The organism is Acidovorax sp. Root217 (assembly GCF_001428645.1).
In the GTDB taxonomy this organism is placed as follows: Bacteria; Pseudomonadota; Gammaproteobacteria; order Burkholderiales; family Burkholderiaceae_C; genus Acidovorax.
Genome location: NZ_LMIH01000041.1, coordinates 136,734 through 185,008, shown reverse-complemented (window position 1 = coordinate 185,008; position 48,275 = coordinate 136,734). Strand labels below are relative to the sequence as shown.

At 68.2% G+C, this 48,275-nt stretch carries 45 protein-coding genes; 24 read left to right on the top strand and 21 right to left on the bottom strand.

The features are described from left to right. The coding region (locus ASE31_RS27335; RefSeq protein WP_162261444.1) for an MCP four helix bundle domain-containing protein at positions 1 to 1,101 on the bottom strand (1,101 nt) is incomplete at its 3' end. A 185-nt stretch (positions 1,102 to 1,286) separates the two neighbouring features. Further along, positions 1,287 to 1,829 (bottom strand): inorganic diphosphatase, encoded by a 543-nt coding sequence (gene ppa / locus ASE31_RS27330; RefSeq protein ID WP_057205776.1) that lies wholly within the window; start codon positions 1,827 to 1,829, stop codon positions 1,287 to 1,289. Between the two features lie 276 nt (positions 1,830 to 2,105). On the opposite strand from ppa, the gene ASE31_RS27325 reads away from it, so the two are divergent. Beyond that, complete coding sequence (locus ASE31_RS27325) at positions 2,106 to 4,181, top strand: sodium-translocating pyrophosphatase (RefSeq protein ID WP_057205774.1); 2,076 nt, start codon at positions 2,106 to 2,108, stop codon at positions 4,179 to 4,181. Positions 4,182 to 4,239: 58 nt separating this feature from the next. Next, a complete protein-coding gene (locus tag ASE31_RS27320; RefSeq protein WP_369819504.1) occupies positions 4,240 to 4,647 on the top strand; it encodes a VOC family protein in 408 nt (135 codons plus the stop codon). A gap of 7 nt (positions 4,648 to 4,654) precedes the next feature. Here ASE31_RS27320 and ASE31_RS27315 read toward each other — a convergent pair whose 3' ends face one another. After that, entirely contained in the window at positions 4,655 to 5,260 is a 606-nt protein-coding gene (locus ASE31_RS27315) for a TetR/AcrR family transcriptional regulator (RefSeq protein WP_200961173.1), read from the bottom strand. Between the two features lie 106 nt (positions 5,261 to 5,366). Between ASE31_RS27315 and ASE31_RS27310 the strand changes: the two genes are divergently transcribed. The 6 genes from ASE31_RS27310 (at position 5,367) to ASE31_RS27285 (ending at position 13,418) form a co-directional block, all read left to right on the top strand. Continuing rightward, a complete protein-coding gene (locus tag ASE31_RS27310; RefSeq protein ID WP_057205767.1) occupies positions 5,367 to 6,188 on the top strand; it encodes a metal-dependent hydrolase in 822 nt (273 codons plus the stop codon). A gap of 20 nt (positions 6,189 to 6,208) precedes the next feature. Next, positions 6,209 to 7,660, top strand: coding sequence for a TolC family protein (locus ASE31_RS27305; RefSeq protein ID WP_057205765.1), 1,452 nt, complete (start codon positions 6,209 to 6,211; stop codon positions 7,658 to 7,660). A 2-nt stretch (positions 7,661 to 7,662) separates the two neighbouring features. Beyond that, the gene (locus tag ASE31_RS27300) at positions 7,663 to 8,682 is read left to right on the top strand and encodes an HlyD family secretion protein (protein ID WP_057205763.1); all 1,020 of its coding nucleotides are present in this window, start codon (positions 7,663 to 7,665) and stop codon (positions 8,680 to 8,682) included. Between the two features lie 34 nt (positions 8,683 to 8,716). Next, positions 8,717 to 9,892, top strand: coding sequence for an ABC transporter permease (locus tag ASE31_RS27295; protein ID WP_057205761.1), 1,176 nt, complete (start codon positions 8,717 to 8,719; stop codon positions 9,890 to 9,892). Further along, positions 9,892 to 11,061 (top strand): ABC transporter permease, encoded by a 1,170-nt coding sequence (locus tag ASE31_RS27290; RefSeq protein WP_057205759.1) that lies wholly within the window; start codon positions 9,892 to 9,894, stop codon positions 11,059 to 11,061. Before ASE31_RS27295 ends, ASE31_RS27290 begins: the two co-directional genes overlap by 1 nt. A gap of 65 nt (positions 11,062 to 11,126) precedes the next feature. Next, positions 11,127 to 13,418 carry a DUF1631 family protein gene (locus ASE31_RS27285; RefSeq protein ID WP_057206208.1) on the top strand — a complete coding sequence of 764 codons (2,292 nt, stop codon included), beginning with the start codon at positions 11,127 to 11,129 and terminating at the stop codon, positions 13,416 to 13,418. Here ASE31_RS27285 and ASE31_RS27280 read toward each other — a convergent pair. Beyond that, a complete protein-coding gene (locus tag ASE31_RS27280; RefSeq protein ID WP_057205757.1) occupies positions 13,413 to 14,288 on the bottom strand; it encodes a bile acid:sodium symporter family protein in 876 nt (291 codons plus the stop codon). The genes ASE31_RS27285 and ASE31_RS27280 overlap by 6 nt on opposite strands. Positions 14,289 to 14,403: 115 nt before the next feature. Then, the gene (locus ASE31_RS27275; protein WP_057205755.1) at positions 14,404 to 14,931 is read right to left on the bottom strand and encodes a DUF962 domain-containing protein; all 528 of its coding nucleotides are present in this window, start codon (positions 14,929 to 14,931) and stop codon (positions 14,404 to 14,406) included. 100 nt (positions 14,932 to 15,031) lie between these two features. Here ASE31_RS27275 and ASE31_RS27270 point away from each other — a divergent pair, with 100 nt between their 5' ends. The 8 genes from ASE31_RS27270 (at position 15,032) to ASE31_RS27235 (ending at position 22,323) form a co-directional block, all read left to right on the top strand. Further along, positions 15,032 to 15,736, top strand: a complete 705-nt coding sequence (locus ASE31_RS27270; RefSeq protein ID WP_057205752.1) for a Crp/Fnr family transcriptional regulator — start codon at positions 15,032 to 15,034, stop codon at positions 15,734 to 15,736. A gap of 92 nt (positions 15,737 to 15,828) precedes the next feature. Then, entirely contained in the window at positions 15,829 to 17,262 is a 1,434-nt protein-coding gene (locus ASE31_RS27265) for an aldehyde dehydrogenase family protein (protein WP_057205750.1), read from the top strand. Between the two features lie 51 nt (positions 17,263 to 17,313). Continuing rightward, a complete protein-coding gene (locus ASE31_RS27260) occupies positions 17,314 to 17,901 on the top strand; it encodes a DUF2889 domain-containing protein (protein ID WP_057205747.1) in 588 nt (195 codons plus the stop codon). A 61-nt stretch (positions 17,902 to 17,962) separates the two neighbouring features. Continuing rightward, a complete protein-coding gene (locus tag ASE31_RS27255; RefSeq protein ID WP_057205746.1) occupies positions 17,963 to 18,724 on the top strand; it encodes an SDR family oxidoreductase in 762 nt (253 codons plus the stop codon). A 63-nt stretch (positions 18,725 to 18,787) separates the two neighbouring features. Further along, positions 18,788 to 19,924: a GTP 3',8-cyclase MoaA gene (gene moaA, locus ASE31_RS27250; protein ID WP_057205743.1), complete on the top strand. Its 1,137-nt coding sequence runs from the start codon at positions 18,788 to 18,790 to the stop codon at positions 19,922 to 19,924. A 55-nt stretch (positions 19,925 to 19,979) separates the two neighbouring features. Next, positions 19,980 to 20,621: a molybdenum cofactor guanylyltransferase MobA gene (mobA, locus tag ASE31_RS27245; protein WP_057205741.1), complete on the top strand. Its 642-nt coding sequence runs from the start codon at positions 19,980 to 19,982 to the stop codon at positions 20,619 to 20,621. Then, a complete protein-coding gene (gene glp, locus ASE31_RS27240) occupies positions 20,618 to 21,907 on the top strand; it encodes a gephyrin-like molybdotransferase Glp (protein WP_057205739.1) in 1,290 nt (429 codons plus the stop codon). The genes mobA and glp overlap by 4 nt, the downstream gene beginning before the upstream one ends. A gap of 89 nt (positions 21,908 to 21,996) precedes the next feature. Continuing rightward, positions 21,997 to 22,323: a thioredoxin family protein gene (locus tag ASE31_RS27235; RefSeq protein ID WP_057205737.1), complete on the top strand. Its 327-nt coding sequence runs from the start codon at positions 21,997 to 21,999 to the stop codon at positions 22,321 to 22,323. A 6-nt stretch (positions 22,324 to 22,329) separates the two neighbouring features. Here ASE31_RS27235 and ubiG read toward each other — a convergent pair whose 3' ends face one another. Together ubiG and ASE31_RS27225 are read right to left on the bottom strand one after the other, a co-directional pair. Next, positions 22,330 to 23,034 carry a bifunctional 2-polyprenyl-6-hydroxyphenol methylase/3-demethylubiquinol 3-O-methyltransferase UbiG gene (ubiG, locus tag ASE31_RS27230; RefSeq protein WP_057205735.1) on the bottom strand — a complete coding sequence of 235 codons (705 nt, stop codon included), beginning with the start codon at positions 23,032 to 23,034 and terminating at the stop codon, positions 22,330 to 22,332. Positions 23,035 to 23,071: 37 nt separating this feature from the next. Beyond that, the gene (locus tag ASE31_RS27225) at positions 23,072 to 23,452 is read right to left on the bottom strand and encodes a thiol-disulfide oxidoreductase DCC family protein (protein ID WP_082604408.1); all 381 of its coding nucleotides are present in this window, start codon (positions 23,450 to 23,452) and stop codon (positions 23,072 to 23,074) included. Positions 23,453 to 23,546: 94 nt separating this feature from the next. Between ASE31_RS27225 and ASE31_RS27220 the strand changes: the two genes are divergently transcribed. Further along, the gene (locus ASE31_RS27220) at positions 23,547 to 23,891 is read left to right on the top strand and encodes a metalloregulator ArsR/SmtB family transcription factor (RefSeq protein ID WP_057205732.1); all 345 of its coding nucleotides are present in this window, start codon (positions 23,547 to 23,549) and stop codon (positions 23,889 to 23,891) included. 4 nt (positions 23,892 to 23,895) lie between these two features. Here ASE31_RS27220 and ASE31_RS27215 read toward each other — a convergent pair whose 3' ends face one another. From ASE31_RS27215 to ASE31_RS27195, 5 genes are all read right to left on the bottom strand, one after another. Then, positions 23,896 to 24,666: an SDR family oxidoreductase gene (locus tag ASE31_RS27215; RefSeq protein ID WP_057205730.1), complete on the bottom strand. Its 771-nt coding sequence runs from the start codon at positions 24,664 to 24,666 to the stop codon at positions 23,896 to 23,898. A 44-nt stretch (positions 24,667 to 24,710) separates the two neighbouring features. Then, entirely contained in the window at positions 24,711 to 25,826 is a 1,116-nt protein-coding gene (locus ASE31_RS27210; protein WP_200961172.1) for an SMP-30/gluconolactonase/LRE family protein, read from the bottom strand. A gap of 67 nt (positions 25,827 to 25,893) precedes the next feature. After that, positions 25,894 to 27,501 carry a galactarate dehydratase gene (gene garD / locus ASE31_RS27205; protein ID WP_057205725.1) on the bottom strand — a complete coding sequence of 536 codons (1,608 nt, stop codon included), beginning with the start codon at positions 27,499 to 27,501 and terminating at the stop codon, positions 25,894 to 25,896. A 43-nt stretch (positions 27,502 to 27,544) separates the two neighbouring features. Next, a complete protein-coding gene (locus tag ASE31_RS27200; protein WP_057205723.1) occupies positions 27,545 to 28,696 on the bottom strand; it encodes a mandelate racemase/muconate lactonizing enzyme family protein in 1,152 nt (383 codons plus the stop codon). 65 nt (positions 28,697 to 28,761) lie between these two features. Further along, a complete protein-coding gene (locus tag ASE31_RS27195; RefSeq protein ID WP_057205720.1) occupies positions 28,762 to 29,721 on the bottom strand; it encodes a tripartite tricarboxylate transporter substrate binding protein in 960 nt (319 codons plus the stop codon). A 421-nt stretch (positions 29,722 to 30,142) separates the two neighbouring features. Between ASE31_RS27195 and ASE31_RS27190 the strand changes: the two genes are divergently transcribed. Beyond that, entirely contained in the window at positions 30,143 to 31,156 is a 1,014-nt protein-coding gene (locus ASE31_RS27190) for a LacI family DNA-binding transcriptional regulator (RefSeq protein WP_057205718.1), read from the top strand. Between the two features lie 17 nt (positions 31,157 to 31,173). Here ASE31_RS27190 and ASE31_RS27185 read toward each other — a convergent pair whose 3' ends face one another. After that, on the bottom strand, positions 31,174 to 32,418 hold the full coding sequence (locus tag ASE31_RS27185; RefSeq protein WP_235514785.1) for an MFS transporter: 1,245 nt from the start codon (positions 32,416 to 32,418) through the stop codon (positions 31,174 to 31,176). Between the two features lie 197 nt (positions 32,419 to 32,615). Next, on the bottom strand, positions 32,616 to 33,098 hold the full coding sequence (locus ASE31_RS27180; RefSeq protein WP_200961171.1) for a VOC family protein: 483 nt from the start codon (positions 33,096 to 33,098) through the stop codon (positions 32,616 to 32,618). A 243-nt stretch (positions 33,099 to 33,341) separates the two neighbouring features. Here ASE31_RS27180 and ASE31_RS27175 point away from each other — a divergent pair, with 243 nt between their 5' ends. Genes ASE31_RS27175 through ASE31_RS27165 form a run of 3 tightly spaced genes read left to right on the top strand, consistent with a single transcriptional unit; the run spans position 33,342 to position 35,427 of the window. After that, on the top strand, positions 33,342 to 33,845 hold the full coding sequence (locus ASE31_RS27175) for a YbhB/YbcL family Raf kinase inhibitor-like protein (protein ID WP_057205714.1): 504 nt from the start codon (positions 33,342 to 33,344) through the stop codon (positions 33,843 to 33,845). 26 nt (positions 33,846 to 33,871) lie between these two features. Continuing rightward, on the top strand, positions 33,872 to 34,750 hold the full coding sequence (locus ASE31_RS27170) for an AraC family transcriptional regulator (RefSeq protein ID WP_162261443.1): 879 nt from the start codon (positions 33,872 to 33,874) through the stop codon (positions 34,748 to 34,750). A gap of 35 nt (positions 34,751 to 34,785) precedes the next feature. Then, positions 34,786 to 35,427 carry a glutathione S-transferase family protein gene (locus ASE31_RS27165; protein WP_057205710.1) on the top strand — a complete coding sequence of 214 codons (642 nt, stop codon included), beginning with the start codon at positions 34,786 to 34,788 and terminating at the stop codon, positions 35,425 to 35,427. A gap of 29 nt (positions 35,428 to 35,456) precedes the next feature. Here ASE31_RS27165 and ASE31_RS27160 read toward each other — a convergent pair whose 3' ends face one another. Continuing rightward, positions 35,457 to 36,218, bottom strand: coding sequence for an enoyl-CoA hydratase/isomerase family protein (locus ASE31_RS27160; protein WP_057205708.1), 762 nt, complete (start codon positions 36,216 to 36,218; stop codon positions 35,457 to 35,459). A 37-nt stretch (positions 36,219 to 36,255) separates the two neighbouring features. After that, positions 36,256 to 37,863, bottom strand: coding sequence for an AMP-binding protein (locus tag ASE31_RS27155; RefSeq protein ID WP_057205707.1), 1,608 nt, complete (start codon positions 37,861 to 37,863; stop codon positions 36,256 to 36,258). A gap of 155 nt (positions 37,864 to 38,018) precedes the next feature. Here ASE31_RS27155 and ASE31_RS27150 point away from each other — a divergent pair, with 155 nt between their 5' ends. Continuing rightward, on the top strand, positions 38,019 to 39,431 hold the full coding sequence (locus ASE31_RS27150) for a sigma-54-dependent Fis family transcriptional regulator (RefSeq protein ID WP_057205704.1): 1,413 nt from the start codon (positions 38,019 to 38,021) through the stop codon (positions 39,429 to 39,431). A 12-nt stretch (positions 39,432 to 39,443) separates the two neighbouring features. On the opposite strand, the gene ASE31_RS27145 is transcribed toward ASE31_RS27150, so the two are convergent. The 4 genes from ASE31_RS27145 to ASE31_RS27130 all read right to left on the bottom strand — a co-directional run bounded on the left by ASE31_RS27145 (position 39,444) and on the right by ASE31_RS27130 (position 45,498). Continuing rightward, a complete protein-coding gene (locus ASE31_RS27145) occupies positions 39,444 to 42,593 on the bottom strand; it encodes an efflux RND transporter permease subunit (RefSeq protein WP_057205701.1) in 3,150 nt (1,049 codons plus the stop codon). Positions 42,594 to 42,636: 43 nt separating this feature from the next. Continuing rightward, positions 42,637 to 44,052, bottom strand: a complete 1,416-nt coding sequence (locus ASE31_RS27140; protein WP_057205700.1) for an efflux RND transporter periplasmic adaptor subunit — start codon at positions 44,050 to 44,052, stop codon at positions 42,637 to 42,639. A 134-nt stretch (positions 44,053 to 44,186) separates the two neighbouring features. After that, on the bottom strand, positions 44,187 to 44,636 hold the full coding sequence (gene rnhA / locus ASE31_RS27135; protein WP_057205698.1) for a ribonuclease HI: 450 nt from the start codon (positions 44,634 to 44,636) through the stop codon (positions 44,187 to 44,189). A 34-nt stretch (positions 44,637 to 44,670) separates the two neighbouring features. Continuing rightward, positions 44,671 to 45,498, bottom strand: coding sequence for a class I SAM-dependent methyltransferase (locus tag ASE31_RS27130; RefSeq protein WP_057205696.1), 828 nt, complete (start codon positions 45,496 to 45,498; stop codon positions 44,671 to 44,673). On the opposite strand from ASE31_RS27130, the gene gloB reads away from it, so the two are divergent. After that, the gene (gene gloB / locus ASE31_RS27125; protein WP_057205694.1) at positions 45,497 to 46,273 is read left to right on the top strand and encodes a hydroxyacylglutathione hydrolase; all 777 of its coding nucleotides are present in this window, start codon (positions 45,497 to 45,499) and stop codon (positions 46,271 to 46,273) included. The genes ASE31_RS27130 and gloB overlap by 2 nt on opposite strands. Continuing rightward, positions 46,270 to 47,841, top strand: coding sequence for a transglycosylase SLT domain-containing protein (locus ASE31_RS27120; RefSeq protein WP_057205692.1), 1,572 nt, complete (start codon positions 46,270 to 46,272; stop codon positions 47,839 to 47,841). The genes gloB and ASE31_RS27120 overlap by 4 nt, the downstream gene beginning before the upstream one ends. A gap of 158 nt (positions 47,842 to 47,999) precedes the next feature. Here ASE31_RS27120 and ASE31_RS31300 read toward each other — a convergent pair whose 3' ends face one another. Beyond that, complete coding sequence (locus tag ASE31_RS31300) at positions 48,000 to 48,152, bottom strand: DUF3096 domain-containing protein (protein ID WP_082604393.1); 153 nt, start codon at positions 48,150 to 48,152, stop codon at positions 48,000 to 48,002. Positions 48,153 to 48,275: the final 123 nt, after the last annotated feature.

Genomic DNA, 48,275 nt, shown 5'->3' with positions numbered 1-48,275 from the left:
GATCTTGCTGCTGCTGGCGTTGATGCCTTTCATGGTCTCGACCACTTCGGCCACCACGTCGCCACCCTGTACGGCCACGGTGGAGGCGCTCAGCGCGAGCTGGTTGGCCTGGCGTGCGTTGTCTGCGTTCTGGCGCACGGTGGAGCCAAGCTCTTCCATCGAGGCGGCCGTCTCTTCCAGTGCCGAGGCCTGCTGCTCGGTGCGCGCCGACAGGTCGTTGTTGCCCGAGGCAATCTGCGCGCTGGCCGAGGCCACGCTTTCGGCGTTGCCGCGCACGCCGGTAACCACGCGGGCCAGGTTGGCGCGCATGTCCTCCAACGCCGACAGCAACTGGCCCATTTCATCCTTGCCATGGGCCGGCATGGCCGCCGTGAGATCACCTTCGGCAATGGCGCGCGCAGCGCCCACGGCCTGGCCCGCGGGGCGCGTGACCGAGCGCGTGATGGACACGCCCAGCACGACCGCAAGCGCCACGCAGGCGGCCAGCGTGCCCAGCACCCAGACCCGGGCAGCCTGGAAGACCGATTGCACCTCCTCCTGCTCCTTGTCGGCCATGGCGGAGTTGATCTTCTGCAACTGGCCCAGGGTTTCAGCGGCGGCCACGAAGGCGGTTTCGGATTCACCGGCAAACAGCCCGGACAGGGCGTCGGAGCTCAGTTCCATGGTTTCACTGGAGCTGAAGTCCACCCCCTTGGCGACCTCCACCAGGTTGGCCTGGAGCTTGTAGTAAGCGACCTTGCGCGTGCGAAAGGTCTGGAAGGCCTCACGCTCCTCGCCCGCACTGACCAACGGTTCGTACTGCGCCTCCACACGCTCCAGGTCCTTGGCGCGCGCGTTCATCTGCTCGGCGAAGGCCTGGACTTCAGCCTTGCTGCGTGCGGTGGTCAGGCCGGCCTCGGAGCGCCGCATGCGGTTCATCAACACCCTGAGCTCGCCCGTGTAGCCCACGCTGGGCAGCAGGTTGCTGGCGATCTCCTGCGCGTTGTGGTGGATGCGTGAGAGCTGGAACAGCGAGACCGCGCCCAGCAGGGCCGTGAGCAGCACCAGCGCAAAGAACCCGATCCCCAGCTTGAGCCCGATACGCACGTCGGAAATCTTCATAGCACCCCTTGGCCACGGCCATTCGTGCCAGGGCGGGCGCAGGATTGCGCACCGACACCCTGGCTTTGCGCAGTCTAGCAACGGCCGGGGCACTGCACAGTGCGGGGTTTCCATGAAAAAAGCATGCAGCCCGCGAGGGCATGCATGCTCTTTGGTCAGCGGGGCGCCGGCAAGGCAGCCGGTGCTCAGGCCTGGCTGTTCTTGGCCTTGAAGCTGGCGATGCCGTCCATGATTTCCTTCTTGGCGGCGTCCAGGCCTTCCCAGCCCAGCACCTTGACCCACTTGCCGGCTTCCAGGTCCTTGTAGTGCTCAAAGAAATGGCTGATGGCCTTCAGGCGCATCGGGTTCACGTCTTCCACCTTCTGCCAGTGGGTGTAGATGGGCAGCACCTTGTCGGTGGGCACGGCCAGCACCTTGCCGTCCACGCCGGCTTCGTCTTCCATCATCAGGATGCCGATGGGGCGGCAAGGCACGACCACGCCGGGGAACAGCGGGTAGGGGGTGATCACCAGCACGTCCACCGGGTCGCCGTCGCCCGACAGCGTCTGCGGCACATAGCCGTAGTTGGTGGGGTAGTGCATGGCCGTGGTCATGAAGCGGTCCACGAAGATCGCGCCCGATTCCTTGTCCACTTCGTACTTGATCGGGTCGGCGTTCATCGGGATCTCGATGACGACGTTGAAAGCGTCAGGGGCGTTCTTGCCAGGGGGTACGTGGTTCAGGGACATGTCTGTGGAGTGTGGTTTGAAACGATAACCCGCGAGCCCGGTCAGGACCAAGAGCGTCGGGATTAACCCTGATTTTAGGCGCATGCCCCTTTCTGCCCGCTTGCAAACCGGCGTTTGCCTGTAAATTGGGCCTGTTGGCCAATCGACTCCTTGAGAAGCTGCTCCCGATTTTGAGCAGGTTCTTCCCACAGGAGCACGAGGAAGCAACGCAGCGGAAGCACCACCGACCTGCGTTGTGTTTCCTTCCGTGCAACTGAAAAAACCAAGGAGAAATGCATGGCTGACAACTCAGCGCTGACGTCCCCTCTGATACTGGCAGTGGTTTGCGGATTGATTGCGGTGGCCTACGGCATCTGGGCCCGTGGGTGGATTCTTGCCAAGGATGCGGGCAACGCGCGCATGCAGGAGATTGCCGCCGCCATACAGGCAGGTGCTGCGGCGTACCTGGCCCGCCAGTACAAGACCATCGCCATCGTCGGCGTGGTGCTGGCGATTCTCATCGGTGCCTTTCTGGACCTGACCTCCGCGCTCGGCTTCGTGCTGGGGGCCTTTCTCTCGGGCGCCTGCGGTTTCATCGGCATGAACGTCTCGGTGCGCGCCAACGTGCGCACCGCGCAGGCGGCCACGCAAGGCATCGGCCCCGCGCTGGACGTCGCGTTTCGCGGCGGTGCCATCACCGGCATGCTGGTCGTGGGCCTGGGCCTGCTGGGCGTGACGGGCTTTTTCTGGGCGCTGTCGCGGGGCATCACCTCGGGTCCCATGCTGGCCGAGGCCCTCAACCCGCTGATCGGCTTTGCCTTCGGCTCCTCGCTGATCTCGATCTTTGCGCGCCTGGGTGGCGGCATCTTCACCAAGGGCGCCGACGTGGGCGCCGACCTGGTGGGCAAGGTGGAGGCCGGCATCCCTGAAGACGACCCGCGCAACCCCGCCGTGATCGCCGACAACGTGGGCGACAACGTGGGTGACTGCGCCGGCATGGCGGCCGACCTGTTCGAGACCTATGCCGTGACGCTGATCGCCACCATGGTGCTGGGCGCGCTGATGGTGGTGGCCGCGCCGGTCAATGCCGCGGTGTACCCGCTGGCGCTGGGCGCCGTGTCCATCGTGGCATCGATCATCGGATGCTTCTTTGTGAAGGCATCGCCGGGCATGAAGAACGTGATGCCCGCCCTGTACAAGGGCCTGGCGATCGCGGGCATTCTGTCGCTGATCGCGTTCTACTTCGTCACCATGTGGATCATGCCGGACAACGCCATCCGCGCCAGCGGCAGCCAGATGCGCCTGTTCGGCGCCTGCGCCACGGGGCTGGTGCTCACGGCCGCGCTGGTCTGGATCACCGAGTTCTACACCGGCACGCAGTATTCGCCCGTTCAGCACATCGCACAGGCCTCCACCACCGGCCACGGCACGAACATCATCGCCGGCCTGGGGGTCTCGATGCGCTCCACGGCCTGGCCGGTGCTCTTCGTGTGCCTGGCCATCCTGGCGTCCTACCAGCTCGCCGGGCTCTACGGCATTGCCGTGGCGGCCACGTCCATGCTCAGCATGGCGGGCATCGTGGTGGCCCTGGACGCCTACGGTCCCATCACCGACAACGCCGGCGGCATTGCCGAGATGGCCGAGTTGCCCAGCAGCGTGCGCGACGTCACCGACCCGCTGGACGCCGTGGGCAACACCACCAAGGCAGTGACCAAGGGCTATGCCATCGGCTCGGCGGGCCTGGCGGCGTTGGTTCTGTTTGCCGACTACACGCACAAGCTGGAGAGCTATGGCAAAGCCATCAGCTTCGACCTGTCGGACCCGCTGGTCATCGTCGGCCTGTTCATCGGCGGGCTGATCCCTTACCTGTTCGGCGCCATGGCCATGGAGGCCGTGGGCCGCGCGGCCGGTGCCGTGGTGGTAGAGGTGCGCCGCCAGTTCAGCACCATCCCCGGCATCATGGACGGCACCGGCAAGCCCGAGTACGGCAAGGCGGTTGACATGCTGACCACCGCCGCCATCAAGGAAATGGTGATCCCCAGCCTGCTGCCCGTGGTGGTGCCCATCGTGGTGGGCCTGCTCCTGGGGCCCAAGGCGCTCGGCGGCCTGCTCATGGGCACCATCGTCACCGGGCTGTTCGTGGCCATCTCCATGTGCACGGGCGGCGGCGCCTGGGACAATGCCAAGAAGTACATCGAGGACGGCCACCACGGCGGCAAGGGCAGCGAGGCGCACAAGGCCGCCGTGACCGGCGACACCGTGGGCGACCCCTACAAGGACACAGCCGGCCCGGCCATCAACCCGCTGATCAAGATCATCAACATCGTGGCGCTGCTGATCGTGCCGCTGGTGGTGCGATTCCACGGGAGCTGATACGCTGCGGCATCCGCCTTGCAGCCACGGCCCGCTTCGGCGGGCCTTTTCTTTTTCCATGCCATCCCACCGCACTGCCATGCCCATCACCGTGCAATCGCTGGACCATGTGGTCCTGACCGTCGCCAGCATCCCGGCCACCATCGCCTTCTACGAACGCGTGCTGGGCATGGTGGCGCGCGAGTTCAAGCCCGGGCGCTACGCACTGCATTTCGGCCAACAGAAGATCAACTTGCACGAGGTGGGCGCGGTGGTGGACCCGAATGTCCGCCACGCCACGGCAGGCTCGGGCGACCTGTGTTTTCTCACGCGCACTCCGCTCGACGAAGTCCTTGTGCATCTGGCCGCCGAGGGCGTGGCCGTGGTGCAGGGGCCCGTGGGCGCCACGGGCGCACAGCACCGCCTGCGCTCGGTCTATATCTACGATCCGGACGAGAACCTGGTCGAGATCGCCAACGAGGTCTGAGAAGCGCTCAGAACTCCGCCGAGATCGCCGCGCGCAGCAGCATCGCGGCCGGCTCCACCAGCTCCTGCAGGTCGTTGGCGCGCCCCTGCTCGATGGACTGCAGCACCATCTCGTTGATGCCGCCCACCACGGCCATGGCCATCATGGGCTGGAGCGGGGCCTTGCGCAGGCGCTCGCCCGGGCGGTTGTTCACCACGTCGAGCATCAGGTCGGCCAGTTGCTGGTTGGCGCGGCGGCGTGCGGCCAGGCCCGGCGCGCCCAGGCCCAGCATCTCCAAGAACAGCGTGCGCAGCAGCACCGGGTTGCGCTCGAGCACGCCGAAGTAGGCACCCATGGCCTGCTCCACCTGGGCCTGCCAGTCGCTGTGCGGATCGATGGCGTTGCGCAGCACCGTGATGGCGTTGCCGCTGGCGACCTCGTACAGCGCTATCAGGCATTCGGCCTTGTCGGCGAAGTTCTCGTAGAAGGTGCGGCGCGAGACGCTGGCCTCGCGCACGATGTCGGCGATGGTGGTGTCGGCATAGCCGCGCACGGCCACGGCGCGTGCCATGCCCTCCAGCAGGCGGGAGCGGTGCACGGTGGATGTGGATGGGCTGGCGGCGGTCATGGTCATGGCGCGGTGAGATTCCGAGAAGGTACTTGACAGTACCACACTCACCACGCATGATACACAACTGGTACCAAACAGTACCAAAACCTTTCATCCCTTGGAGCCTGCCATGACCGAACTCGTCGTACGCCGCCTGCTCATCGACCTGGAAGCGCCTTTTGCGCGCCACTGGTGCGGCGGCGATGCCTTTCGCACGGCGCTCTTCAATGCGCTGTCCATGAGCTTTCCCGTGGGCGAGCAGTTCTTCATCGACGCGGTGCGCAATGGCCACAAGGCCCTGCCCGCCGACCGGCAGGCGCTGTACGCAGAAGAGGTGCGCGGCTTCATCGGGCAGGAGGCCACGCACCGGCGCATCCACGCGCTGTTCAACGGCCACCTCGACACGCAGGGCCTGGTCAACACCTGGGCCCCGCGCGCGGCCGAGCGCATGAAGCTCTTCGAGGGCGCCGACCCACGCCATCCGCTGGCGGTGACCGCGGCCAACGAGCATTTCACCGCCCTGCTGGCCGAGTGGCTGCTGGGCCACCCAGAGGTCCTCGCGGGCGCCGACCCGCGCCTGGCCACGATGTGGCAATGGCACTGCGCCGAAGAGGCCGAGCACAAGAGCACGGCTTTCGACATCTACCAGGCGCTGGACGGCGACCATGCCTGGCGCATCACCTGGTTCCGGCGCATCACCCTGGTGTTCCTGGGCGACGTGCTGCGCCAGACCGTGGGCAACCTGCGCCGCGATGGCACGCTGTGGCGCTGGCGCACCTGGGCCAGCGCGGCGCGCACCCTGTTCGGCCAAGGAGGCCTGGTGCGCGAGACCTGGCGTCCCTGGCGCGACTACCTGCGGCGCGATTTCCACCCCAGCCAGCAGGGCAGCGACCTCTCCGAGCGCTGGCTGGCAGACCACCGCGAGGCCTACATCCCCGTGGGCGCACGCTGAGCACGAACACCCCTTAGACCATGACCCAGAGCCCCTCTCACCGGCCGCATGCGGCGGCCGGCCAGCCCCTCCCTTTCCTGCGTATTTCCACACTGCGGGCCGCCGCCCTGCTGGCCGCACTCGCCATGCAGCTGCCGGCCCAGGCCGAACCCATGGCCTTCCAGGCCGCACTGGAGCAGCTCACGGCACGCTCCGACCAGCTCGCCGCATCGCGCAACGCGGTGGAAAGCGCCCAACTGCGCCGCCAGGCCCTGGCACGGCTGGGCGGCCCGGTGGTCTCGCTCAGCGGCGCCGCGTACGCCTACAACGCCAACCTGGACCTGGACCTCAACCCCGTGAACCAGGCCCTGCCCGGCGTGCTGCAGCAGCTGCCGCCGCAACTGGCGGGCTCGCTGGCCCAGTTGCCGCACCTGCCGGCCAGCTACACCTTGAACCGCCACAAGACGGACACCAGCACCTCGGTCTCGGGCATCTGGCCGATCTACATGGGCGGTGCCGGCGATGCCGCGCGCGGGCTGGTGGAGGCGCAGGCCGCCGAGGTACAGGCCGATGCCGACAAGACCGGCCACGAGGTCGCCACCGTGCTGGTGCAGCGCTATTTCGGGGCCCAGCTCGCCGAGCATGCCGCCCGGCTGCGCGAATCGGCCCTGGCCACCATAGAGCAGCACGACGCCGCCGCGCAGAAGATGCTGGACGCCGGCGTGATCGCCCGCGTGGAGCGCCTGCAGGCCCGTGCCGCGCTGGAGGAGGCGCGCCGCAACGCGCGCAAGGCCCGCGACGATGCCGATCTGGCCGCCACCGCCCTGACCCGCACGGTGAAGGCCAGCGAGCGCGTGACCCCCACCAGCCCGCTCTTCGTGCTCGGCCAGCCGGTGGAGCCCCTGCCCCACTTCGTCGATGCCGCGCTACAGCGCCACCCGGGCCTGGCCAAGGTGGCCGCCAAGAAGGGCCAGGCCGAGCAACTGCATGCGGCGCAGGAGGCTTTGCGCAAGCCGCAGGTCTTCGCCTTCGGCCAGCGTCAGCTCAAGAGCGGCAGGGATGCCGACTGGGTGGCCGGCATCGGCGTGCGCTTCACGCTGTGGGACTCCATCGACCGCGATGCGCTGGCCGCGTCGTCCTCGCGCCAGATCGAGCAGGCAGAGCGCAGCGGCGCCCAGGCGCAGAACGACATTGCCCTGTTGGTGGAAAAGCGCTGGCAGGCGCTGGAGCAGGCGCGGCGCGCCTATTTCGGCATGCAGCCAGGACTGGAGGTGGCCGACGAGGTGCTGCGCCTGCGCACCTCGGGCCTGCGGGCAGGCACCAGCACCACGCTGGACCTGATCGACGCCCAGGTCAACCAGGCCAAGGCGCAGACCGAACGGGCCCAGGCCGCCCACGACTACGTGAAGGCCCTGGCCGAGCTGCTCGAAAGCTCCGGCCTCTCCGATGAATTTGGCAAATACATGGCACGTGCCGATGTGAAGGTGGAATGAACATGAGCGACAGCAACAAGAACAACGGCAAGGGCAGCAAGAAAGCTGCGGTGCTGGGCGCCGTGGCCCTGGTGGCCGTGGGCGGCTTCGTCGGTTTCGGGCTGTGGAAGGCCTCGCAGCCGGCACCCGAGGTGTTCCAGGGGCAGATGGAGGCCCGCGAGGCCGACATCGCGCCCAAGGTCACGGCGCGCATCGCGCAGATCCTGGTCAAGGAAGGCGACCAGATCGCCGTGGGCGCCCCGCTGATCCGCATGGACAGCCCTGAGGTGCAGGCCAAGCTGGCGCAAGCCACCGCCGCGCAGGAAGCGGCCCAGGCCGTGGCCGACAAGGCCGCGCACGGCGCCCGCCCGCAGGAGGTGGAGATGGCCCGCCTGGCCTGGCAGCGCGCCGTGACGGCGGCCGACCTGGCCGAATCGTCCTACCGCCGCGTGGACGGCCTGGCCCGCGAAGGCCTGGTGGCCGCACAGAAGCGCGACGAGGCCGAGGCCAACCACAAGGCCGCGCGCGACCAGGCCCTGGCCGCCAAGGCCCAGTACGAGCTGGCCCGTGCCGGCGCCCGGCCCGAGGACCGATCCGCCGCCAGCGCCCAGGCGCGCCAGGTGGCCGGCGTGGTCGCCGAGGTCAAGGCCGCCCAGGCAGAGACCGAGCTCAAGAGCCCCGTGGCAGGCGAAGTGGCCAAGGTGCTGGCCCGCACGGGCGAGCTGTCGCCCCAGGGCGTGGCCGTGGTCACGGTGGTGGACCTGGCCGACCAGTGGGTGGTGCTGAACGTGCGGGAAGACCGCCTGCAGCGCTTTGCCATCGGCCAGGAGTTCGAGGCCACGCTGCCCGCCCTGGGTCGTGCAGGCAGCGCCGGCAAGCCCGTGCGCTTCAAGGTCTGCCACACAGCCGCCCTGCCCGACTTCGCCACCTGGCGCGCCACGCGCGCCGGCCAGGGATTCGACGTGCGCACCTTCGAAGTGCGCGCCCGCCCGGCCTCTCCCATCGAAGGCGCCCGCCCCGGCATGACGGTGCTGGTGCAATGAGCTGGCGCGCAACGCCCTGCCCCTTGACCACGCCATGAATCCCCTGGTCCACAGCTTTCGCCGCGAGGCGCGGCGCCTGCTTGCCAGCCCCTGGGACCTGGCCATGGTCACCTGGGTGCCGCTGCTGGCCGTGCTGCTCATGGGCTGGATCTTCTCGGCCGGCCTGCCACGCCACTTGCCCGTGGGCGTGCTGGACGACGACCACTCGGCCCTGTCGCGCCAGGTGGTGCGCATGCTCGACGCCACGCCCGGCCTGCAGGTGGTGCAGCACTACGCCAACTCGGCCGAGGCCGAGCGCGCGCTGCGCAGCGTGGAGGTGTATGCCGTGGTCACCCTCCCGCGCGACTTCGCGCGCACCGTGAAGGAGGGCCGCACGGCCCAGGTCACGCTGCTGCACAACGCGCAGCTGGGCACGCATTCGGGCGTGCTGCAACGCGACGTGCGCGCCGTGGTGGGCACGCTGTCGGCCGGCATCGAGATGGCGGCGCGCAACAAGCGCGGCGAACCGGCGCAAGCCGTGCGCGTGAACATGGAGCCCATCCACACGCAATTGCTGGCGCTGTTCAACGTGTCCACCAACTACGAGCAGTTTCTGGGCGCGGCGCTGATCCCGGCGCTGCTGCACATCCTGGCCATGACGGCCGGCGCCTGGGCCGTGGGCCGCGAGTTGCGCGACCGCACGCTGGGCGAATGGCTGGGTGCGGGCGGTGGGGTGCTGCGCACGGGTGCGGCCCTGGTGGGCAAGCTCGCCCTGCCCTGGGCCTCGCTGACGCTGGTGGCGCTGCTGGCGCTGACGGGCATCACCTGGGGGCGCGGCTGGCACCCGCCGGGCAACCTGGCATGGGTGGCTGCGGGGCTGGCGCTGTTGATGGCCGTGTCGCTGGCCGCCGGTGCGGCGCTGGCGGGCATCACGCGCTCGCTGCGCACGGCACTGTCGGGCGCCGGCTTCTTCGCGGCACCGGCGTTTGCTTTCAGCGGCGTGGCCTTTCCGCTGGCGGGCATGCCGGCCAGCGCACGCGCCTGGGCCGAGGCCATGCCCTACACCCACTACATCCGCCTGCAAATCGAGCAGTTGCAGATGGGCGCACCGCTGCGCACCAGTGTTTCCACCGTGGCGGCGCTGATGGCGGCCACTGCCGTGCTGCTGCTGGCGTGCACGCTGGCCTTGCAACTGGCACGCAAGAAGCCAGAGAGCTGGGGAGGACGGTGATGGACAAACGGTACGAAACCTCTGCCGAACCCTCGACCCTCTGGAGCGCCTGGCTGCAGGCCCTGGCCACCATCAGCCGCGACAAGGGCGTGCTGCTGCTGCTCGTGGCCGCGCCCGTGCTCTATGGCTTCTTCTACCCCTGGTTCTATGCCGACGAGGTGCTCACCCGTGTGCCCGTGGCCGTGGTGGACATGGACCGCAGCAGCCTGTCGCGACAGATCACGCGCTTTGCCGAGGCCGACCCGCGCATCGAGGTGCGCCTGGTGACCGCCAGCGAACGCGAGGCGCAAGAAGCGCTGTGGCGCGGCGAGGTGGAGGGCTATGCGCTGATCCCCGCCAACCTCAAGCGCAGCGTGGTGCGCGGCGAGGAGGCCCTGGTCCGCGTCGAAGGCAATGGCGCCTATGCGCTGCTCAATAAGGCCGTGCAGTACGGCTTTGCCGAGGCCGTGGGCACCGTGTCCGCCGGCATCGAGATCCGCAAGCTGCAGGCTGCGGGCCAGAGCGCGCAGCAGGCCGCGGCCAGCCGCAACCCGGTGCAGTTGCAGATGGTGGCGCTGTTCAACCCGACCGAGGGCTACGGCAGCTTCGTCGTGCCCGCCGTGGCCCTGCTGATCCTGCAGCAGACGCTGCTCATGGGTGCGGCCATGCTCACCGGCACCTGGGTGGAGGCCGGCCGGCACCGGGCGCGGCCCAGCACCTGGCTGGGCCGGCTGCTGGCGCTGTGCACGCTGGGCTGGGTCAGCGGCCTGTTCTACTTCGGCTGGATCTTTGTGCTGCACGACTACCCGCGCGGCGGCAACCCGCTGGGTGCCCTGGTGCTGCTGGCCTGCTACGTGCCCGCCATCGCGGCCCTGGGCGCGCTGATCGGCCTGTGGGTGGGCAACCGCGAGCGCGCGCTGCAAGTACTGCTGTTCACCACCCTGCCGATCGCCTTCATGGCCGGCTTCTCGTGGCCCGTGGAGGCCCTGCCCGAGCCGCTGCAGTGGCTGCGCTGGCTGCTGCCCAGCACCTCGGGCGTGCAGGCCTCGCTGCGGCTCAACCAGCTGGGCGCGCCGCTGTCGGCGGCATTGCCCCAGCTGTGCGCCCTGGTGGCGCTGTGCACCGCGTGCACGGTGGCGCTGCTGGCCTGGACACGACCGGGGCGGCCTGGGCCTGTTCAATCTGGCTGACGATCTTCAGCACCTGGGCAGCAACCCCGCGTACCATCACAGCCATTCCGGTATTTCCAGAGAAGATGGCCTTGAAACACTCCGCACCGCCTGACCCTGCCTCTTTCGGCGGCAACGCCCCGCACTACCAGCGCATCGTCGATGGCGTGCTGGCGGATTCCAGGCAGCTGATGGAGCGCGTTGCCGAGGCGACGCGCATGTCTTTGCAACTGCGCCAGGACCAGGCCCGCACCCCGGGCGAGCACCAGGGCATGCTCGAAGCGCAGCAGCAGCTGATGCGGCTCACCTCCGTGATGGGCGAGCGCTACCCTGGCGCGCTGCGCAAGGCGCTTGAACAGCAGACCACCGCGCCAGGGGAGGAAAAGCCCTCGCGCTCCCTGTTCACCATCCATTTCGACCAGCTCGAACTGATGGACGAGTCGCAGATCACCGAAAGCGTCGAGCGCGCCCGCGCCAGGCAGGTGCTGGCTTCTGCCGTGGAGGGGCCGCTGGCCGACCTCGACGCCCTGGTGTGCGCAGCACAGGGACTGCCGAGGGTGCAGCCCGAGCACAACCCCCTGCGCCCGGAAGTCTTCCTGCAGGCACTGCAGGCCGTGGTGTCGCAGATGCAGGCCACCGCGCAGGTGCGAAACGACTGGATGGCGCACATGGCCAAGGCCCTGGGCACGGAGCTCAAGGGCCTCTACCTCGCGCAGATCGATCTGCTCAAGCAAGGCGGTGTGCGGCCCGTGGGCTACGCCATGCGCCAGGCCGACGGCGAGTATGTGTACGTCGCGCCGGGCAACGGCGCAGCAGCCCCCGGGTTCGGTGACGAAACAGACATGTCCGTACCCGCAGGCTCCGGCGACCCGCTGCTCACGCTCGACCGGCTGCGCCGCCTGCTGCTCGGCGAGTTCAGTGAGCAACCCGTGCCGCAGCAGTCCCCGGCGGCCGCGCCGGACGATGAACCCTTCGCCGAACGTTTTGCACGCGAGTTCGACAGCCCGGTACAGCTTCCGCAGATCGACCCGCCCGCCACGGATTTCGCCATGACCGTGCCCGCCGCCTTCGAGGCGCTGCAGGAGATGAACCAGGTCGGCCAGATGATGGAGCGCCTGGGCAGCCAGCGCGCCCAGCCGGGCGACGGCCCAGGGCAGCGGCGCGCCGCGGGGCTGGGAGACGCCCTGGGCATGGAGGTGGTCGCGCTGATGGTGGACAACATCGCGCGCGACAGCCGGCTGCTGTGGCCTGTGCAGCAGTTCGTGCGCGCCCTGGAACCCGCCCTGATGCAGTTGGCGTTGGCCGACCCTCGGTTCTTCAGCAACAAGGAGCACCCCGCGCGCCGCCTGCTGCAGGACATCACCGACCACAGCATGGCTTTCAACGGGGCCGAGGCACCCGGCTTCAAGCGCTTCATGCGCTCCCTCATGGACATTGCCGGCCCGCTGGCCTCGGCCACCATCGAAGGGGCCGACGACTTCGAGCAGGTCCGCCAGCAGTTGCACGCGCAATGGGCAGACGGCGAGCAGGTGCGCGAACAGGAGCGCCTGCGCGCCATCGAGGCGCTGGAGCACGCGGAGCAGCGCCACCTTCTGGCGGCCAGGTTGTCCGGCGAGATCCGGTTGCTGCCCCAGATCGACAACATCCCCGGCGAGATTGCCCACTTCCTGCTCGGCCCCTGGGCCCAGGTCATGGCCCAGGCGCGCCTGACCGACAGGACCGGCAGCGCCGATCCGGGCCGCTACCAGGAGCTGGTGGGCGCCTTGGTCTGGAGCGCGCAGCCCGAACTGACCCGCACGAACACCGGTGAGCTCGCGCGCCTGATCCCCCAACTGCTGCCTCGCCTGCGCGAAGGCCTCGCATTGATCGACTACCCCGCTGACAGGACCGAAGCCGTCTTCGCGCAGTTGATGCAATTGCACCAGCAGGCCTTCCACGGCGGGCCCAAGCCTGCAGGGCAGCCGGCGCCAACCCTGCTCACGCAAGAGGACGAGGAACCCTGGCTTGCGCCATCGGAAGCCCAGGATTCCGGCTTCATGGACGACTTGCAGCCTTCCCAGCCCGGGACCCTGGAGCCCCCGCCCGAGCCCACCCCGGTGGATGGACCCACCCGACCTGCACTGGCCGTCGGCAGTTGGGTGAACCTGCTGGTGGCAGGCCAGTGGGAGCGCACCCAGCTGTCCTGGGTCGGCTCGCAGGGCACCTTCTTCCTCTTTACCAACGCCTCCGGGCGCACCCAATCGATGACGCTGCGGCTGCTCGACCGGTGCATCCAGCAAGGCAGCCTGCAGGTGCTCAGCCAGCAGCCCGTGGTGGATGTCGCTCTGGACGCCGTGGCGCAGGCCGCCATGCGCAACAGCGTGGAAAGCAGGTTATGAGCCCGGGGTGTTCTGCCCCGGCCTGCGCAGCACCAGCATGCCGAACAGCGGCGCCATGATGTACATGCTGACCGAGTAGATGGCGGCTGGCAGCGCGAGCTGGAAGTTGTTGAGCACCGACAGCGCGATGAAGATCGCCAGCGTGGAGTTGTGGATGCCGATCTCGAAGCCGATGGCCGTGGCCATGGACTTGTCCATGCCCACCGCGCGCGGCAGGAAGTAGCCGGCACCCAGGCTCAGCGCATTGAACAGCAGCACGGCCGGGCCGATGTCGGCAAACGATGCCGACAGCGCCGCCCATTCCTTGGCAATGGCAATCAGCGCGAACGACGCGAGCACCACGGCGCTGAAGATCTTCATCGGCTTTTCCATGCGCGCGCTGAAGGCCGGGGCGCGCCGGTGCACCCACATGCCCACGACCACAGGGATGAGCACGATCACGATCACCTCCAGCACCTTGCCGAACTGCAGCGGCACCACCTGGCCCGTTTTGGCGAAGGTGGCGATGGCCCAGTTGGTGATGAGCGGCAGGCTCACGATGGACAGCACCGTGTTGATGGCCGTGAGCGAGATGTTCATCGCCACGTTGCCGCCGAACAGGTGGCTGAACAGATTGGCCGACACGCCGCCCGGCGATGCCGCCAGCAGCATCAGCCCCACGGCATACAGCGGCGGCACGCCCAGCAGCACGATGAGGCCGTAGCAGGCCGCCGGCAGCACCAGCACCTGCAGCACCAGGGCCAGCAGCACAGCGCGCGGGTACTGCAGCAGGCGCTTGAAGTCCGCCACGGTGAGCGACAGGCCCAGGCCGAACATGACGAGGCCCAGCGCAATGAACAGCAGCGTGGGCAGGATGGAAATGAAACTCATGGTGCGCTCACGCGGCCAGGGGCTGGCCGCGCTCCTGTGGCAAAGCCCACGGCACCGCCATGCGGTGCCGTGGGCAAAAGTCGATGAACGAGGAGAGAGGGGGAGATGCGCCGGTTCAGGCCGCTGCAGTCGGGCCCGTGCGCAGGCGCACCGGGCCGCTGCGCTGCTCGATGGCGTGCTGCACTTCCTTGCGCAGGCCCATCAGAAAGCCCAACTCGGCCACCACGAAGAGCGGCCCCACGATCAGGCCTGCCAGGTCGTCCACGAAGGCGGGCTTGCGGCCCTCGTAGTAGTGGCCCACGAACTGGATCACCCAGCCCACGGCGAACAGGCCCAGGCCCGTGGCCAGCCACAGCGTGGTGCCTTGCAGCGCCAGCCATTGGCCGCCGGCCAGCATGGCGGCCTGCAGCGCTGCCATCACCAGGCCAAAGCGCGTATCGAGCCGGAAGTAGAAGACACTGGCCGCGATGGCTGCCACCAGCGCCGGCCCCACAGGCACACCACCCAGCAGCCAGACGGGGCGCGAGAGCAGGATCACCACGGCGAACATGATCATCGGCACCCCCACGAAATGGGTGTGGATGTTGCGCGGGTCGCGGTGGTAGTCGGCGTACTGGGCCAGGTGGTCGATCAGGGTTTTCATGGGTGTCTCCTGGTTGTTGTTGTAAGCAGCATCCATACTCGTGCGGCGCCCGCCCCCCGTCTGTCGGGGAGCCGACACAAACCCAGCCTTACCCGACTGCATGACCGACCCCGCCGCCTACCTTCCCGTGCTCCAGTCCGGCCGCTGGTTTGCCCACCTGCCGCCCGACTTCGCCCAGCCCCTGCTGGCCATGGCCCACCTGCGCCAGCTGGCGCCGGGCGAGGTGCTCTTTCTGCGCGGCGATGCGCCCTGCGGGCTGTATGCCGTGGTGCGCGGCGCGATCAGCATTTCGGGCACGGGCGGGCGGGCCGACGAAGCGCGCGCCGCCATGCTCACGCGGCTGGAGCCCCCGCACTGGTTCGGCGAGATCTCGGTGTTCGACAATTCGGCCCGCACGCACGATGCCCACGCGGCCGAAGCCAGCACCCTGCTGCAGATACCGCACGACCCTCTGCAGGCCTGGCTCACCGCCCACCCTCAGCACTGGCATGCGCTGGCCCTCTTGCTCACCGACAAGCTGCGCACCGCCTTCGTGGCCATCGAGGAACTGGCCCTGCTGCCTGCCGGCCAGCGCCTGGCGCGCCGCCTGGTGATGATGGCCGAGGGCTACGGCCAGTGGACGGCCGAGGGCCAGTCGCGCCGGGTGATCGGCATATCCCAGGAGCAGCTGTCGCTGATGCTGGCCATTTCGCGCCAGACCACCAATCAGATCCTCAAGGACCTGGAGGGCCGCGCCCTGGTGCGCGTGCACCGCGGCGAGGTGGAGATCCTGGACCTGGCGGCCCTGCGCGCCACTTGCTACTGAATCAATAGCGCCCAGCACACACGGGTTATCACCCAAGTGCATTTGGGAGCAAAATACTAAGAACACTTTGCATTTCCGGGCAAAATGGCGGCATGCAACTGAACTACATCGCCAACGCCTCTGTTCCGTCCTCGTCGGGCCGCACGCTTGCCGTGATCGACCCGTCCGACGGCCAGCCCTTCGACGAGATCCAGCGCAGCAACGCCGATGACATCGACGCGGCGGTGCATGCGGCGCGCCAGTGCTACAACGCAGTGTGGCAGCGCATGGCACCGGCCGACCGGGGCCGCCTGCTGCAGCGCCTGTCGGCCAAGGTGCTCGAGCATGCCGACGAGCTCACGGCGCTGGAGCAGCGCGACTGCGGCAAGCCCACCAAGCAGGCCCGCGCCGACACGCTGGCGCTGGCGCGCTACTTCGAGTTCTATGCCGGTGCCTGCGACAAGCTGCATGGCGAGACCCTGCCCTACCTGGACGGCTACAGCGTGCTCACCTGGCGCGAGCCGCATGGGGTGACGGGCCATGTGATCCCCTGGAACTACCCGATGCAGATCTTTGGCCGCAGCGTGGGCGGTGCCCTGGCGGCCGGCAACGTCTGCGTGGTCAAGCCGGCCGAAGACGCCTGCCTGTCGCTGATCCGCGTGGCGCAGCTGGCGGCCGAGGTGGGCTTTCCGTCCGGCGCGCTGAACATCGTCACGGGCTACGGCCACGAGGTGGGCGACGCGCTGGCGCGCCACCCGGGCATCGACCACATCAGCTTCACCGGCAGCCCCAAGATCGGCACGCTGATCCAGCAGGTGGCGGCCGAGCGCCACTGCCCGGTGACGCTGGAGCTCGGCGGCAAGAGCCCGCAGATCATCTTTGCCGATGCCGACCTGGATGCCGCCGTGCCCGTGGTGATCAACGCCATCGTGCAGAACGCGGGCCAGACCTGCAGCGCCGGCTCGCGCGTGCTGATCGACTCGCTGATCTACGAACCGCTGCTCGAACGCCTGGGCAAGGCCTTTGAACAGCTGCGCGTGGGCCCCGCGGCCATGGACCTCGATGTGGGCCCGCTGATCCGCCAGACCCAGCAGCAGCGCGTGTGGGACTTTCTGTCTGACGCGCAAGTCGCTGGCATCCCCATGGTGGCCCAGGGCGTGGTGGTGGACGAGTCGCCCGAAGGCGGCTTCTACCAGGCCCCCACGCTGCTGCGGGATGTGCCGGTGCAGCACCGCCTGGCGCAGGAGGAAGTCTTCGGCCCGGTGCTCTCGGCCATGGCCTTCCAGGACGAGGACCATGCGGTGGAGCTGGCCAATGCCACGCAGTTCGGCCTGGTGGCCGGCATCTGGACGCGCGACGGCTCGCGCCAGTTCCGCATGGCCAAGCGCGTGCACAGCGGCCAGGTGTTCATCAACAACTACGGCGCCGGCGGCGGCGTGGAGCTGCCCTTCGGCGGCGTGAAGTCCAGCGGCTACGGGCGCGAAAAGGGCTTCGAGGCGCTGTACGGCTTCACCACCCTCAAGACCGTGGCGATCAAGCACGGTTGATTGCGGCGCTCGCCGACCTGGCGGGCACCGATTTGCGCAAGACCTCTTTCCATGCCCCTGAGCCCCCCCGCCCCCCGCACCGCCCGCCATGTCCGGCGCGTGACCTACCAGGGCTATGAACGCGACGACGGCCTGTGGGACATCGAAGGCGAGCTGCACGATAGCAAGGCCTACGATGCCCCCGTGCACCGTGGCGAGGGCGTGCGCCGCGCGGGCGAGCCCATCCACCACATGCTGCTGCGCGTCACGGTGGACCGCCAGCTCGTGGTGCAGGCCATCGACGTGGCGATGGATGCCCACCCGCTCAAGGACTGCCCGCTGGCCCAGGCCGCGCTGCAGCAGATGGTGGGCTGCAGCATGACCCGCGGCTGGCGCCAGGCCATCCAGAAGCACCTGGGTGGCGTGGCCAGCTGCACCCACCTGCGCGAGCTGCTGTTCAACCTGGCCACCGCCGCCTTCCAGTCCGTCACCGCCGTGTTCGCACCGCCTGCCAATGGCGACCCGCCGCGCCACCTGAACCAGTGCACGGGCTGGGCCTTCGACGGCAACGGCGTGAAGGAGCACTTTCCGCAGTTCTACGGCCGCGTGCCCGCTGCAATCAGCAAACCCGACACGGCGGCACCGCCCGCCGAACGCTGACCACAGCAGTTCCACACCTTTTTTTTTACCGCCCCATTTTCCAAAGACAGGGAGACACTCCATGCGTGCACAGAACAAGTCCGTCATCGTCACCGGCGCCGGCAACGGCATTGGCGAAGGCATCGCCAAGCGCCTGGCGGCCGAGGGCGCCAAGGTCATCGTCAACGACATCAACGAAGCCGGCGGCCAGCGCGTGGTGGCCGAGATCACCGCGGCCGGCGGCACGGCCGCCTTCTTCAAGGCCGACGTGACGAATTCGGCCCAGGTCAAGGCCCTGGTCGATGAGGCCGTGCGCCTGTACGGCCAGCTCGACGTGATGGTCAACAACGCCGGCTGGACGCACCGCAACCGCCCCATGCTGGAGGTGAGCGAGGACGAGTTCGACAAGGTCTATGCCATCAACATGAAGAGCATCTACCTCTCGGCCATCCACGCCGTGCCGGTGCTGCGCAAGGTGGGAGGCGGCATCATCATCAACATCGCCTCCACGGCCGGCCTGCGCCCACGCCCAGGCCTGACCTGGTACAACGGTTCCAAGGGCGCCGTGATCATCACCAGCAAGTCCATGGCGGCCGAGCTCGGCCCCGACAACATCCGCGTGAACTGCATCAACCCCGTGTTCAACCCCGACACCGGCCTGGCCGCCGAATTTGCCGGCGGCCCGGTGGACGATGCGCGCCGCGCCAAGTTCCTGGCCACCATCCCGCTGGGGCGCTTTTCCACCGCGCTCGACGTGGCCAACGCCGCGCTCTACCTTGCCAGTGATGAAGCGTCCTTCATCAATGGCGTGTGCATCGAGGTAGACGGCGGCCGCTGCGTCTAAGCCCCCACAAGGGCAAGTTGGGAGGCCGCATCCCCAATGCAGCAACTGCGGCAAAATGCCCCCATGGCCGAACGTGTGATCCCCCTGGTGGACCAGCGCAGCGCCGCACTCCGGGCGGTGGTGCCGCTGCATGGCCAGGCGCCCACGGGCCACTTGGTGGACACGCGCGGACGCCCCTTGCGCGACCTGCGCATCAGCGTGACGGACCGCTGCAACTTCCGCTGCAGCTACTGCATGCCCAAGGAAGTGTTCGACAAGGACTACCCCTACCTGCCGCACAGCGCGCTACTCAGCTTCGAGGAGATCACGCGGCTGGCAAAGCTCTTTCTGGCCCATGGCGTGCGCAAGATCCGCCTCACGGGTGGCGAGCCCCTGCTGCGCAAGAATCTCGAAGCCCTGGTGGCGCAACTGGCCGCGCTGCGCACGGTGGACGGCACGGCGCCCGACCTCACGCTGACCACCAACGGGTCGCTGCTGGTGCGCAAGGCCCGCGCGCTCAAGGATGCGGGCCTGAACCGCGTGACGGTGAGCCTCGACGGCCTGGACGACACGGTGTTCCGGCGCATGAACGACGTGGACTTCCCGGTGGCCGACGTGCTCGCGGGCATCGAGGCCGCGCATGCAGCGGGCCTGTCGCAGATCAAGGTCAACATGGTGGTCAAGCGCGGCACCAATGACCACGAGATCCTGCCCATGGCGCGGCACTTTCGCGGCACGGGCACCACGCTGCGCTTCATCGAGTACATGGATGTGGGGGCCACCAACGGCTGGCGCATGGACGAGGTGCTGCCCTCGGCCGAGCTCATCGAGCGCCTGCGCGCCCACCTGCCGCTGGTGCCGCTCGATCCCGCCAGCCCGGGCGAGACCGCCGAGCGCTGGGGCTATGCCGACGCCAGCGGCCTGCACGACCCGGCGCTGGGCGAGGTCGGCGTGATCAGCAGCGTGACCCAGGCCTTCTGCCACGACTGCAACCGCGCCCGCCTGTCCACCGAAGGCCAACTGTACCTGTGCCTGTTCGCCACCCAGGGCCATGACCTGCGCAGCTTGCTGCGCGGCGGCGCGAGCGACGAGGCCATCGCCTCGGCCATCGCCCCCATCTGGCAAAACCGCAGCGACCGCTACTCGGAGCTGCGCAGCAGCCTGCCTGCGGATGCCACGCCTGGGCCGCGCCGGGTGGAGATGAGCTATATCGGCGGGTGATGCAGGCGCTGCTGCCCTTTCTTTTTCTTCAACGCACACCGGGCCACCCCTCTCCATGATCGACATCCAGGACATCACCGGCCTCGTGCTGGCCGGGGGCCGCGGCTCCCGCATGGGCGGGGTCGACAAGGGCCTGCAGGGCTTTCGCGGCATGCCGCTGGCGCTGCACACGCTGATGCGGCTGCAGATGCAGACCGGCGCCACCATGGTCAACGCCAACCGCAACCTGGCAGCCTACGAATCATTCGGCGCGCCGGTGTGGCCCGACGTGCTGGCTGACTACGCCGGCCCGCTGGCCGGCTTCATGACCGGGCTGGAGCGCTGCGAAACCCCGTGGATGCTGACCGTGCCCTGCGACACCCCCCTGTTCCCGCTGGACCTGGCGGCGCGCCTGGCCGCAGCGGCCGACGAAGCGGGTGCCGACATCGCCATGGCCGCCGCCCCCGAGGACGATGGCAGCGGCCAAGTGGCCGTGCGCCCCCAGCCCGTGTTCTGCCTGCTGCGCGTGGACCTGCTGGAGAGCCTGGTGGCCTTCACCCAGGCCGGCGGCCGCAAGATCGATGCCTGGACAGGCCAGCACGCCTGCGCCATCGTGCCCTTCAACGCCCCTGGCGACGACCCGCAGGCCTTCTTCAACGCCAACACCCTGGCCGAGCTGCACGCGCTGGAGGCCGGCACACCATCCGACCGCCCATGAAGACCCTTGCCCAGATTGCCGCCGAACTGCAGGGCTACGATCCCAAGGCCCTGAGCGTTGCCGATGCCAATGCCTTCCTCGCGCGCCTGGTGCAGCCGGTGCAGGGCACCGAAACCATTGGCATCTTCGATGCGCTGGGGCGCGTGCTGGCCAGCGACGTCGTCTCGCCTGTGAGCGTGCCGCCGCACGACAACTCGGCCATGGATGGCTATGCGCTGGCCGGCACCCAACTGGTGCCGGGCCAGCCGCTCACGCTGCGCCCCGTGGGCACGGCCCTGGCCGGCAAGGCCTGGGCAGGCACGGTGGCCACGGGCGAGTGCGTGAAGATCATGACCGGGGCCATCATGCCGCCGGGCCTCGATACGGTGGTGCCGCAGGAGTTCACCACCACCGGCGCCGACGGCTCCATAACCATCGCCGCCGACGTGCTGCGCCTGGGCGACAACCGCCGCTTCAAAGGTGAGGACCTGGTGCAGGGCAGCGTGGCATTGGCGCAGGGCGAGCTGCTCACGCCGGCCGCACTGGGCCTGGTGGCCAGCCTGGGCCTGCCCACCGTCACGGTGCACCGCCGCCTGCGCGTAGCCTACTTTTCCACCGGCGACGAGATCCTGAGCCTGGGCGAGCCCCCACGCGAAGGGGCGGTGTACGACAGCAACCGCTATACCGTGTTCGGCCTGCTCACGCGCCTGGGCGTGGAGGTGATCGACCTGGGCGTGGTGCGCGACGAGCCCGCCCTGCTGGAGGCGGCCTTCCGGCAGGCGGCGCAGCAGGCCGATGCCATCATCACCAGCGGCGGCGTGAGCGTGGGCGAGGCCGACCACACGCGCACCATGATGAAACAACTGGGCGACGTGGCCTTTTGGCGCATCGCCATGCGCCCCGGCCGCCCCATGGCCGTGGGGCGTTTGGCGAGCGACACGCCCGATGGCCGCGGCGCCGTGCTGTTCGGCCTGCCCGGCAACCCGGTGGCGGTGATGGTCACCTTCCTGGCCTTCGTGCGCCCGGCCCTGCTGCGCATGATGGGCAGCACCCATGCGCCCGCCCCCCTCATGCGCGCCACCAGCACCGAGGCCCTGCGCAAGAAACCCGGCCGCACCGAGTACCAGCGCGGCACCGTGAGCACCGCCCCCGATGGCAGCCTGCAGGTCTGCACCACCGGCAACCAGGGCTCGGGTGTGCTCAGCTCCATGGTGCAGGCCAACGGCCTCATCGTGCTGCACCATGGCCAGGGTGACGTGGCCGTGGGCGAACCCGTGGACGTCATGGTATTTGACGGCGTGATCTGACACGCAGGTGCGGCATGGACTTCCCAACGCCTGCGGCAACGCGGACTACGCTGCACTGAACACCCCCCTCTCATGGAAACGAGATCGCCATGCCTTACGCAGCCCAACACCTTTCACAGCCCCCTTCGCGCGATGAAGTGGACCAATTGGCCGGCGCCACTGTCGTCGAGTTCGGCACGCCCTGGTGCGGCCACTGCCAGCGCGCCCAGCCCCTGATCGAAGGGGCCTTGAAGGACCGTGCCGATGTGGCCCACGTCAAGGTCGAGGACGGCCCCGGCCAGCGCCTGGGCCGCACCTTCGGCGTGAAGCTCTGGCCCACCCTGGTCTTCCTCAAGGACGGCAAGGAAGTGGACCGCCTGGTGCGTCCGCAGCAGGCCGCCGATGTGCAAAAGGCGCTGCAGGCCGTTGCCGGCTGACCCCCTTCAGCCCTCCTTCTTCATCGCCAGCAGATAGCCCACGCGCAGCGCGCGGTGCAGCCTGAACGCCTTGGTGAACGGGTTGTAGCCCAGCCCGCGCGAGTCCTTGAGCGTGAGGCCCGCGGCCTTCGCGTCGGCCACCAGCTCGTGCGGGCGGATGAACTTGCGCCAGTCGTGCGTGCCCACGGGCAACAGCCGCAGCACGCGCTCCGCACCGAACACCGCGATCAACCAGGCGAACGGCGTGCGGTTGATGGTGGAGAAGAACACCCAGCCACCGGGCTTGACCAGCCGCGCACAGGCCTCGATCACCAGGCTCGGGTCGGGCACATGCTCCAGCATCTCCATGCAGGTCACCACGTCGTAGCTGCAGGGCTGCTCGGCCGCTAGCTCCTCGGCAGACACGGCGCGGTAGGCAACACTCGACCCGGTCTTGCGGGCATGCAGCGTGGCCACCTTGAGCGGCTTGTCCGCCAGGTCGATGCCCAGCACATCGGCCCCGCGCCGGGCCATGGACTCGGCCAGGATGCCACCGCCGCAGCCCACGTCGAGCACACGCTTGCGTGGGAGCGATACGGCGTCGTCGATCCACTGCAGGCGCAGTGGGTTGATCTCGTGCAGCGGGCGGAATTCCGACTCGGGATCCCACCAGCGGTCGGCCAGTTGCTGGAATTTGGCGAGTTCGGCGGCGTCGAAATTGGTGTGGACCATGGTGTTGCTCCTTTGAAAATCGGAAAGATCGACTGGCTTACCAGTGGCCCTGGGCTCGGTTCCAACGGTAGAGCCGGCGGGCAAAGGCGTTGTAGAAAAGGTCGGTGATGCGGCGCAGGCCCCACCAGCGCAGCGGCGCGGCCAGCCAGCCCCAGCGCGGCACGCGCCGCAGGGTGGCGGCCAGGGCGTCGGCGCCCACCTGCATGCGCCCCTGCCCGTCGGCCACGTGCAGGCGTTCGCGCACGGCTTCGAGGTCCAGGCCCAGGGCACCGAGCACCTCGGGGTGCTGGTGCACGTCCACCCATTGCACACCCCCATCGGCGGCCAGTCGCTCCCGCATGGCACAGATGCCGGCATCGCACACGGGGCAGGCGCTGTTGTAGTACACGGTGGCAGTGGGGTTCGGGGTGTTGCGCATGGCCATTTCCTTTGCAGTCATCATAGCAATATTTAGTTAAATACCTAAATATTTAATTAAATAAGTCACGACACAGCTTCGCTAGAATGCGCAGATGGAAAAAATCTTCGAAGCGCTTGCGTCCACCCCCCGGCGCAAGATCCTGGCCTACCTGTCCGAGACCGAGCTGTCGGCGGGCGAGATCGCCACGCGCTTCGAGATGAGCAAGCCCTCGCTGTCGCAGCACCTCAAGGTGCTGGAGAATGCCGGCCTCGTCACGTCGGAAAAGCGCGGCCAGTTCGTCTTCTACAGCCTGCAGCGCGACAACCTGGCCCACACCCTCACGGGCTTCATGCAGAGCGTGTGCCCCGTGTCCACGGGGCTCAAGAAGGAAAGCCGCGCCCTGGCCCAGAGCAAGGCCAAGGCAGCGGGCGCCAAGCCCAAGCCGGCGGCCGAATAAGGCCTCAACCGCGCCCTGCGAAAGGCATGTTCGATGCCATCACGGTCATGTTGAGCACGTTGGCGGAGAGCGGCAGGCCGGCCATGTAGCTCACAGCCTCGGCCACGTGCTTGACGTCCATCATGGGCTCGGTGGCCATGGTGCCGTTGGCCTGGCGCACGCCCTCGCCCTTGGTCATGCGGGCCGACAGGTCGGTCAGCGCATTGCCGATGTCGATCTGGCAACCCACGATGTTGAACGGGCGCCCATCGAGCGCCAGGCACTTGGTGAGGCCCAGCACGGCATGCTTGCTGGCCGTGTAGGGGCTGCTGAAAGGCCGCGGCGTGTGCGCCGAGATCGAGCCGTTGTTGATAATGCGCCCACCCTGGGGCGACTGGCGGCGCATGAGGCCGAAGGCCGCCCGCGCGCACAGGAACACGCCGGTGATGTTGGTGTCCACCACATCCAGCCACTTCTCCACGGGCAGCTCGTCCATGGGCACGGCGGGCGCGCCGATGCCGGCATTGTTGAACAGCACATCGAGCCGGCCGCCTTCCTTCTCGACCGCCTGGAACAGCGCATCGACGCTGGCGGGGTCGCGCACGTCGGACGTGACGGCCAGGGCCTTGCCGCCCAGGGCATGCACTTCCGAAACAAGCGAATCGAGCAACTCGGCACGGCGACCGGTGGCCACGACGAAGAAACCGTCGTGCGCGAGCGCCTTGGCAACGGCACGGCCGATGCCGCTGCCGGCGCCGGTGACGAGAGCGACTTTCTGGGCGGGAAGAGAGGACACGCAAATACTCCTGGTGAGATAGAAACGATGGCGACAGTACGACCTTACACCGCGCCGTGCGACTCCACGTACAGGGCGTACAGCGAATGGCTGCTGGTCATGTACAGCCGGTTGCGCTTGGGCCCGCCGAAGGCCAGGTTGGCGCAGCGCTCGGGCAGGCGTATGAAGCCGATGGGCTTGCCCTCGGGGTTGAAGACCTTCACACCGTCCATCTCGTCGGAGCGGGCCGTGGGCAGGTGCGCCTTCATGCCGCCGCCGATGTCGGTAGGCTCGGCCGCCAGCGCGCCGGTGTAGCCCCAGCCGCACCACAGGTTGCCGTCGCGGTCCACCTTGAAGCCGTCGAAGGCACCAGGGCCGGCGGCATCGATCAGCTTGGTCTTGTTGGAGACGCTGGCGCCATCGGCCGACACGTCGTAGGCCCAGATGCTGCGGTTGGGCGTGCCCTTCCACTCCACCACGTAGAGCTTCTTCTCGTCGGGCGAGAACGCCAGGCCGTTGGGGTTCACCAGGTCGATGATCACGGCCGTGAGCTTGCCGTCGGGCGCTATGCGGTAGACGTTGGTCGTGGCCTGCTCGGGCGTGGCGCGCGAGCCCTCCCATTCGCCGCCGATGCCGAAGGTGGGGTCGGTGAACCAGACGCTGTCGTCCGACTTGACGACGATGTCGTTGGGCGCATTCAGGCGCTTGCCCTCGAAGCGGTCGGCCAGCACGGTGGTGCGGCCATCCTTCTCGGTGCGTGTCACCCGGCGAGTCACAGAATGCTCGCAGCTGATGAGCCGGCCCTGGCGGTCACACACATTGCCGTTGGCGTAGTTGACGTTGGTCTTGTGCACCGAGAACTGCCCGGACTTCTCGTCGTACTTCATCAGCCGGTTGTTCGGGATGTCGCTGAGCAGCAGGTAGCCGCCCTCGGGGAAGTAGGCCGGCCCCTCGGCCCAGCGCATGCCCGTGCCCAGCTGCTCCACAGTGCTGCTGTAGATGCGGTACTTGGCAAAGCTCGGGTCCAGGATGAACACCGAGGGGTCGGGGTAGCGCTGGTTGGGTTTGAAGTCGAAGGCCTGCGCGCCGGCCAGGCCGCTCAGGGCGGCTACACCAGTGCCGGCCGCCGTTTTCAGAAATTTGCGGCGAGCGGGCAGCATGCCTTGTGGATGGGTCGTCATCTCTCTTGTCTCCTGTTGTGGTTTTGAATGAAAGAAAGCGGAACGCGGCCGATCCTCGGCCGCGGAATCAGGTGACCGGTGCGGGGTTGAACAGCACCAGCGCGTTGTGAAGCTTCCAATGCTCGGCCCAGGTCTTCTTGCGGCCGCTGGCCACGTCGAGCATGAGCTGGAACATCTCCCAGCCCACGTCGGCAATCGTCTTCTCGCCGGTGGCAATCGTTCCGGCGTTGATGTCCATCAGGTCGTGCCAGCGCCGCGCCAGGTCGTCGCGCGTGGCCACCTTGATCACGGGCACCTGGGCCAGGCCATAGGGCGTTCCACGGCCGGTGGTGAACACGTGCAGGTTCATGCCCGCAGCCAGTTGCAGGGTGCCGCAAATGAAGTCGCTGGCGGGCGTGGCCGCGTAGATCAGGCCGCGCTGCTTGAGCTTCTCACCCGGCGCGATCACGCCCGAGATCGGCGAGCTGCCCGACTTGACGATGGAGCCCATGGCCTTTTCCACGATGTTGGACAGGCCGCCCTTCTTGTTGCCTGGCGTGGTGTTGGCGCTGCGGTCCACGCGCCCGCGCTGCAGGTAGGCGTCGTACCAGGCCATCTCGCGGATCATGGCCTCGGCCACCTCGGGTGTAGAGGCACGGGAGGTGAGCTGGTCGATGCCGTCGCGCACCTCGGTCGTTTCCGAGAACATCACCGTGGCGCCCGCGCGAACCAGCAGGTCGGTGCAGTAGCCCACGGCCGGGTTGGCCGTGACGCCCGAGAACGCGTCGCTGCCACCGCACTGCACGCCCACCACGAGTTCGCTGGCGGGCACGGTCTCGCGCCGGCGCGCGTTCAGGCGCTCCAGGTGCAGTTCGGCCTGGCGCAGGATGGAATCGACCATGGACATGAAGCCCACGTGCGCGTCGTCCTGCAGGCAGACCACGTCGAGCGGCGTCTCGGCGCTCGTACCCGTGTCGGCCACGTTGCGCTCGTCCACCAGCGGAATGCTGCCGGGCGGCAGCAGGCGCTCGGGCTGCAGCTTCTCGCAGCCCAGGCTGACCACCATCACCTCGCCGCCGAAGTTGGGGTTAAGCGAGATGTTGCGCAGCGTGCGAATGGGGATGATGGCGTCGGGCGCGTCGATGGCCACGCCGCAGCCGTAGGTGTGCTCCAGCGCCACCACGTCGTCCACGTTGGGAAAGCGCGGCAGCAGCTCGGCCTTGATGCGCTGCACGGCGAAGTCGGTCACACCGGCCACGCATTGCACGGTCTGCGTGATGGCCAGGATGTTGCGCGTGCCCACCGAGCCATCGGCATTGCGGTAGCCCTCGAAGGTATAGCCTTCCAGGGGTGGCTGCGGATCGGGCTTGACCGTGGCGATGGGCAGGCCTTCGAGCTCGCGCGCCTCGGGCATGCGCAGCAGGCGCTCGTGTACCCAGGTGCCCGCGGGGATGGGTTTCAGGGCATAGCCGATGGGCACGTTGTAGCGGCGCACCTCGCCGCCTTCGGCAATGTCCACCAGCGCCACCTTGTGCGCCTGCGGCACCTTGTCCACCAGGGTCAGGCCCGAGGGGAATACGGTGCCCGCGGGCAACCCCCCGTCGTTGGCGACGATGGCGACGTTGTCGCGCTCGTCCATCTTGATGTGCAGGGGCGGCCGCGCCGGGGTCGTGGAGGATGCGGTGCTATCGGTCATGGGGTTTTCTCGGTGCTGTTTTTCTCAATCTACCGCAGGCGCATCAGGGGCGCTGTCCGACTTCTGCCGTCTCGCGCGTCCAGGCACGCGCCTGCTCGCTCAGGCTCAGGCCCAGGCCGGGGCGCGTGGGCACCAGCATGCGGCCGTCCTTGATCTCCAGGCGCTCGTTGAACAGCGGCTCCAGCCAGTCGAAATGCTCCACCCAGGGCTCGGTGGCATACACGGCGGCCAGGTGCACGTGCAGTTCCATCGCGAAATGCGGGCCCAGGCTCAGGCCCGCGTGCTCGGCCTGCGATGCGATCTTGAGGAAGGGCGTGATGCCGCCCACGCGCGGGGCATCGGGCATCAGGTAGTCGGCCGCGCGGTGGCGGATCAGCTCGCCATGCTCGGCGGCGCTGGTCAGCATCTCGCCCGTGGCGATGGGCGTGTCGAAGGTGGCGGCCAGCGCGGCGTGGCCTTCGAAGTCGTAGGCGTCAAGCGGCTCCTCGATCCACACCAGGTTGAACTCTTCGAAGATGCGGCACATGCGCTGCGCCGTGGGGCGGTCCCACTGCTGGTTGGCGTCCACCATCAGCGGCACGTGCTCGCCCAGGTGCTTGCGCACGGTCTCCACGCGCGTGATGTCCAGCGCCCGGTCGGGCTGGCCGACCTTGAGCTTGATGCCGCCGATGCCGCGCTCGATGGAGGCGCCCGCGTTCACCACCAACTGGTCGATGGGTGTGTGCAGAAAACCGCCCGAGGTGTTGTAGCACTGCACCGAGTCGCGCTGCGAGCCCAGGAGCTTGGACAGCGACAACCCCGCACGGCGGGCCTTGAGGTCGTACAGCGCCACATCAAAGGCACCGATGGCCTGGGTGGACATGCCGCTGCGCCCCACCGAGGCCCCGGCCCAGCACAGCTTGGTCCACAGGCGCGAGATGTCGCTCGGGTCCTCGCCAATCAGCGCGGGCGCGATTTCCTTGGCGTGTGCAAACTGCCCGGGCCCGCCAGCGCGCTTGGAATAGCTCAGCCCCAGGCCCTTGTGGCCGTCCCGGGTTTCGATCTCGGCAAACAGCATCGCGATCTCGGTCATGGGCTTTTGGCGGCCGGTGAGCACCTTGGCGTCGCTGATCGGGTTGGCCAGCGGCAGGTAGCACGAGGAAACACGGACCCAGGCGATGGAGTCGCCGGCGGCGGACGGGGTGGAGGCAGTCATGGGCAGGAACTGGGGGATAACAGGAAAACAGGAGCCCCAAGGCTGCGCCTTGGGGCTGTGACGCATCAGTCGATGGAGATCTTTCCGGTCTCGATCACCGTCTTCCAGCGCGCGTACTCCTTCTTCTGGAAGTCGGCGAACTGGGCCGGCGTGTTGACCACCATCTCAAAGCCGATGCCGACGAACTGGTCCTTCACCTTCGGGTCGTTCAGCGCCTCGGCAAACGCGGCGTGGGCCTTTTCGCGCACGGCGGGCGACAGGCCCTTGGGGGCGACGATGGCCTGCCAGGAGGTGACCTCGACGTTCTTCACGCCGGCTTCGGTCAGGGTGGGCACATCGGGCAGCACGGGCGAGCGCGCGGCGCTGGTAACGGCCAGGGCGCGCATCTTGCCGCCCTTGATGTACTGCACCACCGAGTTGACGTTCTGGAACGAGGCATCGACCTGCCCGCCCATGATGTCGGTGTGCGCAGGCGCACCACCTTTGTAGGGCACATGGATGGCGGTCGTACCCGTCTGCTGCCAGAACAGCTCGGCCGTCAGGTGGTCGCTGGAGCCGTTGCCCGCCGAGGCAAAGGTCAGCTTGCCGGGGTTGGCCTTGAGGCTGGCGATCACATCGGCCACCGTCTTGAACGGCGAATTGGTGGGCACGACCAGCACATTGGGCGACTGCACGGCCACGGTGATCAGGTCGAAATCCTTGAGCGCGTCGTATTGCATGCCCTTGAGCAGGTGCGGCGTGATGACCAGCGGACCGAGCGACGTGACCAGGAAGGTGTACCCATCGGCCGGAGCACGCTTGACGAAGGTGGCGCCGATGGTGCCCGTGGCCCCGGCCTTGTTCTCCACCAGGAAGGACTGCTTGAACTTGTTGGTGAGCAGCGGGCCCACGGCGCGTGCCACTTGGTCGGTGGAGCCACCGGGCGGGAACGGCACGACCAGCGTCACCGACTTGTCGGGCCAGGTCTGCGCGTGTGATGCCAGGGCCGCCAGGCCGATGCACAGGGCGGTGAGTGTCTTCTTCATGCGTTGTCTCCTTCTTTATGAAAATGGTCCCGATGGCCTGCCCGCGCAGTTGCTGCGGCCTTGGGTGGAACGGTCTGACGGCGCAGTCCAAAATGACAACGTTGTCATTTCACTGCCAGAGCAGCATGGTTAGCGATTTCTGTATGTTGGTTTGTCGCACCCACCAGCTGCTGATTGCCGCAGTCCGGCGCAAATGATATCGTTGTCATTTTGAGCCGTCAACCCGATTCAGACCAGGGTTTGCCCGAAGAAGACAAGCCTGCCAGGGCCACAAACCACTGCCCGCGCGCCCCATCGGCTCGGCCAGCGAGAGCCCCTACCCGTCGTCATCGCACTACGCGCCACCTTGCCAGTGCCGGGCATCCCCGGATTTTTGGTAGGGTATGGCCCCACTCACCGCTCCCTTGTCATCGCCCGCCCCATGAACACCCCCTCCCCTCACAAGCCCGTCACCCTGCACGACGTGGCCAAGGTCGCGGGCGTGTCGCTCATCACCGCGTCGCGCGCGCTGAGCAACCCGGGCGTGGTGTCGGACAAGACCATCGCCAGGGTGCGCGAGGCCGTGGAGGCCACGGGCTACATCCCCAACCTGCTGGCGGGCGGCCTCAAGTCCAAGCGCAGCCGCATGGTGGCGGCCATCGTGCCGGCGCTGTCGGTGTCGCAGTTCCTGCCCACCGTGCAGACTCTCACCTCGGCGCTGGCTGCGGGCGGCTACCAGGTCATCGTGGGGCAGACCAACTACGACGCCGAGCGCGAGGAGGCCGTGCTCAACACCATGATCAGCCGCCAGCCCGACGGCATCGTGATGACCGGCCTGGTGCAGTCGCAAAAGGCGCGCGACCGGCTCAGGCGATCCGGCATCCCGGTGGTGGAAACCTGGGACCTGAGCGACCGGCCGGTGGACATGGTGATCGGTTTTTCGCACCTCAAGGTGGGTGGTGCCGTGGCCGGCTACTTCCTTGCGCGCGGCTGGAAAAAGGTGGGCATCGCTACCGGCAGCGACCACCGCGCCATGCTGCGGCGCGAAGGCTTTCTGGCCACGCTGGGCCGCGACGACGTGCCCACCGCTGTGGTACCCGCCCCGAGCAGCCTGGCCCTGGGCCGCCGCGCGCTGGCCGAGCTGCTGGCCAAGGAACCGGGCCTTGAGGCCGTGTGCTGCAGCTCAGACACCCTGGCCCACGGCGTGCTGGTGGAGGCCCAGGCACGCGGCCTGCGCGTGCCCGAGGACCTGGCCGTGGTCGGCTTCGGCAACGCCGAGTTCGGCGCGCACATGCTGCCGTCGATCAGCACCGTGCATGTGGATGGCCCCGAGATCGGCCGCCTGGCCGCGCAGCTCATCATGGCCCGCTGCAATGGCGAGGCGGTAGCGCAGCCCATCGTGGACCTGGGGTTTCGGCTGATCGAGCGGCGCTCCACGTCGGTGGATGCGACGTAGCCGCCTGGTCCACACCGCTATGCGTTGCGCCCCAGGCGCACGGTAGCCAGCAGCGCCAATGCGACGCATGTGGCACCCGCCCCCACAAGGAAGGCCGCGCCGATGCCGAACCAGTGCGTCGCCATGCCCACCACCGGCCCCGTCACGCACAGCGCAATGTCGGCAAAGGCGATGAAGTTGCCCACCGCGCGGCCGCGCTGCTCGGGCGGCACGGAGCGCGTGGCCAGCACACCCATGGCTGGGAACACCAGCGAAAAGCCCAGGCCTGTGAGCGTGGCACCCAGCACGGCCATGGTGGGGCTGCCCGCCTGCCAGACCAGCAGTTGGCCCACGGCCTCGAAGGCGAGCGAGCCCACGGCCACGGCCGTGGCACCCAGGCGGTCCGGCAGGCCCGAGCCCACCAGGCGCACGAGGATGTAGGCCGCGCTGAAACCCAGCAGCGCCATGCCCGCATGGGCCCAGCCGTGGGCCGCGTAGTTGAGGGTGAGGAACGCAGCCATCGCCGCATACGGCACAGTGGCCAGCGCCAGCACAAGCCCCGGCCGCCAGATCAGGCCCAGCACGCGGTGGAACGGCACGCGCTGCTGCCCACCTGAGGCCGGCACGGCCGGCAGCCGCAGCGCAATGACCCAGGCCAGCAGCGGTGTGATCAGCGCGAGCACGCCCACGCCGGCAAAGGCGAAGGATGGCTGCACCGCCAGCCCGAGCGGCGCGCCCAGGCCGAGCGCGGCATAGATGGCAATGCCCACCCAGGACATGACAGAACCCGTGCGTGCAGGCCCCACCCGCGCAATGCCCCAGCTCATGAGGCCGGTGAGGAACAGGCTTTCACCGAGGCCCGCCACCAGGCGGCCGAGGATCAGCATGGCCAGGCTGGTTGCAGCACCCAGGGGCAGCACACTGGCCAGCACATACGCCAGCCCCGAGCAGGCCGTGAGCGGCAGGCCCAGCAACACGGCAAAACGCGGCCCGCGCTGGTCGCACAGCGTGCCCGCCTGGTGGCGCGTGAGCAAGGTGGCCAGCGACTGCAGGCCGATGGCCCAGCCCACGGTGGCCGCGCCAAAGCCCAAGTGGTCGCGCACCTCCAGCGCCAGGGCGCCGAGCGGAATGCTGATGGACAGAAAACCGAGGAAGACCGCCAGCACCACCGGTGCCAGCGCCGCGAACAAGGCAGGCGCAGGTGCAGAAACGGACCCGAGCGGGCGAACTACGGAAGAAGCGGAGGGGGATGGAGAAGAAGAATGCGAAATGCGTGACGTCATGGAGAGCGCGCCTTTAAAACGCCGAGACACGCCCTTACTGGGCTCCTCTCGACAAAGGACGCGTTGGATGACGGTAACGCTTACGACAGGCTGGCTGGCAGCTGCGGGGCGGATTATGGCGTGGTGTTTCGCTGCCCGTCAACCGCACCGGAGAAAAATATTTCCCGATGCTCCGGCGGACCTGCACGCGGCCAGGCTCAGCCGCGAACGGCCTTTTCTATCGCTGCGACATCGATCTTTCTCATGGGCATCATGGCCTGGAAGGCACGCTTGGCCACCTCCCCACCCTGGGCCATGGCATCGGTCAGCACACGCGGGGTGATCTGCCAGTTGATGCCCCAGCGGTCCTTGCACCAGCCGCACTGGCTCTCCTGCCCGCCGTTGCCGACGATGGCGTTCCACAGGCGGTCGGTCTCGGCCTGGTCGTCGGTGGCGATCTGGAACGAGAAGGCCTCGCTGTGCTTGAACTGCGGGCCGCCGTTCAGGCCGATGCAGGGGATGCCGGCGACGGTGAATTCCACCGTCAGCACATTGCCCTTCTTGCCGCCGCCCGGGAAATCCGATGGTGCCTGGTGCACAGCGGTCACCTTGCTGTCCGGGAAGGTCTGGGCGTAGAAGTTGGCAGCGGCCTCGGCTTCGCTGTCGTACCAGATGCAGACGGTGTTCTTGGGCATGGGCATGCGGTGTCTCCTGAGATGGATGGGTGTAAGCAGGAACACGAAGCAAAGCAGCCCCTGCGCGGATCGAACGCCGGCCAGTGTGTCGCGTTCGGTGCCAACCCGCAAGGCAGTGCCTGTAGGACGCCACCGCGACACTGCGCGTCTTTGCATTTGATCGGATTGGCACAGAATGCGATTGGCGCCGCACCCTTTGAAAGTACCCCGGAACCTAGACTTTGCGCACACCAACCACCGGGAATCGACATGCCTTTCAACACCGCCACCCCATTCACCGTGCACAGCCCCGACATGGCCGATGGCCGCGTGGCCCGCGCGCAGTTCGCCAGCGCCATGGGCGGCCCGGGAGACAACCTGTCGCCGCAGATCGAATGGCAGGGCGCGCCGGCCAGCGCGCAGAGCTTCATCGTCACCCTGTACGACCCCGACGCACCCACCGGCTCGGGCTGGTGGCACTGGGCCGTGGCCAACCTGCCGGCCAGCACCCGCGCCTTGCCGCGCGGCGCCGGGGTGGCAGGCACCGGCGCCCTGCCCCCAGGCGCCGTGGAAATCAACACCGATATGGGCGTGCCCGGCTATGTGGGGCCCCTGCCCCCGCCCGGCGAAGCGCACCGCTACGTGATCACCGTGACCGCGCTCGACGTGCCGCAGCTGGACCTGCCGCCCACGGCAACCCCGGCGCTGCTGGCCTTCATGGCCGGCGCCCACACGGTGGGCAAGGCCAGCTTCACCGCCATGGGCGCACGCTGATCGCGGTATCGATGAACCACAGCCCCATGCGCACACGCCCCGCTGCACCCGACGGCGCAGCCCCGGCCCGCAGCATCCACGCCTTGCCCGGCGTGGGCATGGCGGCCCACGTGCTGCAGGGGCGCGGGCTGGAGATACTGCGCATGCGCATGGACCAACCCGCGCTGATCCTGGTCGACCAAGGCACCAAGACCGTGCGCGCCGAGCGCGGCGCCACGGCACGCGCCACGCCCGGGCAGGCCATCGTCATCGACGGCCAGCAGACGGTGGACTTCACCAACGCCGTGCCCCGCGGGGTGGACCACTACGAGGCCCGCTGGCTGGTGTTCGACACCGCCCTGCTCGACGACCCCTACTACCTGGCCCGTGCTGCGCAGGCCGAGCGCTCCGGCACAGCGAGCGCATCGGTGCGCCGGGTGCCCCAGGTGGCACCAACGCTGGCCAACGCGTTCGAACGCGCCGCCCAATCCTTGGCGCCGGACCAAGCCCTGCCCGCCTCCGTCGCGCGCCAGCGGGTGCTGGAGGTGCTGCACTGGCTGCTGGAGCAGCACGGCATCGCCGTGCACGCCCCACCAGCGAATCCCGGCGTATCGGTCAAGGTGCGCGCGCTGATCGCGAGCCGGCTCAACGCCGACTGGACCGCCGGCCGCATCGCCAGCGAACTGGCCGTGTCCGAAGCCACGCTGCGCCGCCGCCTGGTCGCCGAAGGCGCATCGCTCACCCAATTGCTCGTGGACGCGCGGATGGCTACCGCGCTCACGCTGCTGCAGGCCACGGCGCAACCGGTATCGTCCATCGCGCTGTCGGTGGGCTATGAATCACCCTCGCGCTTTGCCGTGCGGTTTCGCCAGCGCTTTGGCTTTGCACCCACGGCCGTGCGCGGCCATGAGCGCGGGGCTCACTGATCCCTTTTCCCAAACCCTTAACCAACCACTACCCCATGCTCAAGATCCACCACCTCGGCCACTCCCAATCCGAACGCATCGTCTGGCTCTGCGAAGAGCTGGGCCTGCCCTACGAACTGGTGCACTACACGCGCGATGCCGTCACGCGCCTTTCGCCGCCCGAACTCAAGGCCTTGCACCCACTGGGCGCCGCGCCGGTCATCGAAGACGGCGACCTGCTGCTGGCAGAGTCGGCCGCCATCGTCGAATACATCATCGCCACGCACGGCGGCGGCCGCCTCAAGCTCTCGCCGGAGCATGCCGACTACGCGGCGTTCCTGTACTGGTTCCACTTCTCCAACGGCAACCTGATGCCCGTGCTGGGCCGCATGATGGTGGTCAACCGAGCCCAGTTGCCGGCGGACCACCCGGTGCAGCAGAACGCACAGGTGCGCCTGGACCGGGTGCTGGCGCTGGTGGAAGCGCGCCTGGGCGAGGCGCCCTACCTTGCAGGCCAGGAGTTCACGGCTGCGGATGTGATGAGCGTGTTCTCGCTCACCACCATGAGGCTGTTCCAGCCACTGGACCTAACGCCGTACCCGAACATCCGCGCCTACCTGCAGCGCATCGGGGCGCGGCCGGCGTACCAACGCGCGATGGCCAAGGGGGATCCGGATCTGGTGCCGTTGCTGGGCTGACAGCGCGGTTCAACGGCGCTTGCGCAACGTCACAACCGCCCCTTCGCAAACACGTCGATCCGCTGTGCCGTATCCGGATCCGCAAAGCAGGCATTCGCCGCCTTGCTCTCCGCCACCAGCGCCTCTTCGATCCGCGGCCCCAGGCCCGATGTCAGCACGCGCTTGAGCCGTGCAGTGGCACCGGCCGAGCGGGTGGCCACTTCTGCGGCGAGGGCCATGGCGGTGGGGAGCATCTGGTCGGCCGGCACCACGCGGTTGACGAGGCCCAGGGCCTTGAGGTCCGCGGCGCTCTGGCGCTCGCCCAGCACGATGAGTTCCATGGTGCGCTGGTGGCCAAGGATCTGGGGCAGCAGGTGGGTGACGCCGCCGGTGACGAAGTGTCCCAGCGCCATTTCGGGGAAGAAGCAGACCAGGGTGTCAGCAGCCACGACCAAGTCGCAGTTGAGCACCCATTCAAAGCCGCCGCCCACGGCATAACCGTGCACGGCGCCGATGACGAGCTTGGGGCCGAACATGATGTCGCGCGTGATCTGCTGGATGCGCTCGCAGTGCTCGGCGATGGCGGCGGGGCTCTCGGACTGTTCGGCGAATTCCTTGAGGTCGTCGCCCGCGCAGAAGGCGCGGCCGGTACCGGTGAAGACGATGCATTGCGTGGCGGGCTCGTTCTGCGCAATCTGCAGGGCGGTGTGCAGGTCCACCAGCAGGGTGCCGCTGATGGCGTTCAGGCGCTCGGGGCGCTGCAGGGTGACGACACTGACGGCGCCTTCGATGGTGTGGGTGGCAAAAGTCATGGAAGTCGTCTCTCTTTCTCTGGTGATGTTGCAGGGTTCATCCGTTGGTGGGCTGTGCTTCGCGGTCCCAAGTCCCCGGCGCAATGCCTTCGGCCTGCAGGCGGAATTTCTCGACCTTGTCGGTGGGGGTCTTGGGCAGGGCGGGCAGCAGGCGCAGGTAGCGCGGCACCATGAAGCGGGCCATGTGCTGGCTGCAATGCGCGGCCAGCGCGGCGGGGGCCAGGCGTGCGCCGGGGCGCAGCACCACGCAGGCCATGACCTCCTCTTCGGTCATGTCGCTGGGCACGCCGAACACGGCGCATTCGAGCACGTCGGGGTGGGTCTCGATGCCCATCTCGACCTCGGCTGCGGAGATGTTTTCGCCGCGGCGGCGCACGATGTCCTTGGTGCGGCCCACGAAGTACATGTACCCCTCTTCGTCCTGGCGCAGCAGGTCGCCGGTTTGGAACCACAGGTCCTTGAAGGCGGCGAGCGTGGCCTCGGGCATGCCGTAGTAGCCCTGCATGAGCAGGCCGGGCTGCTCGGGGCGCAGGAGCAGTTCGCCGGGCTGGCCCACGGGAACTTCGAAGCCCTGCGGGTCTGCGAGCCGTGCACGGAAAGCAGGGTCCACCTTGCCGCACGAACCCATGCGGCGTGGTTCGTGCAGCGGCGTGTACATGACCCCACCGGCCTCGGTGGACCCGTACAGCTCCACCAGGCGGCAGCCAAAGCGCTCTTCGAACTGCGGTGCGAACGTGGGCAGCGGCACGCCCCAGCCCAGGCGGGCGCGGTGGTCGCGGTCGCGCGGGGACGGAGGTTGCTTCCACAGCATGGTGACCGTGGCGCCCATGAAGTCGAACACGGTGGCCTGCAAGGCACGCACCTCGTCCCAGTAGCGCGATACGCTGAAACGCTCGCCGACGGCGGCCACGCCGCGCAGCAGCAGTGCGGGCACGATGGTCATGACGGTGGCATCCAGGTGGAACATCGGATAGGGGCAATACAGCACGTCGTCGGCGCGCAGCTCGAGCCCCTCTATGAACAGCTGCGCCTGCGCGAGCACGAAGCGATGCCCAATCATGGCCGCCTTGGATCGGCCCGTGGTGCCTGAGGTGTAGAGCAGCAGGCACAGTGCGTCGCAAGCGACTTCGGGGCGCGGCAGGCTGTGCTCTGTGGGCTCCACGCTGCGCAGCAGGCTGTAGGGTAGGCAGCCTGCGGCACCGGCACCATCGGTGGTCCCCACCACGAAGACCTGGGTGGCCGTGGCCAGCTGGCCCTGCACCTCGGCCCACTGGGCATGCAGCGTGGCGTGCACCACCGCCATGCGGCTTTCCACCAGGTTGACCGCATCGGCCAGCACCGGGCCGCGAAACGAGGTGTTGACCGGCGCGGCCACCGAGCCCAGCTTGGTCAGGGCGAACCAGAGCACGGCCATCTCGATGCAGTTGGGCAGCATGAGGCTGACATGGTGGCCCGCGCGTACGCCCTGGGCATGCAGGCCGGCTGCCAGGCGATCGCTCTCCTCGTCGATCTGGCGGTAGGTCCATTCACCCGACGCCATGCGGATGAAGGGCTGGTGTGGCACCTCAGCAGCCGCGCGGCGCAGCTCGGCGCCAAGCGATGGGGCGAAGGGATCGTGGGTAGCGGAGGAAGGGGCGTTGACCATGGCTGTTGCAGGATAGAAAGGCCCTGCTCACAGGGCAAGCTCCGTGCCACACGCTGCAGCCTGGGTTTGCCTGCAAGCGCCTCGCATCGACGTGGCGGCGAGCGATATGATTTGCAACGACCGTTCAATAGTTGAACGTTTCATATTGCAACGCCATGCCCACCAAGCGACCGCCTGCCCCCGTCCCTGCCGCCACCAGCCCCGACGACCTGCTGGAACGCCAGGGCCAACTCATCGAAGAGCTGCAGACCCTGGTGAACCATGTGCCCTATGGGCTGATGGTGCTGGAACCCGGCGGCGTGGTGCGCCACCTCAATGCCGAGGCGGCGCGCCAACTGCGGCTGCCGCGCCACCTGGCACAGGGGCGCACGCTGGGCTCGCTGCTGGACTTCGACACCATGGTGGAGCAGGTGTTCCTGACGGGTGAGGGCTACACCGACCGCGAGCGCGTGATCTCCACCCCGCGCTTTCAGCTGCATGTGCTGGACACGGCGGTGCCCGTGAAGGCGGCGGACGGGCGCGTGCTGTCGGTGGTGAACACCTTTCGCGAGATCAGTGGCGTGCACCGCCTGGCCGACCGGCTGGCAGGCAGCCAGGCGCGCCATACCTTCGACAGCATGATCGGGCAGAGCCCGGCGCTGCGGGCCACCATCGCCGCGGCACGCAAGGCTGCGGCCGGCCAGGCCAATGTGCTGCTGTGCGGCGAGAGCGGCACGGGCAAGGAGGTGCTGGCCCAGGCCATCCACAACGCCAGCGCGCGGCGCGAGGGCCCCTTCATCGCGGTGAACTCCGCGGCGCTGCCGCGCGACCTGATCGAGAGCGAATTGTTTGGCCATGCGCCGGGTGCCTTCACCGGGGCGCAGCGCGAGGGGCGGCCGGGCAAGTTCGAGGCGGCCAGTGGCGGCACGATTTTTCTGGACGAGGTGTCGGAGTTGCCGCTCGACGTGCAGGCCAAGCTCTTGCGTGTGCTGCAAGAGCGCGAGGTGGTGCGCCTGGGCAGCACGCGCGCCGTGCGCGTGGATGCGCGCGTGGTCACGGCCAGCAACCGCGACCTGCATGCCATGGTGGCGCGCAAGGAGTTTCGCGAAGACCTGTACTACCGCTGCCATGTGATTGCGCTGACCCTGCCCCCGCTGCGCGAGCGCCCGGCCGACGTGGCGCTGCTGGCCACACATTTCCTGGCGCGCTACGGCGCGGCGCTGGGCAAGCCCGTGCATGCGCTGCCACCCGCCGTGCTGGCCGCGCTGCTGCAGCACCCCTGGCCGGGCAATGTGCGCGAGCTGGAGAACGCGATGGAGCGGCTGGTGAACCTGAGCGAGGGCGGCACGCTCGATGCCAGCGTGCTGGGCCTGGTGCCGGCGCCACCGGTCGCGCAGACCCCTGCGGATCCAGGCCCCAACACCGAGGTGCGCAGCCTGCGCGCGGCGGAGCGCGAGACCATCGTGCACGCGCTCAAGGCCCACCGCTTCAACGTGACCCGTGCGGCCCAGGCCCTGGGCATTGCCAAACCCACGCTGTATGCCAAGCTGCGCCTGCACGGCATCCCACTGGAGCGGCCGCTGTCGTAGTCAGCGCCCGGGCTACTTCGCCACATAATCGTGCGGAGGGTGCAGCGGCTCAGCAGGTTCTTCGGCTGCCACGGCCGTGTTGGCACCGGGCACGGCCTTGCGGGCGAACAGCGTGTACATGGTGGGCACGACGAAGATGGTGAGCAGCGTGCCCAGCGACATGCCGCCCACGATCACCCAGCCGATCTGCGAGCGCGTTTCGGCACCGGCGCCCGAGGCCAGGGCCAGGGGGATGGCGCCGAGCACCATGGCGCCCGTGGTCATGAGGATGGGGCGCAGGCGCTGGGCCGAGGCCTTGACGAGCGCGTCCACCATCTCCAGGCCCTGCTCGCGCAGCTGGTTGGTGAACTCCACGATCAAAATCCCGTGCTTGGTGATCAGCCCTACCAGCGTGATCAGGCCGATCTGCGAATACACGTTGAGCGAGCCCCCGCTCCACTTGAGCGCCAGCAGCGCACCGATCATGGACAGCGGCACCGAGACCATGATCACCAGCGGGTCGATGAAGCTCTCGAACTGCGCGGCCAGCACCAGGAAGATGAACACCAGCGCCAGCAGGAAGACGATGCCCAGCGCGCCCTGCGAGCTGCGGAACTCGCGCGAGGTGCCGTTGAGATCGGTGGTGTAGCCGGGCTTGAGCACCTTGGCGGCGGTGCTGTCCATGAAGGTCAGGGCCTCGCCCAGCGAATACTCGGGCGACAGGTTGGCTGTGATGGTGACCGAGCGCCGCTGGCCGAAGTGGTTGAGCTCGCGCGGACTCACGCTCTCCTTGACGTTGACCAGGCTCGAGAGCGGAATCATCGCGTCGTTGCGGCCGCGCACGTAGATGCTGTCGATGTTCTCGGGCGTGGTGCGGCCGCTGGCCTGGGTCTGCACGATCACGTCGTACTGCTCGGAGTCGCGCTTGTAGCGCGTGACGGTGCGCCCGCCCAGCATGGTCTCGATGGCCTTGGCCACCACGTCCACGCTCACGCCCAGGTCGGCGGCGCGGTCGCGGTTGACGGCGATGCGCAGCTCGGGCTTGTTCAGGCGCAGGTCCACATCGGGGGAAACGATGCCGGGGTTCTTGGCGATCTCGGCCATCACGGCGTTGGCCACGGCGTTGAGGTTCTCGTAGCTGTCGGAGGTCTGGATCACGTAGGTGAGCGGGCGCGCACGGAACGGCTGGCCCAGCGAGGGCGGCGTGATCAAAAAGGCATTGACGCCCGGCAGGCCGACCACCTTGGGCTGCAGGTCGCGCACCAGGTTGAGCGTGCTGCGCGAGCGGTTTTCCCAGTCCACCGTGCGGTAGATCACACTGCCTTGCGCCACCGTGGGGTTGCCGATGTTGGCGAAGATGCGGTCGAACTCGGGGTAGTCGCGGCCCACCTTTTCGAGCTCCAGCGCATAGCGGTTGGTGTAATCCAGGGTGGCGCCATCGGGCGCGGTGACGTTGACCAGGATGGTGCCGCGGTCTTCGAGCGGCGAGAGCTCCTGGCGCATGCTCGGGTAGACCAGCACCAGCGCGGCGCCGCTGACCGCCATGGCAATGATCACCAGCCAGCGCGCCTGGAACAGAACACCGCGCACGCCACCCGCCCGCCCACCCCAGCGCGCGGTGACGATCCAGCGCAGCAAGCGGCCATAGGCGTCCGAGAGGGCCGTGAGCAAGCGCTCCATGGAGCGGTCGAACCAGTTGGGCTTCGGGTTGTGCTTGAGCAGCAGCGAGCACATCATGGGCGACAGCGTGAGCGCCACGAAGCCCGAGACCACCACGGCGCCGGCCAGCGCCAGCGCGAACTCGACGAACAGCCGACCCGTGCGGCCGGGCGTGAAGGCCAGCGGCGCATACACGGCCACCAGGGTCAGCGTCATTGCGACGATGGCAAAGCCGATTTCGCGTGCGCCCTTGATCGCGGCCGAGAACGGATCGAGCCCCTCCTCGATGTGCCGGTAGATGTTCTCCAGCATCACGATGGCGTCGTCCACCACCAGGCCGATGGCCAGCACCAGGGCCAGCAGGGTGAGGGTGTTGATCGAGAAGCCCGCCAGCGACATCAGCGCAAAGCTGCCCACCAGGCTAACCGGGATGGTGACGATGGGGATGATGGAGGCGCGCGCCGTGCGCAGGAAGACGAAGATCACCAGCGCCACCAGCACCACGGCCTCGGCGATGGTGGTGTAGACGCTCTTCACCGAGCGGTCGATGAACAGCGAGTTGTCGTTGGCGATGTCGATGGCGATGTCCGGCGGCAGGTCGGCCTTGAGCGTGGGCAGCATGGCGCGCACGCCGGCCGACAGCTCCAGCGGGTTGGCCGTGGCCTGGCGGATCACGCCCAGGGAGATGGCCTCGCGCCCGTTCAGGCGCACGCGGCTGCGGTCGCTGGCGGCGCCCTCCTCCACCCGCGCCACGTCGCGGATGCGCACCGGAAAGCCGTTGACGGTGCGGATCACCACGCTTGCGAACTGCGCCGGGCTGGCCAGGTCGGTCTGCGAGGTGACGCTGAACTCGCGCTGCTGCGACTCGATGCGGCCGGCGGGCAGCTCCAGGTTGTTGCGGCGGATGGCGTCTTCCACGTCCTGCGTGGTCAGGCGGTAGCCGGCCATGCGCTCGGGGTCCAGCCACACACGCATGGCGTAGCGGCGCTCGCCGTAGATGGGCACGTCGGCCACGCCGGTCACGGTCTGCAGGCGCGGCTTGACGATGCGGTTGAGCAGGTCGTTGATCTCCAGCGGCGTGCGCGTGTCGCTGCTGAAGGCCAGCCACATCACGGGCGAGGCGTCGGCCTCGACCTTGGCGATCACGGGCTCGTCCACCGCGTCAGGCAAGCGGTTGCGCACGCGGGCGGTGCGGTCGCGCACCTCGGCAGCGGCGTTGTCGGCGTCTTTCTCCAGGCGAAAGCGCACGCTGATCTGGCTTTGCTCGGCGCGGCTGATGGAGGTGATGACGTCCACCGCGTCGATGCCGGCGATCGAGTCTTCGAGCGGCTTGGTGACCTGCGATTCGATCACCTCGGCCGAGGCCCCCGCGTAGCGCACGCTGACCGTGACCACAGGCTCGTCGATCTTGGGGTATTCACGCACCGACAGGCGTGTGAAGCTCACCGCCCCGACCAGCAACACCAAAAGCGACAGCACGGTGGCCAGCACCGGCCGGCGGATCGAGAGTTCAGCGAGTTGCATGGCAGTACGTCAGCAGGGTGCGGTGAAGGGGGCTGCAGGCCGCTCAGGCGGGCTTGCCCGGCACCATGGGTGCCGAGCGGCCCGAAGAGGTGCCTGCCACCTGGCAGGGGTTGGGGCCGGGCAGTGGCTCCACCAGGGCGGCGACCGGCGCCGCAGCGGGTGCCGGTGCAGTGACGGGGGCCGCAGTTGCGGGCTTGCCCACGGAAAGTGCGGCGGACGCCGGCGCATCGGCCATGGGGGCAGCCTCCGAAGCCGCACTCGACGTTGCGCGTGCCGGCCCGGCGGCAGCGCCTTTGCCTTTGCCAGCCTCCGGCTGGCCCAGCACCACCACGCGCACGGCGGTACCGTCGCGCTGGATACGCTGCTGCCCTGCGGTGACGACCAGGTCGTCGGCGGCCAGGCCGTCCACCACCTCCACCAGGCCAGGGGCGCGCGCCCCCAGCGTCACGGCGGTGCGCTGGGCCACGCGGGTGCCGGGCTCCTTGCCTTCGATCACCTTGTAGACGAAGGCGTTACTGCCCTCGGGCACGATGGCCTCCTCAGGGACCACGCGGGCGTTGGCACGTTCGGAGAACACCGTGGTCACGCGCGCGAACATGCCGGGGCGCAACTGCAGGCGGCGGTTGTCGATGCAGCCACGCACGGCCACGGCACGGCCATCGGCGTCGATCTGCGGGTTGATGGCCTGGACCACGGCGGCGTAACGCACGCCGGGCAGCGCGTCGAACACCACGCGCGCCGTCTGGCCGGTGCGCACCTTGCCCTGCAGGCGCTCGGGCAGGCGGAAGTCCACGTACACCGCGTCCAGGTCTTCCACGTTGACGATGTCGGCGCCGTCCTTGAGGTAGTCGCCCACGTTCACGCCGCGGATGCCGGCAATGCCGTCGAACGGCGCCAGGATGCGCAGCCGCGAGGCCGTGGCCTGCGACAGCGAGAGCTTGGCCTGGGCGACTTCGAGGTTGGCGGCGCTCTCGTCGACCGAGCGCTGGCTGATGAAGCCCTGCGCCACCAGCTCCTGGTTGCGCTTGTGGTTGGCCTGGGCGATGGACAGCTCGGCCTGGCTTTGCTGCACCTGGGCTCGGGGCAACTGGTCGTCAAACTGCACCAGCACCTGGCCCTGGCGCACGCGCTGGCCGTCGGTGAAATTGAGCTGGGTGATGCGCCCGCTGACCTCGGGGCGCAGCACCACGCTGCGGCGCGAGCGCAGGCTGCCCACGGCCTCGGCATCGTCGCGCAGCGCCATCTGGCGCACGGGCGCGGCCTCCACCGCCACCACCCGGCCCGCGCCGCCCTGCCCGCCCGGCCCCCGCGCGCCAGCCGAGGGGCCATTGCCCCCCGCAGGTGCAGACGCGCTGTCCGTCTTGGGCGGCGCGGCAGGGCGCTGAAGCCACCATGCGGCCCCCGATGCGGCAGCGATGCCGACGACAGCAACAACGATGTAACGGGTTTTGGACGCCATGGATCAGCAGCAGTGAGATCGGTGAAGCCCGGGCGCGGGCAATCTGCCAATGTATCAGTGTGTATCCAAATCTGCAGCCCCGGGCTATTTCAGGGGTGGGAGATTGGAGACAGTCCGCCCCCCTTGGCCTTGTTTCAGCCGCGGCCCAGGGCCTTGTCCACGCCCTTGTTGGCCAACTGGTCGGCGCGCTCATTGCCCGGATCGCCCGAGTGGCCCTTGACCCAGCGCCAGTCGATGCGGTGCCCGCCGCTGGCGACCAGGGCGTCCAGGCGCTGCCACAGCTCCACGTTCTTCACCGGGGCCTTGCTGGCGGTGCGCCAGCCGCGGGCCTTCCAGCCGTGGATCCACTCGGTGATGCCCTTGCGCACGTACTCGCTGTCCAGGTACAGGGTGACGGCGCAGGGGCGCTTCAAGGCAGCAAGCGCCTCGATCACGGCCAGCAGCTCCATGCGGTTGTTGGTAGTGCCCAGCTCGCCGCCAAACAGCTCCTTCTCCGATGTGCCTGCGCGCAGCAGCACGCCCCAGCCACCAGGGCCGGGGTTGCCCTTGCAGGCACCGTCGGTGTAAATCACGACCTCGTTCAAAATGGATTCCTGTTCTTCTTCATGTTCATGGTCATCAGCGCCGGTGCGTAGCGCCCGGTGGCGAGGGGGTGCGGTGCGCCACGGGCACGGCGGCTGCGTTGCGCTGGCGCGCGGTGCGCCACGCGGGCTCCAGCAGGCGCATGCCGTGCACGCGCTTGACGGCCACCAGAAAGTACCCGGCGCCGAAAATCGGCCACCACTTCTCGCCCAGCGGGTCCAGCCAGCCAAAGCGCTCGATCCACTGGCTGCTGCGCACCGCAGGACAATAACAGCCAAACCGGGCCGATTCGACCTCGAAGCTCAACAACCGCAACCAGTCGCGCAGGCGGCGGTAGCCGATGAACTCGCCCACGTCGGGCAGGTAGAGCGAGCCGCGGCCAAAGCGGCCGTACAGCCGCGCACGCCGCTGGCGCAGGCCCCACAGGCTCATGGGGTTCAGGCCGCTGATGACCACGCGCCCTTCGGGCACGAGCACGCGCGCCACCTCGCGCAGGGCGGCGTGGGGGTCGATGCTCAGCTCCAGCGTGTGGGGCAGCACCACCAGGTCGAGGCTGGCCTCGGCAAATGGCAGGGCCACCGGCTCAGCCAGCAGCGCGATGGCCTGGCGGGGCGTACCATCCTCGCGCAGGCCGGGCTCGGCGGCCAGGCCACCCTCGCCCACGGCCTCCTGCCCCAGCGCCAGCCATTGGTACGGCATGCGGTTGGCACGCAGGCCGTCCAGCAGGGGCATACCCAGCTGCACGGCGTGGTAGCCGAAGAGGTCCGCAACCGCCTCATCCAGGCGGGCTTGCTCCCAGGCCAGCAGGTAACGGCCGGGCGGGGAATCGAACCAGTGGTGCAAACCTATAATTTGATCGCTCATGAACCTGCTACCGCTGCCCGCCTTTGCCGACAACTACATCTGGATGCTGCACGACGCACGCCAGGCCATTGTGGTCGACCCGGGAGATCCCGCACCGGTACAGAAGGCTTTGCACGACCTGGGACTGCGATTGCAGGCCATTCTAGTCACGCACCACCACAACGATCACGTCGGCGGGGTGGACGTGCTGCGCGAGGCCACGGGTGCCACCGTTTACGGCCCGGCCCGCGAGAAAGTCCCCGAGCCGCTGGTGCGCCTGGCCGCTGGCGACAAGGTGGACGTGGCCGGCCTGCACTTCACGGTGCTGGACGTGCCGGGCCACACGGCCGGGCACATCGCCTACTACGGTGCGGACATGGGGGGCACGCCGGTACTGTTCTGCGGCGACACGCTGTTTTCGGGCGGTTGCGGGCGCCTGTTCGAGGGCACACCGGCGCAGATGCTCGACTCGCTCGACCAGCTGGCGGCCCTGCCCGGCAACACCAGGGTGTGTTGTGCGCACGAATACACACTCTCGAACCTTAAATTCGCGCGTGCCGTGGAACCCGGCAACCAGGATCTGGTCCACTACCTCGGCTGGTGCGAAGCACAGCGGGCGCAAGGCCTGCCCACCCTGCCATCGAACATTGCGCAAGAGCGCGGTATCAACCCCTTCCTGCGCGTGCGCGAAGCCGAGGTGCGCGAAGCAGCACAGCGGTTCGACCTGCAGGCAGATCAACACGACGCAGTGGCCGTCCTGGCGGCACTGCGCCAATGGAAAAACGAGTTTCGATGAAAATTGTGCACATCGCGTGCCTGGCCGGCATGCTCTGGCTGACCGGCTGCGCCACCACCGGAACCGACACCACCGTGGCGGGCGGCGCGTCCGACGGCCCTGCCACCCCCACCAACAACAAGGCGCCTGCGCGCCCCGCGCACACGCCGCTCATCCCGAACGGGCCGCTGCAGCCCATCATGGCGGTGAACACCTTCAACGGCGGCGGCGTGGCATCGCTCTCGGCCCCGGCCGACCTGTGGGACCGCATACGGCGCGGCTTTGCCATGCCCGACCTGCAGCACGAGCTGGTGCAGGACCGCGAGCAGTGGTATGCCACGCGGCCCGACTACATCCAGCGCATGACGGAGCGCTCGAGCAAGTACCTGTTCCACATCGTCGAAGAACTGGAACGCCGGGGTATGCCGACCGAGCTGGCGCTGCTGCCCTACATCGAGAGCGCGTTCAACCCGCAGGCGGTGTCGAGCGCCAAGGCGGCGGGCATGTGGCAGTTCATGCCGGCCACGGGCAACTATTTCGACCTCAAGCAGAACGCCTTTCGCGATGACCGGCGCGACGTGCTGGCATCGACCCGCGCGGCGCTCGACTACCTGCAGAAGCTGCACGGCATGTTCGGCGACTGGCACCTGGCCCTGGCCGCCTACAACTGGGGCGAGGGCAGCGTGGGCCGCGCCATTGCGCGCAACCAGAAGGCGGGCCTGGGCACCAGTTACACCGACCTGAACATGCCGGCCGAGACCCGGCTGTATGTGCCCAAGCTGCAGGCGGTGAAGAACATCGTGGCCAACCCCGATGCCTTCAAGGCCGAGCTGCCGCTGATCGAGAACCACCCCTACTTCCAGACGGTGGACATCACCCACGACATCGACGTGGCGCTGGTGGCCACGCTCTCGGGCATCCGCGAGGACGATTTCCGCGCGCTCAACCCCTCGTACAAGCGCCCCGTGATCCTGGCGGCCGGCACACCCCAGATCCTGTTGCCCTGGGACAATGCCAAGGTCTTCCAGCGCAACCTGGAAGCGCGCCGCGAAGGCCAGTACGCCAGCTGGACGGTATGGTCCGTGCCCACCACCATGACGGTGGCCGACGCCGCCCAACGCACCGGCATGAGCGAGGCCGACCTGCGCGCCATGAACAACATCCCGCCGCGCATGCTGATCAAGGCCGGCTCGGCACTGATGGTGCCGCGCTCGGTGACCACGCGCGAGGACGTCTCATCGCACCTGGCGGACAACGGCCAACTGGCATTCGCCCCCGAAATCGTCACCCGCCGCACCACGGTGCGCGCCCGCAAGGGCGAAACCGTGGCCAGCGTGGCCAAGCGCTACAACCTGAGCACCAGCAACGTGGCCGACTGGAACGACGTCAAGGCCAGCGCCGCCTTCAAGCTGGGCCAGCAGATCGTGGTCTACCTGCCGGTGCGCGCCGCGGTGGCAGCTGCCACCCAGGTGCGATCCTCGAACGTGCGCAACGTGGTCCAGGCCCGCGGCAAGCAAAGCGCAGCCAAGGCCCCGGCCTCAGCCCCCGCCAAGCGCGGCGGCACGCCATCGAAGGTCAAGAAGCGTTGAGCCCCAAGGGTCTACTGCGCTTTGAGCAGCAGCTCAGACCCCACTCTCAAGAGCTGCTGAAAAAGCTTCCTGGCTAGGCGCTCCGTCGCAGACAGTACTGAAAGTACGGCAAGACGGAGCAACGACGCCAGGGAGGTTTTCTCAGCGGCTCACCCCCCTCAGAGCTTGAGGGAATGCATGCCCATCAGTCCCAGTACGCCCATGACGATGAGGTAGATGGCCACGATAGTGCTGAGCAGGCGCGGCATGACGAGGATGAGGATGCCCGCGATCAGGGAGACGAGCGGGCCGATGCTGAGGGAGAATGCCATGGAGAAATCCTTGGTGGGTAGGTAGGAAGTTGGTGTGCCGAGCCTACGGCAAACCGGACGCCGGCCAATGTAAGCCATCTTCCCGTCCCGAAAGCGCAGAAGGCGCTTGATGCGCAGGCAGTC

Coding starts and splice junctions, on each gene's coding strand:
- ASE31_RS27280 (WP_057205757.1), bottom strand. CDS start 14,288: ATGAGTTTCATTTCCATCCTGCCCACGCTGCTGTTCATTGCGCTGGGC.
- ppa (WP_057205776.1), bottom strand. CDS start 1,829: ATGTCCCTGAACCACGTACCCCCTGGCAAGAACGCCCCTGACGCTTTC.
- ASE31_RS27170 (WP_162261443.1), top strand. CDS start 33,872: ATGCGCACACGCCCCGCTGCACCCGACGGCGCAGCCCCGGCCCGCAGC.
- ASE31_RS27310 (WP_057205767.1), top strand. CDS start 5,367: ATGACCGAACTCGTCGTACGCCGCCTGCTCATCGACCTGGAAGCGCCT.
- garD (WP_057205725.1), bottom strand. CDS start 27,501: ATGACCGATAGCACCGCATCCTCCACGACCCCGGCGCGGCCGCCCCTG.
- ASE31_RS27150 (WP_057205704.1), top strand. CDS start 38,019: ATGCCCACCAAGCGACCGCCTGCCCCCGTCCCTGCCGCCACCAGCCCC.
- ASE31_RS27140 (WP_057205700.1), bottom strand. CDS start 44,052: ATGGCGTCCAAAACCCGTTACATCGTTGTTGCTGTCGTCGGCATCGCT.
- ubiG (WP_057205735.1), bottom strand. CDS start 23,034: ATGGTCCACACCAATTTCGACGCCGCCGAACTCGCCAAATTCCAGCAA.
- ASE31_RS31300 (WP_082604393.1), bottom strand. CDS start 48,152: ATGGCATTCTCCCTCAGCATCGGCCCGCTCGTCTCCCTGATCGCGGGC.
- ASE31_RS27320 (WP_369819504.1), top strand. CDS start 4,240: ATGCCATCCCACCGCACTGCCATGCCCATCACCGTGCAATCGCTGGAC.
- ASE31_RS27145 (WP_057205701.1), bottom strand. CDS start 42,593: ATGCAACTCGCTGAACTCTCGATCCGCCGGCCGGTGCTGGCCACCGTG.
- ASE31_RS27175 (WP_057205714.1), top strand. CDS start 33,342: ATGCCTTTCAACACCGCCACCCCATTCACCGTGCACAGCCCCGACATG.
- mobA (WP_057205741.1), top strand. CDS start 19,980: ATGATCGACATCCAGGACATCACCGGCCTCGTGCTGGCCGGGGGCCGC.
- ASE31_RS27255 (WP_057205746.1), top strand. CDS start 17,963: ATGCGTGCACAGAACAAGTCCGTCATCGTCACCGGCGCCGGCAACGGC.
- ASE31_RS27295 (WP_057205761.1), top strand. CDS start 8,717: ATGAATCCCCTGGTCCACAGCTTTCGCCGCGAGGCGCGGCGCCTGCTT.
- ASE31_RS27285 (WP_057206208.1), top strand. CDS start 11,127: ATGGCCTTGAAACACTCCGCACCGCCTGACCCTGCCTCTTTCGGCGGC.
- ASE31_RS27210 (WP_200961172.1), bottom strand. CDS start 25,826: ATGACGACCCATCCACAAGGCATGCTGCCCGCTCGCCGCAAATTTCTG.
- ASE31_RS27200 (WP_057205723.1), bottom strand. CDS start 28,696: ATGACTGCCTCCACCCCGTCCGCCGCCGGCGACTCCATCGCCTGGGTC.
- ASE31_RS27270 (WP_057205752.1), top strand. CDS start 15,032: ATGACCGACCCCGCCGCCTACCTTCCCGTGCTCCAGTCCGGCCGCTGG.
- ASE31_RS27265 (WP_057205750.1), top strand. CDS start 15,829: ATGCAACTGAACTACATCGCCAACGCCTCTGTTCCGTCCTCGTCGGGC.
- gloB (WP_057205694.1), top strand. CDS start 45,497: ATGAACCTGCTACCGCTGCCCGCCTTTGCCGACAACTACATCTGGATG.
- ASE31_RS27325 (WP_057205774.1), top strand. CDS start 2,106: ATGGCTGACAACTCAGCGCTGACGTCCCCTCTGATACTGGCAGTGGTT.
- ASE31_RS27160 (WP_057205708.1), bottom strand. CDS start 36,218: ATGACTTTTGCCACCCACACCATCGAAGGCGCCGTCAGTGTCGTCACC.
- ASE31_RS27185 (WP_235514785.1), bottom strand. CDS start 32,418: ATGACGTCACGCATTTCGCATTCTTCTTCTCCATCCCCCTCCGCTTCT.
- ASE31_RS27190 (WP_057205718.1), top strand. CDS start 30,143: ATGAACACCCCCTCCCCTCACAAGCCCGTCACCCTGCACGACGTGGCC.
- ASE31_RS27315 (WP_200961173.1), bottom strand. CDS start 5,260: ATGACCATGACCGCCGCCAGCCCATCCACATCCACCGTGCACCGCTCC.
- ASE31_RS27305 (WP_057205765.1), top strand. CDS start 6,209: ATGACCCAGAGCCCCTCTCACCGGCCGCATGCGGCGGCCGGCCAGCCC.
- moaA (WP_057205743.1), top strand. CDS start 18,788: ATGGCCGAACGTGTGATCCCCCTGGTGGACCAGCGCAGCGCCGCACTC.
- ASE31_RS27195 (WP_057205720.1), bottom strand. CDS start 29,721: ATGAAGAAGACACTCACCGCCCTGTGCATCGGCCTGGCGGCCCTGGCA.
- glp (WP_057205739.1), top strand. CDS start 20,618: ATGAAGACCCTTGCCCAGATTGCCGCCGAACTGCAGGGCTACGATCCC.
- ASE31_RS27180 (WP_200961171.1), bottom strand. CDS start 33,098: ATGCCCATGCCCAAGAACACCGTCTGCATCTGGTACGACAGCGAAGCC.
- ASE31_RS27120 (WP_057205692.1), top strand. CDS start 46,270: ATGAAAATTGTGCACATCGCGTGCCTGGCCGGCATGCTCTGGCTGACC.
- ASE31_RS27275 (WP_057205755.1), bottom strand. CDS start 14,931: ATGAAAACCCTGATCGACCACCTGGCCCAGTACGCCGACTACCACCGC.
- ASE31_RS27235 (WP_057205737.1), top strand. CDS start 21,997: ATGCCTTACGCAGCCCAACACCTTTCACAGCCCCCTTCGCGCGATGAA.
- ASE31_RS27260 (WP_057205747.1), top strand. CDS start 17,314: ATGCCCCTGAGCCCCCCCGCCCCCCGCACCGCCCGCCATGTCCGGCGC.
- ASE31_RS27220 (WP_057205732.1), top strand. CDS start 23,547: ATGGAAAAAATCTTCGAAGCGCTTGCGTCCACCCCCCGGCGCAAGATC.
- ASE31_RS27130 (WP_057205696.1), bottom strand. CDS start 45,498: ATGAGCGATCAAATTATAGGTTTGCACCACTGGTTCGATTCCCCGCCC.
- ASE31_RS27225 (WP_082604408.1), bottom strand. CDS start 23,452: ATGCGCAACACCCCGAACCCCACTGCCACCGTGTACTACAACAGCGCC.
- ASE31_RS27155 (WP_057205707.1), bottom strand. CDS start 37,863: ATGGTCAACGCCCCTTCCTCCGCTACCCACGATCCCTTCGCCCCATCG.
- ASE31_RS27300 (WP_057205763.1), top strand. CDS start 7,663: ATGAGCGACAGCAACAAGAACAACGGCAAGGGCAGCAAGAAAGCTGCG.
- ASE31_RS27165 (WP_057205710.1), top strand. CDS start 34,786: ATGCTCAAGATCCACCACCTCGGCCACTCCCAATCCGAACGCATCGTC.
- ASE31_RS27290 (WP_057205759.1), top strand. CDS start 9,892: ATGGACAAACGGTACGAAACCTCTGCCGAACCCTCGACCCTCTGGAGC.